This window comes from Streptomyces sp. NPDC096152, assembly GCF_044763235.1.
GTDB lineage: Bacteria > Actinomycetota > Actinomycetes > Streptomycetales > Streptomycetaceae > Streptomyces.
The window spans coordinates 226056-281899 of sequence record NZ_JBIWFW010000008.1 but is presented as its reverse complement, the minus strand read 5'-3'; the positions used below and the strand labels follow the sequence as shown (position 1 = coordinate 281899).

Here is a 55844-nt window from a genome sequence, read left to right as displayed (position 1 = left end):
GCGCGGCACGAGATCGGCGCCGCCGTCCGCGCTCAGTGCGACCTCCTGCCAGGAGGTGTCCCCGGCGGGAGCGGCCGCCGCCCTCGGCCGGGCGCGGAAGGCCCCGGCGCCGGGCCGGGTGACCACCAGGCCTTCGGCGGCGAGTTGCGCCAGAGCCCGCGACACGGTCACCGGGCTGACCCGGAACCGCTCGACGAGGGTCCGGCTCGACGGGAGCTTCTCACCAGGCGAGTAGCGGTGAAGTTCCCGCTTCAGCAGTTCCGCCAGTTCACCGCCGCTGCTACGCTCTTGCATGAGAGCAGAGAGTAGCGCTACCGCGTCGAATCGGGTAGCGGTCGGCGCCCCGGAGCAGCACACCGAGTCCGAGTGCACCGGGCCGGAGCGCACCCGGCCGGAGCGTGGCGGACCGCGGAGCGGGCGCCCGCGGGCCGCCATGGCGGCCCGGCGCGCCGGGACCCTCCAGGCCGCCCTCGGTGTCGTCGCCTTCTCCCTCACCTTCCCGGCCACCGCCTGGGGGCTGGAGGGGTTCGGCCCCTGGTCGCTGGTCGCCGTGCGCAGCGTCCTCGCCGCGGTCGTCGCCGGCGGCTGCCTGCTGGCACTGCGTGTCCCGCCGCCCGCGCCGCGCCACTGGCCCGCACTCGCGGTCGTGGCCGCCGGGGTGGTGCTCGGCTTCCCGCTGCTGACCACGCTCGCGCTGAGGACCTCCACCACCGCGCACGCCGCCGTGGTCGTCGGCCTGCTGCCCCTGACCACCGCGCTGTTCTCCGCGCTGCGCGTCGGCACCCGGCCCTCGCGCACCTTCTGGGCAGCGGCGCTGGCGGGCGCGGCGGCGGTGGGCGTCTTCACGGCGCGGCAGAGCGGCGGCGCCCTGACCACCGCGGACGGCTATCTGTTCGGCGCGCTGCTGGTGTGCGCCGCGGGCTACACCGAGGGCGGCCGGCTGGCCCGGATCATGCCCGGCTGGCAGGTCATCGGCTGGGCCCTGGTGCTCTGCCTGCCGGTCACCGTGCCGCTCACCGCGCTCGCGCTGTCGTACGAACCGGTGCGGCTGAACGCGCACGGTGTCGCCGGGCTGCTGTGGGTGGCGGTGGGCTCGCAGTTCCTCGGCCTGGTCGTCTGGTACCGGGGCATGGCGGCCGTCGGCATCCCCAGGGCCAGTCAGTTGCAGTTGGCCCAGCCCCTGCTCACACTGGTGTGGTCGGTGCTGCTGCTCGGCGAGCACCTCACGGCGGCCGCTGTGCTGACCGCCGCCGCCGTACTCGTCTGCATCGCGGTGACCCAGCGGGCGCGCGGCTGACGTCCGCGCCCAGGTCCACGCACTGCCCAGGTCCACGCACCAAGTCCCCACACAGGTTCGCGCACAGCCTGACCGATACCGATACCGCCGCGCGCCCGCGCCGTAGACTCGAAGCCACGGGCCGCTGCTTCCGCAGATGGTGAGGAGGCGCTGCAGATGCACGCATCCGTCGGCGACCAGCTTGTCCAGCACGGCAGGGTGGTCGGCCAGCACGACCAGATCTCCGAAGTCCTCGAGGTGATGGGCGCGGAGGGCAACCCGCCGTACCGCGTCCGCCTGGAGAACGGGCACGAGGCCGTCATGTGGCCCGGCCCCGACTGCCAGGTGCTCCACCGGCAGAAGGAACAGTACTAACGCGGTGGTCGCGCCGGCTGCTCGTAGTGGTCGGCGACGACCCGCGTCATGGCTCCGGCCGGGTCCGCCGCGACCTCGCGGGCGGCGAAGAAGACATGACCGCGCACCTCGGCGTGCCCGCGGGCGAGGGTGAGGTGCCGGGACAGCTCGGCCGGGTCCTGCCAGGCCGCGCCCTGCGCCGGGTCGCCCGCCTTGTACAGCGCCTCCCCGACGTACAGCTTGGTGCGGCTGCCGCGGGCGACCCCGGCCCACCAGGTCACCAGTTCGGCGTAGTCGGCGGCGGGCAGGCCGATGTTCCAGTAGAGCTGGGGGACGACATAGTCGATCCAGCCTTCGCGGACCCAGGTGCGGGTGTCCGCGAAGAGGTCGTCGTACGTCTGCACGCCCGCCCGCGTGTCCGAGCCGCGCGGGTCCGTCGCGGCGTTGCGCCACACCCCGAAGGGGCTGATCCCGAACCGGGTGCCGGGCCGGATCGCGGTGATGCCGGCGGCGGTCTCGCGCACCAGCCGGTCGATGTTGTCCCGCCGCCAGGCGGCCCGGTCCGCGAAACCGCCGCCGTGGCGGTCGAAGGCCGCGTCGTCGTCGAAGACCTGGCCGGCCACCGGGTAGGGGTAGAAGTAGTCGTCGAAGTGGACGCCGTCGACGGGGTACTTCCGCACCGCGTCGAGCATCGCCTCCCGGACGAAGTCGCGAACCTCGGGCAGGCCGGGGTTGTAGTGCAGCTTCCCTCCGTACGGCACCACCCAGTCGGGGTGCCGGCGGGCCGGGTGGGAGGCGACGAGCCGGCCGGGGTCGGCGTGCAGGGCGATGCGGTAGGGGTTGAACCAGGCGTGCAGCTCCAGGCCGCGGGCGTGCGCCTCCTCGACCGCGGTGCCGAGCGGGTCCCAGCCGGGGTCCCGGCCCTGGGTGCCGGTGAGGAACTGCGACCACGGCTCGTACGGCGAGGGCCACAGCGCGTCGGCGGTCGGCCGGACCTGGAACATCACGGTGTTGAGGCGGCGGCGCACCGCCTCGTCGAGGAGGGCGGTCAGCTCGGCGCGCTGCTCGCTCGCGCTCAGTCCGGTGCGCGAGGGCCAGTCGCGGTTGGCGACGGTGGCCAGCCACATGCCGCGCATCTCGGTGCCCGTGGCGCCGTCGGTGCCGGTGGGGCGGTCTGCTCCCGTGGCGCGCGACGGCCCGGCGGCCGGCGGGTCCGCGGGCGGGCGCGGTGGCTCGACGCGCGGGCGCGGCCGGTCCGACGCCCCCGCCGGACCTGCCGTCGCCGCCAGGACGGTCAGCGCGGCCGCGGTGAACGCCCGCCGTGTGACTCGGCCCATCCGGGCACCCCCATGACGCCGTGGATCCGCCTCGTCACGGATCGTGTACCGGGCAAGGATGCCCCACCCGGGCGATCGATCATCGGCGCCGCGGGGGTAACGTGCACGAACGGAGCAGGCACCACACGGAGGGGCCGCCTGCCACAGCCGTAGGATCTGCGAAAGGGACGATGTGACCGGCATTTCGGGAGACATTGCGCGCGTCGGAGTGGTGGGCTGCGGCCAGATGGGTGCGGGCATCGCCGAGGTGTGCGCCCGTGCCGGGCTGGACGTCAAGGTCGCCGAGACCACCGGCGAGGCCCTGGAGATCGGCCGCACCCGGCTGTTCAACTCGCTGGGCAAGGCGGCCGAGCGCGGCAAGATCAGCGAGGCGGAGCGGGAGTCGACGCTGGCGCGGCTGAGCTTCACCACCGACCTCGGCGAGTTCGCGGACCGCGACCTGGTGATCGAGGCCGTCGTGGAGAACGAGCAGGTCAAGACGGAGATCTTCCAGGTCCTGGACCAGGTGGTGACCCGGCCGGACGCCATCCTCGCCTCCAACACCTCCTCCATCCCGCTGGTGAAGCTGGCCGTCGCCACCTCGCGGCCCGACCAGGTCATCGGCATCCACTTCTTCAACCCGGCCCCGGTGCAGAAGCTGGTCGAGCTGATCCCGGCGCTGACCACCTCCGAGGGCACGCTGAGCCGGGCGCAGCTGTTCACCGAGAAGGTGCTCGGCAAGCAGGCGATCCGCGCCCAGGACCGCTCCGGCTTCGTGGTCAACGCGCTGCTGATCCCCTACCTGCTCTCCGCGATCCGGATGTTCGAGTCGGGCATCGCCAGCCGTGAGGACATCGACAACGGCATGGAGCTGGGCTGCGCCCACCCGATGGGCCCGCTGAAGCTGTCCGACCTGATCGGGCTGGACACGGTCGCCTCGGTGGCGCAGAGCATGTACGACGAGTACAAGGAGCCGCTGTACGCCGCTCCCCCGCTGCTGCAGCGGATGGTGGACGCGGGCCGGCTGGGCCGGAAGACCGGCTCGGGCTTCTACACCTACCCCTGACCACCACGCTCCGTACCCGCCGTGGGCGGACACGGGCCCGGCACCCCGCGAGGGTGCCGGGCCCGCGGCATTCGCACACCGTGTGCGCGCCGGACCCGCATATGCCCCTCGCACACTCTCCCCACCCGCCCACCAGGCGAGTTGACTCAACATGCGCATGCAAGGGATGTGAGACGACTACGGAAAGGAGCGGACTCGTGACCGCCGATCCCGAGCATCCCGTCCCCCACGGAGAACTCGCAGAGTTACGACGCCGCCTCGACGTGGCCTACGCCCGCGTCGAGGGCGGGCTGGCTCTCCTCAGCCACCGCACCGAGGAGGCCGCCAAGGAACTCGACGATCTGCACACCCGGATCATCTCGCTGGAGCACGCCCGCTGGCCGCTCCCCGCCGTGGCGGCCCTCACGGCCGTCGGGGCGCTGGTCGTGGCCGTGTGGCAGGCGGTGGGGCACTGAGCCGGCCGGGCCGGGACGCGGTGGGCGGATCAGTGCGGGGCGTCCTGCCCGAGCCTGAGGTGATGCAGCAGCAGTAACGCGGCCGCCATGTTGGCTGCCGGGACCTCCCCGCGGGCGACCAGGTCGGGAACGAGTTTGAGGGGGACCCATTCCCGCCGGTCGGACTCGAAGTCGTCCACGGGGTGCCCGACGTACTCGCCCTCGTCCGACCAGTAGATGTGGTGCCGGGCGTCGGTGAGGCCGTTGGACGGCTCCACGCTCATCAGGTGGTGCAGAGGCCCCGGCCGCCAGCCGGTCTCCTCCTCCAGCTCCCGGGCGGCCGCGCTCGCGATGTCCTCGCCGTCCTCGACGACGCCCGCCGCCAGCTCCCAGCCCCAGCTGTCGGTGATGAAGCGGTGGCGCCACAGGAGGAGGACCTCGTTGGCCTCGTTGAGGACCGTGGCCACGGCGACGGGCCGCATCCGTATCAGGAAGTGGTCGAGGTGCCGGCCGTCCGGCAGCTCGACGTCCGCGAGATTGACACTGAACCAGCGGTTTTCATAGACGGTTTGTTCGTTCTGTTTCGTCCACTGCACGGTTCTGCCACCTTCCGACGAGTAAGTGGCAATATCGCAGCCGGAGCGGTCCGGCAGCAGGCGCGCAGGGAGCCGCTCGCGACGCAGCGGTGGGCGCAGGGGGCCGTGCCGAGGGCGCGCCCGGTCCACGTACGGACCGGGTACCTGGGGGGACGTCAGCCGTTCGTCACAGCGGTACGCGCAGTGCGCCGTCGATGAGTTCGGCCGCCTCGGCGGTGCCGGCGCAGCCGCTGCGCACCAGGTGGTCGCGCACCGCGCGGAGTCTGTCCCGCAGCCGCTGGGACTCCATGCCGCGGGCCTGTTCCGCCATCCGCACCGCGGTGGCCACCGCCTTCTCGGCGTTGCCGCGGCGCAGCTCGATCGTGCTGAGCATGGCCAGCCGGTGCACCCGGCCGCGGTCGTGGGCGGGGTTGTCCACCGCGGCCGCGGCGTGCTCCTCCGCCGCGGCCAGTTCGCCGAGGCTGAGCAGCGCCTCGGCCACCTGGACGTTGACCAGGCCGGGCTGGACATAGCCGGTCTCGTCGGGTTCGTAGCCGCGCCGGATCCGCCCGGCGGCCTCCTCGGCCCGCCGGATGCAGGACAGGGCGCTCGTGCCGTCGCCGAGGTGGGCGTAGGCCTTGGCCTGCATCGCGTACAGGTCGGAGGCGAGAGCGGGTGTGATGTGCCGGCCGGCGGCACGCAGCGCGGCCTCGGCGAAGGCCACGGCCTGGCGGTACTCCTTCATGAACAGCGCCTGGTTGACCAGCAGCGCTATGACGTACGCCCCCAGTCCCCGGTCGCCGCTGGCCTTGGCGAGCCTGAGTGCCTGGTGGAAGTAGCGCTGGGCGAGGCCGTGCGCGTCGGAGTCGTAGGCGCAGATGCCCGCGATCGCCACCAACCCACCGGTGGCACGGTGGAGTTGGCGGCCGGTGGCGTCGGTGTAGCTGCCGCGCAGCAGCGGCGCCGCCTCCGCGTTGAGGAAGCCGACGATGCGGCTGCGGGTCGCGACACCGCCCGCCTTGCGGTACATCTGCTCGTAGTGGGTGCGGGCGGCGCGCAGCATGTCGATGTCGGCCGGGGTGACCCGGTGCCGGCCGCCGCGGGAGACGTCCACGTCCTCCGGCGGGTTCTCCCACTCCCACACGGGCATGACGGCGGGCGTGCCGGTGACGGCGGGCGCGCCGAGGATGTGCGGGCGCTGCTGCTCGTCGCAGCGCCACAGGGCCGTGGCCCGTTCGACGAAGCCGGAGAGCGAGGTGCCGTGCGGGGCGGACGGCTCGCCGGGCACGCCGAGCCCGATGTCGTCGAGGGTGACGGGCCGGTGCAGCCGGGCGGCGAGCACCTCGCAGATCAGGTCGGGCACCTGGCCGCGGGGCCGCTGGCCCTTCAACCACCGTGCCACGGCGGTGTGCTCGTAACGGAGGGCGAGACCCCGTGCCCGGCCCGCCTGGTTGACGTGCGCGGCGAGTCCCGCGTGCGAGATCCCGGCCTCGTCCAGGATCGCGTCGAGCAGTGTGTTGGGCTGCATGGATGCCCCCCGGGTGGCTCGGTGCGGACAGCGTAGTGCGTTCGGCTTCACACGGGGTGTGAACGGAGTGCGCGAACCCGCGCTGTGCGCGCGCTGTCGCGGAGAGTTCCTGGCCGGTTGACTGAGATGCCTCGCAAGAGGCCGGCACGGGCCGCCGGCTCCCCCTCGTACAGTGCGGCGGCCCGCTTGCGCGCCGTCCGCTCAGCTGCCTGCCCGACACTCCGTGGCGGGGCGGACGGCGCGGCCGTCGCCGGCCGGCGGGGCGCGCGGTCAGGAGGCCGGGGCTGTCCGTGGGTTGTCCGCTACGGGTTCGTGGGCGCCGGTCGCGCCCCGCGGCACAGCCGCACCTCGGTGGCCTCCCGCGCCCCCGAGGGGCCGGCGCGGGTCGGCAGGGGCCGGTCGTTGTGGAGCACCAGGACCGCCACGTCGTCGGCCGGGCGTTCTCCGGTGTGGTGCAGGAGCCGGGTGAAGACGGTGCGGAGCACGGTGCGCGGCGAGAGGGGCCGGTCCCGCGCCGACTCGGCCAGGACCGCGGGCAGGGGGAAGAAGCGGCCCCGGTGGTCCCGTGCGTCCTCGACGCCGTCCGTGTAGAGGACCAGGGTCTGTCCCGGACGCAGACGGCCCGCGGAGGGGGCGGACAGGTCCGCCGGCAGGGGGAACACGCCGAGCGGGGGCAGGGGTTCGGCCCCGGACAGCGGGTCCACGCCGGGGCCGCTCAGCACATAGGGCCAGGGATGGCCGCAGTTGAGGGCGCGCATCTCGCCGTCGGCGTCGATCTCCAGCAGCAGGACGGTGACGAACTCCTCGGCCACCGGGTGCTCCGGTTCCACACCGGCCGGGGCGGCTCCGGCCCGTGCCCGCTCGCGCAGGTGCCTGGCCAGCGCCCGCTCCAGCCGTCGCAGCACACCGGCGAGTTCGGCCTCGTCGTACCCGGCCTCGCGGAAGCTGCCGAGGACGGCGGCCACGGTGCCGATCGCCGCGAGACCGTGCCCCCGGACGTCCCCCATGACCACGCGGACGCCGTGCTCGGTGGCGATCACCTCGTACAGGTCGCCGCCGATGGCGGCCCCGCGGTCCGCGGACAGCTGGGCGGCCGCGACGCTCAGCCAGTCGACGCGGGGCGGCAGCGGCCGCAGCAGCACGCTCTGGGCGGCGCCCGCGACCGCGTGGACCCGGCGCAGTTCGCGCAGCAGGACCCGCCGGACGTGCAGGACGAGCCCGGTGCCCACGGCGAGGAAGACGGCGCTGGTGACGAGACGGGCGCCGAACCCGCTCTGCTGGGAGAGCGGGCAGGCCAGCCGGTACGTGGCCGCCATGGCGCCCCAGGCCGCGGGCGCCCCCAGGGCGAGGGTCCGGCTCGGCGGCCGGTGGCCGGACGGGCCGCGAAGCGCGCGGCCGGGGCGGCGGATGCCCGACCGCACCCATGCCGGAAGCCCTCTCCGGGCGGGTGTCCGGGAGTCCGTACGGGACCACGCGCCGCGCGCGGTCCCAGCCTTGATGCGGATCATGCCCATGGCCCCCCATACAGGCCCTGACAGCGCAGACCGGCCCCGAGAGGCCGGTCCGATTCTGTCGAGCGCGCACCCGGTATGGGCCGGATCGAGGGGAGTTGCCACCCGAACGAGTGAGGGATCTTCGGGCAGACCGCATTTATGCAGCCCAGAGCCTGTGCGACGCGCCTCTCGACGTGGTCTCACCAGGGTCTCGACAGGGCGCGGGGGACCGCGGGTCGTCCCCGCGATCCCCCGCGCCCGCCGCCTCGGCCCGGCGGCACCGCAGCGTCAGCTCCGCAGCACGGCCCCGGTGCGATCGGCGGCCAGCGCGACCGCCGCGTCCCGGGCCGCGGACGCCTCGTCGACCGTCAGCGTCCGGTCCGCCGCGCGGAAGCGCAGCGCGTACGCCAGCGACTTCCTGCCCTCGCCGAGCTGCTCGTCGTTCTCGTAGACGTCGAACAGCCGGATGGACTCCAGCAGTTCACCGGCGCCCTCGCGCAGCGCGGCCTCGACCTCGGCGTGCGGGACCGGCCTGTCGACGACCAGGGCGACGTCCTGTGTGGCCACCGGGAAGGTGGAGATCCTCGGCGCCTGCGGGGTGTCGTCGCCGACCTGCTCCAGGACGTCGAGGTTCAGCTCCATCGCGCTGGTGCGCTCGGGCAGGCCGAGCGCCTTCACCACGCGTGGGTGCAGCTCGCCCGCGTGGCCCACGACCCGCTCCGTGCCGTCCACGGCGACCACCAGCTCGGCGGTACGGCCCGGGTGCCACGGGCCGTACTGGCCCTTGCGGACGACCAGCTCGGCGCCCGCCTCGCCGGCGACGGCGCGCGCCGCCTCGACGGCGTCGGCCCAGTCGGCCGGGCGGCCCCTGCCCCACCAGCCGGCCTGCTCGCGGGCCCCCGTGAGGACCACGGCCACATGGCGCGGCTGCTCGGGCAGCGCGGCGTCCAGCTCGGCGATCTCCTCGTCGGTGGGGCGCCGGTCGACGGGCAGGTGCACGCCGGTGCGCTGCTCCTCGCGCGGCTGGAAGACCAGGCCGGTCTCGAACAGGGCCAGATCGTGCGAGCCGCGGCCGTCGTTGCGGCGCAGCGCGCCCAGCAGGCCGGGCAGCAGCGTCGTGCGGAGCGCGGGCTCCTCGTCGTTGAGCGGGTTGGTCAGCCTGACGACGCGGCGGGCCGGGTCGTCGGCCGCCAGGCCGAGCTGGTCGAAGACCTGTTCGGCGACGAACGGGTAGTTCAGCGCCTCGACGTAGCCCGCGCCGGCCAGGACCCGGCCGATCCGGCGGTGCAGCCGCTGCCGGTGGGTCAGGCCTCGCCCGGAGGGGAGCTTGGGCAGCGTGGAGGGCAGGTTCTCGTAGCCCTCCAGGCGGATGACCTCTTCGGCCAGGTCGTTCGGGTCGGTCAGGTCGGGCCGCCAGGACGGGACGGTGACGACCAGCTCGTCCTGTCCGTAGACGTCGCAGCCGATCTCCTGGAGCCGCCGGACGACGGTCTCACGGCCGTACACGACGCCCGCGACCTTGTCCGGGTGGTCGGCCGGGACGGTGATCGTGCCCGGCGCGGAGGCCGCGACGACCTCGGTGACGCCGGCCTCGGCGGTGCCGCCCGCGAGGAGCACGAGCAGGTCGACGGTGCGCTGGGCCGCGGCGGAGGCGGCCTGCGGGTCGACGCCCCGCTCGAAGCGCCGGGACGCCTCCGAGGACAGCTTGTGACGGCGGGCCGTCCGCGCGATCGACACGGCGTCGAAGTGCGCCGCCTCGATGACCACGTCGGTCGTGGCGTTCTCGACGTCGTCGTGGTCGGCGATCTCGGTGTCGGCGCCGCCCATGACACCCGCGAGACCGATCGGGCCGCGCTCGTCGGTGATGACCAGGTCCTCGGCGTGCAGCGTGCGCTCGACGCCGTCGAGGGTGGCGAGCTTCTCGCCCTCCGCGGCCCGGCGTACGCCGATCGTGCCCTGGACCAGCTTGCGGTCGTAGGCGTGCAGGGGCTGGCCCAGCTCCATCATCACGTAGTTCGTGACGTCGACGGCGAGCGAGATCGGACGCATGCCGACCTTCTGCAGCCGGCGCTGGAGCCAGATCGGGGAGCGCGCCTCGGGGCTCAGGCCGGTGACGGTCCGGGCGGTGAAGCGGTCGCAGCCGAAGGGTTCGGAGACCTGGACCGGGTAGCCGAAGGCGTTCGGGGCGGGTACGTCGATCAGGGCCGGGTCGCGCAGCGACAGGCCGTAGGCGATGGCGGTCTCACGGGCGACGCCGCGGATGGACAGGCAGTCGCCGCGGTTGGCGGTGACGGCGATGTCCAGCACCTCGTCGACCAGTTCCAGCAGCTCGATCGCGTCCTTGCCGACCTCGGTCTCCGGCGGCAGCACGATGATGCCGTGGGTGCCGTCGTCGCCCATGCCCAGCTCGTCGCTGGAGCAGATCATGCCGTGGGAGGTCTTGCCGTAGGTCTCGCGCGCGGAGATCGCGAAGCCGCCGGGCAGCACCGCGCCCGGCAGGACCACGACGACCTTGTCGCCGACGGCGAAGTTGCGGGCGCCGCAGACGATCTCCTGCGGTTCACCCGTTCCGTTGGCCTGCCCGACGTCGACGGTGCAGAAGCGGATCGGCTTCTTGAAGCCCTCCAGCTCCTCGATGGTCAGCACCTGGCCGACGACCAGCGGCCCCTTGAGGTCGGCGCCGAGCTGCTCGACGGTCTCGACCTCCAGACCGGCCGAAATGAGCTTGGCCTGGACGTCGCGCCCGGACTCGGTCGCCGGCAGGTCGACGTACTCCCGCAGCCAAGAAAGCGGGACCCGCATCAGATCTCCATCCCGAACGGCCGGGTGAACCGGACGTCACCCTCGACCATGTCTCGCATGTCTTCGACGTTGTGGCGGAACATCAGCATCCGCTCGATGCCGAACCCGAAGGCGAAGCCGCTGTACTTCTCCGGGTCGACGCCGCAGGCGGTGAGCACCCGCGGGTTGACCATGCCGCAGCCGCCGAGCTCGATCCAGCCCTCGGACGAGCAGGTGCGGCAGGGGCGGTCGGGGTTGCCGACGGACTCGCCCTTGCACACGTAGCAGAGCATGTCCATCTCGGCGCTCGGCTCGGTGAAGGGGAAGAAGTTCGGCCGCAGCCGGGTCTTCATGCCCTCACCGAACAGCGACTGGACCATGTGGTCCAGGGTGCCCTTCAGGTCGGCCATGGTCAGGCCCTCGTCGACGGCGAGCAGCTCGACCTGGTGGAAGACGGGCGTGTGGGTGGCGTCCAGCTCGTCGGTGCGGTAGACGCGGCCGGGACAGATCACGTAGACCGGCAGCTCGCGGTCGAGCAGGGAGCGGATCTGCACGGGCGAGGTGTGGGTGCGCAGCACGACGCCGGACTCGGTGCCGCCGTCACCCGCGGCGGAGCCGCCGCCGGACGGGGTCTGCACGAAGAACGTGTCGGCCTCGCCACGGGCCGGGTGGTCCGGGCCGATGTTGAGGGCGTCGAAGTTGAACCACTCGGCCTCGACCTCCGGGCCCTCGGCGACCTCGTAGCCCATGGCCACGAAGATGTCCTCGATGCGCTCGGAGAGCGTGGTGAGCGGGTGCCGGGCGCCGGAGGGGACTCGGTCGTACGGCAGCGTGACGTCGACGTCCTCCTCGACCAGCACCCGGGCGTCGCGCTCCGCCTCCAGCTCGGTCTGGCGGGCGGCGAGGCCCTTGTTCACCGCGCCGCGGGCCTGGCCCACACGCTTGCCGGCGTCGGCCTTGGCGTGCGGGGGCAGGGCGCCGATCTCGCGGTTGGCGAGAGCCAGCGGGGAGGCGGGGCCGGTGTGGGCGACCTTGGCCTCGTGGAGCGCGTCGAGGGAGTCCGCGGCGGCGAAGGCGGCGAGCGCCTCGTCCCGCATGCGCTCGATCTCTTCCGGTTTCAACGCCTCGACCTCGACAGGGTCGTACGACTTATTCGGTGCCGACATCTCTTCCCGTGCTTCCGATTGGCTGGCTGGAGGTCCCGTCAGCGACTCGTGGACGGACCGTCTTCGATGGCGAGACGGGCCGTCACTGTTTTTGGGACGCAAAGGTGCCAAAGGCCGAGTCTAACGGGGCCGGGTCAAGGTGATGCGCCCGTGGGGCCTCGGCCGGTGCTCAGAGCAGGTGTGCCGGGGTGCCCACGGGCAGGGTAAATCGGAACTGCGCGCCGCCGCCGGGGGCGCGTCCGACCGTGATGGTGCCGCCGTGCACCTCGACGATGCCCTTGACGATGTAGAGCCCGAGGCCGGTGCCGCCGCGCTTGCTGCCCCGCCAGAAGCGGGTGAAGACGCGGTTCATGGACTCCTCCGGGATGCCGGGGCCCTCGTCGCTCACCGTGACCGACGTGGCGGTGTTCTCGTCCTCTTCCCCGTCGCGCGGGGACACCGAGGCCGTGACGTCTATGGTGACGGTTCCCTCGCCGTGCCGCACGGCATTTTCGATCAGGTTGCTGAGCACCTGGTCGATCTTGTCGGGGTCGGCCCACAGGGTGGGCAGCGGCTGCTCGATGCGCAGCAGGAAGCGGTCGGCGGGCTGTCCGGCGGCGACGTACGCCTGGATGTGCCGGCCGACCGCGGCGCCTATGTCGATCAGCTGGCGGCGCACCTCCAGCCGGCCTGAGTCGATGCGGGAGATGTCGAGCAGCTCGGCGATCAGCCGGGTGACGCGGTCGGCGTCGGCGTCGACGGTCTCCAGCATGAGCCGCTTCTGGTCGTCGGTGAACCTCTCCCACTTGGCGAGCAGGGTGGCGGTGAAGCCCTTGACGGAGGTCAGCGGGGACCGCAGCTCGTGCGCCACGGTGGCGATCAGCTCGGCGTGGCTGCGCTCGGTGCGGCGGCGGGCCTCGGTGTCGCGAAGCGAGACGACGACGCGGCGGACGGGGCCGGTGGGGTGGGTGCGGACGTACTTCGCCGAGACCAGGACCTCCCGGCCGCCGTGCAGCAGGAGGTTGCGCTCGGGCTGTCCGACCCGGATGGCCAGGCCGCCGTAGGGGTCGGTCAGCTGCCACCAGCGCCGGCCCTCCAGGTCCTCTAACGGCAGCGCCTTCTCCAGCCGCCGGCCGAGGGCCTCCTCGGCGGGCACGGCGGTGATGCGGGCGGCGGCGGCGTTGAAGCAGATGACGCGTCCCCGCTCGTCGGCGATCACCAGGCCGTCGGGCAGGTCGTCGGGGTCGATGCCGAGACCGGCGGGGTCACCGTGCCGGGTCGTGGACGCGGGGCGCGCGTCCCGTGTGCCCGGTGCGCTGCTCGTGCCGACGCTCATCCCCGTACCCCACCTCTCAGCCTGCGCCGGGAGTGCCCCCGCCCCGTGTCCGAGCGAAGCGAGAGCCTGGGGGGACGCCCCCGGGCTGGTCACCCTACTAGCTCTCGGTGACGGAGCGGCACCCTCCGTCAGGCACGCTGTGCACGCGCCGACGCGTAGAGACATACGGCCGCGGCGGTGGCGAGGTTCAGGCTCTCGGCCTTTCCGTGGATCGGGACGCGGACCACGGCGTCGGCGAGGGCGCGGGTCTCCTCCGGCAGGCCCCAGGCCTCGTTGCCGAAGACCCAGGCGGTGGGGCCGCCCATGGTGCCCCGGTCGAGCTCGTCGTCGAGGTCGTGCGGGCCGGCGCCGTCGGCGGCGAGGACGCGGACCCCGGCGGTCTTCAGGCCCGCCACCGCCTGCTCGACGGGGACGCCCACGGCCACGGGCAGGTGGAACAGCGAGCCGACGGAGGCGCGGACGGCCTTGGGGTTGTACAGGTCGACGGAGGCGTCGGTGAGGACGACGGCGTCGGCGCCGGCGGCGTCGGCGCAGCGCAGGACGGTGCCGGCGTTCCCCGGGTCGCGGACGTGCGCGAGGACGGCGACGAGGCGGGGGCGGGCGCCGAGGATCTCCTCGAACGGGGTGTCGAGGAAGCGGCAGACGCCGACCAGGCCCTGCGGGGTGACGGTGGTGGAGATGTCGGCGATGACCTGTTCGGCGGCGAGGTGCACCCGGGCGCCGGCGGCGCGGGCCTCGCCGACGATGTCGGCGTACCGCTCGGCGGCCTCCACGGTGGTGAACAGCTCGACGAGCGTCGGGGTGCCGTCGGCGCGGTGCGCGGCCGCCTCCCGCACGGCCTGCGGGCCCTCCGCGAGGAACAGCCGCTCCTTGCCCCGGAAGTTCCGCTTGGCGAGCCGCCGGGCGGCACCGACACGGGGCGAGCGGGGTGAGATCAGCTCGGGGCTGGCGGGGGGCATGGGTTCACCTTCGCGGCTGCTTCGGACAGCTGTTTCGGACACAAGGGGACCCGCAGACCTGTCCGGCCTGCGGGTCCCTACGTCACGTCGGCGGGTGGCCGGCGGGGCGTCACGCAGCCTTGGGCGCGTTGACGTCGCTCGGCAGCGCCTTCTGGGCGACCTCGACCAGCGCGGCGAACGCACCGGCGTCGTTGACGGCCAGCTCGGCCAGGATCTTGCGGTCGACCTCGACGTTCGCGGTCTTAAGACCCTGGATGAAGCGGTTGTAGGTCATGCCGTTGGCGCGGGCAGCGGCGTTGATGCGCTGGATCCACAGCTGACGGAAGTCGCCCTTGCGCTTCTTCCGGTCGTTGTAGTTGTAGACCAGCGAGTGGGTGACCTGCTCCTTGGCCTTGCGGTACAGGCGCGAACGCTGACCGCGGTAGCCGGAGGCCTGCTCGAGGATCGCCCGGCGCTTCTTGTGGGCGTTGACTGCCCGCTTGACGCGTGCCACTTGATTAACTCCTTGTAGCGGGGCCGTGGGTGTCGTCACACGGCCCGGAAACGATTGGGTCCCGGTCCAGACGTACGGCGCTCAGGCGGCGCCGTGACGTCACTTGCCGAGAAGCTTCTTGATCTTCGCGGCGTCGCCCGGGGCCATCTCGGCGTTGCCGGTGAGGCGACGCGTCACGCGGGACGACTTGTGCTCGAGCAGGTGGCGCTTGCCGGCGCGCTCACGGAGCACCTTGCCGGAGCCGGTGACCTTGAAGCGCTTGCTGGCACCGCTGTGCGACTTGTTCTTCGGCATAGCGCCGTTCTCTCCTCGTCGGTGGCGCTCCGGTGCCCGGTCGTGAAACCGGGCACGATGGAGCGTCGCTCTTGTTATCGGTTACGTCCTGGGACGGGTGTCCCGGGGATCACGCCTCGGCGGAAGCCTCGGCCGGAGCCTCTTCGGACTGGGCGTCGGCGGCGTTCTGCGAACGACCGGGGTTCGCCTTCGCATCGGCCTTGCGGGCCTCCTGCGCCTGGCGGGCCTCGGCCATCGCCTCGGTCTTCTTCTTGTGCGGACCGAGGACCATGATCATGTTTCGGCCGTCCTGCTTCGGGTTCGACTCCACGAAGCCGAGGTCCTGGACGTCCTCCGCGAGCCGCTGCAGCAGCCGGTAGCCCAGCTCGGGCCGGGACTGCTCGCGACCACGGAACATGATCGTGATCTTGACCTTGTCGCCCTGCTTGAGGAACCGGACGACGTGACCCTTCTTGGTGTCATAGTCGTGCGGGTCGATCTTCGGCCGGAGCTTCATCTCCTTGATGACCGTGTGCGCCTGGTTCTTGCGCGCCTCACGGGCCTTCATGGCCGACTCGTACTTGAACTTCCCGTAGTCCATGAGCTTGCACACGGGCGGACGGGCGTTCGCCGCGACCTCGACCAGGTCCAGGTCGTACTCCTGCGCAAGCTCCAGGGCCTTGGCAAGCGGCACGATGCCGACCTGCTCGCCACTGGGACCGACAAGTCGCACCTCGGGAACGCGAATCCGGTCGTTGATGCGGGGCTCGGCGCTGATGGATCCTCCTCGGTAGCACCACGCGACGGCCTGGCGGACTGCCGCGTACATCTGTGTTCGATAGACCTAACCGCGCCGAAGCAGTAAAAATGCCCCGGACGATCACAGGCGGGGCTCCCATTGCTACCGGAGCACCGCCGCGATGGCCGCGGGGCGCGATTCGGACGGCTCCATCGTCCGTACGGAACGATGGTGGCCGTCTGACCGGGTGACCCGCCGTCCCGGAGGGCGGTCGGGTGGGAGATCGGAGCCTCCACTTGTGGGCCGAGCACACATCGGTGTCCGGCCGGTCATGAACAAGGTTAGCAGTATCGCTTGACAAGGGCTAATTGAGGAGCCGCGCCCGCGACCGCCTATCGTGTGCGCCATGAGTGAGACCCCTCCTGAGAACACCGACTTCGACGCCATGGCCCGCGACATCGCCGAGGTCCCCGCGGTCGAGGTGATCGTGACGGTCGCCGTCAACCTGATGAGCGCCGCCGCCGTGAAGCTCGGTCTGACCGAGGAGGGCGACAAGTACAAGGACCTGGACGAGGCCCGCAAGCTGGTGACCGCCCTCGCGGGTCTGCTGGACGCGAGCGCGACCGAGATCAGCTCCTTCCACGCGGCGCCGCTGCGCGACGGCCTGAAGTCGCTGCAGCTGGCGTTCCGCGAGGCGTCGGTCGTCCCGGACGAGCCGGGCCAGGGCCCGGGCGAGAAGTACACCGGGCCGGTCTACGGCTGAGGCGGGCCTGCCCGGCCGGGACACAGCGGTGGGGCGGAGCGGCGGCATGGACCGCGGGGCGGACCGGCGGGACGGACCGGCGGCATGGACCGCGGGGCGGACCGGCGGGACGGACCGGCGGCATGGACCGCGGGGCGGACCGGCGGCATGGACCGCGGGGCGGACCGGCGGGACGGGCTGAAGCGGGCCGGGGCCGGCTGAGGCCGTCCGTCCTACTCCTTCACGTACAAGGGCTCGCCCGGCGGCGTCGCCCCGGCCGGCAGCAGCGCCAGGTCGAGGCCGCGCACCAGGCGGGCCCGCAGCGTCTCGCTGGCGGCGAGGTTCTCCGCGACGGCCCGGGCGGTCTCGGCGGGGGCCGCGGAGGGGTCGAGGACGAGGGCGAGGGTGCCGTCGGCCTCCCCCGGCCCGAGGTGCGCGCGGAGCACCCCCGGCTCGGCGGCCACGGCGTCCCGCACCGCCGCCACGACGGCCGGGTCGGCGAGCGGATCCGCCGTCGTCCGGCCCTCGGCGAGCGCGAGCAGCGCGGACCCGGTCAGCTCGAAGGGGACCGGTCCGGCCATGTCCAGGACGACCGTGTCCGCCCTTTCGTGCGCGGCGGCCTCCAGCGCCTGGTGCAGAGGTACGGCGACGGGGCGGGCCCCCTGGTCCCAGCGGGCCAGGGATTCGGTGGAGGTGAAGGCGGGCAGCGCCGTGCGGTGACCGGCCTTCATCGTGGGGACGGCCATGTCGCTGGTCTTCTCGCGGCGCAGCCCGTTCTCGTCCTCCTCCACCTCGCCGAGCACGGCCACGACGGGGACGAGCAGCCGGGCGTCCTTGAGCGCCTCCAGAACGGGGCCCACGGCGGTGCGGTCCTCGGCCCAGGCGGCGAGCGCCGCGCTCAGCCGGGGGTCGGCGGAGCCGTCGTCGTCGGAGAAGCCGGGGTCGGGAATGTTCTTGTTCGCCACGGCCCCGACCCTATCCGGGGGGTGCCGCGCGCCTGGTGCGGGCCCTGGGAAGCTGGGGACCGAGGGGTGCGGGCGCCGTGTCGCGGTCGGCGGCGCCGTCGTGCCCGGCGTCGGCGGCGGTGAGCGGGGAGGTGCGCGGTGCGTGCGGTGACGGATCCCGCGGGTTCCCCGGGGGACCCGGAGGCGCGGCTGGCCGCGGCGATGGGGCAGGTGGCCGTGGCGGAGGGCGCGGCCGTGTCCGTGGCGGTCCTGGACGCGGACTCCGGGCAGAGCGCCGGGTACGGCGAGGGGACCTTCGTCACGGCGAGCGTCGTCAAGGTCGGCATCCTGGCGGCCCTGCTGCTCCAGGCGCAGGACGCGGGCCGCGGGCTGACGGCGCGGGAGAGGGCGTACGCCGCCGCGATGATCGGGCACAGCGACAACGACTCCGCGTCGGCGCTGTGGCGGAGCATCGGCGGGGCCGCCGGGCTCGACGCGGCCCACGCGCGCCTCGGGCTCACCGGCACCACGGGGGGTGACGGCGGGCTGTGGGGACTGACCCGGACCACCGCCACCGACCAGCTGACCCTGCTCCGGCACGTGTTCGGGGACGACTCGGAGCTGAGCGCGGCCTCGCGGACGTACCTCCAGGGCCTGATGGGGCGGATCGCCGAGGGCCAGGACTGGGGGGTGTCCGCCGCCGCCGACGGCTCCGCGTGGGCGCTGAAGAACGGCTGGCTGCCGCGGAGCGCGACCGGGCTGTGGGTCGTCCACAGCGTCGGGCGGGTGACGGCCGCCGGGGGCACCCGCCTGGTGGCCGCGCTGTCGCACGGCAACACCACGAAGGAGCAGGGCGTCGTCCTGGTCGAGTCGGCGGCCCGGGCGGCGGTGTCGGTATTCGCCGGGGGCGTGTGAGGCCGGCGCCCCGGCGCTTTGGTGTGCGGGGCGCGGGGTGCGGCACGCGGGGTGTGGGGGCACGCCGGATCCGCGGCCGGGCCGGGCCGTTCGGCTGTCAGAAGCCGTCGTGTTCCTCGCGGCGGCCCCGCCACAGGACGACCGCGGCGACCAGCAGCACTCCGCCGATGCCGCCCGCGAGAGGGCCGGCCCAGTCGGCCGCGTCGCCGGCCGCCGAGGCGGTGTCCGGGCCGGGGCCGAAGTACTTGTCGCCGTAGGCGGCCGCGTGCAGGTCCCCCGGCTGGAGGCGGCCCGCGGCGCGGATGGCGGCGGCGGGGTCGACGAAGCCGAAGCCACGGGAGTCGTCGCGGCCGTCGACCGGGGCGTCCCGTGCCGTGTCCTCCAGGAGCCGCTTGATCTGGGCGGGCGTCAGACCAGGGTGGGCGGCCTTGACCAGGGCGACCGCGCCGGAGACGAAGGCCGAGGCCGCGCTCGTGCCCCAGCCCTCGTAGTACCGGTGGTCCGGATCGGCGATCACGATGTCGACGCCGGGCGCGCTGACAGCGGCGTACCAGCGGCGGGTGGAGAAGGACGCGCGGGTGCCGTAGCGGTCGACGGCGGCCGCGGCGATCACGCCCGGATAGGCGGCCGGGTAGGAGATGTGATCGCCCTTCTCGCCGCCGTTGCCCGCCGAGGCGACGACGACGGCGCCCTTCTTCAGCGCGTACTGGACGGCCTCGTCCTCGCCGGGCTCGGGGTGGGCGGAGGCGGAGTCGTCGCCGAGGGAGAGGTTGATGACGTCGGCGCCGTGGTCGGCGGCCCAGCGGATGCCGTCGGCGAGGGCGCTGCCCCGGCTGGCGCGGGCGCGGGCTCGGGCGGAGTCGCCGTCCTCGAGGATCACCCGGACGGGCAGGATCCGCGCCTGCGGGGCGACGCCCATGACGCCGTCGGCGTGGCCGGGGCCGTGGCCGTGACCGGCGATGATGCCGGCCATGGCGGTGCCGTGGCGGGCCCAGGCCCGGTCGCCGCGTTCGGCGCCGAAGTCGATCAGGTCCTTGGCGGGCAGGACGTTGCCGGCCAGGTCGGGGTGGTCGGCCTCCACGCCGGTGTCCAGGACGGCGACGGTGATGCCCTTGCCCTTGGTGGTGCGCCAGGCCTCCTGGGTGTGCATGGCGTCCAGGGCCCACTGCTGGGCCCGGATCCCGTCGGCGTGGGCGGCGGTGGACGGGACGAGGGCGAGCGCGGTGGCGAGGAGCACGCTCAGGGCACCGGTGCCGCGGACCGCGCCGACCCGCCCGGACCGCCCGGACCGCCCAAACCGGCCGACCTGGCGGGCCCGGCGGACCCGTCGGGGCCCCCGCAGGTCACGGTCACGGGTCACGACGGGGCGCGGGGCGGTCCGCGCGGGGGGTGCCTCGCCGGATGCCGGGGCCGCCTCACTGGGCGCCGGAGCCGCCCCACCGGATGCCGGAGCCTCCCTACCGGATGCCGGAGCCGCCCCACCGGGCGCGGGAGCCGCCCCACCGGACGCAGGAGCCGCCCCACCGGGCACGGGAGCCGCCCCACCGGACGCAGGGGGCGCGTCGGCGGGCGCGGGAGCCGCCTCGCCGGGTGCGGGGGGCGCGTCGGCGGACGTGGGGGCCGCCTCGGTGGGTGTCACGGTGGCTCTCACAGCGGTGGTCACGGCGGCTGTCGCACGGGCGTGCGCGGCGGCTCGCGCTGGGGCGTGCGCGGCGGCCTCGGTGGTGCCGTCCGCGGCGGCAGCGGCTCCCGCGATGCCTTCGGCGGCGGCTTTCGCGGCGGACTTCGCAGTCGCTCGCGCAGCGGGCTTCGCGGCGCCTTGCGCCCTGGCCCTCACGACGGCTGCTCCGTGGCCGAGCCGACGGTCTCGCGGAAGCCGCGCTCGACGCGGTCGGCGAGGCCCTGTGCCTCGTTCCCGAGACCCGCCTGGGCCGCGGCCGTGGTGGCACCGGGCTGCATTGCGTCCGCGGCGGGCTGCGGGGCGTCGACGGTGCGGCCGTCGGCCCAGCCGGAGACGGCGTAGACGACGACCGGGGCGTCGGTGAGCACCGACAGCGTCCACGAGGCCCGCTGCTTGTCGCCGAAGGCCGCGGCGACCGTGCCCTTCGCCGAGTACGGGCGGGGCACGAGGTCGGTGCGCCGGTCGAGTCCCGCCTTCTTGAACCGGGCGTCGAGCGCGGTCATGGTGGCGGCGTCCGCCTTGGTGAAGAGCATGCCGACGGTGGTGACGTAGGTCTGCGTGGCGTCCGTGTAGGTGGCGCGCAGCAGGCGGGCGCAGCCGACCGGGGCGAGTGTCTTGCGCAGCAGCGGGTCGAAGGCGTCGGCGCAGCCGCCGTCCGGGGCCACGGCGACCCGGGTCCAGGTGCGGTCGGCGCCGCCGGGTCCGGCGCCGCGGCCCTCCACGGTGGGCGGGAACAGCTGGTCGACGGGGACGTTGTGCCACATCTCCCCGGCCCCGGCGAAGGTCCCGGCCGCGCCGCCCTCGGCGGAGTCGCCGGTGAGCCAACTCCCGGTCACGGCACCGCCGATGAGTCCGATGCCGAGGACGACGCACGCGGCGGCCAGGGCGGTCCGCGGGCGCACCCGGACGACACCCAGCGCCCGTCCGCGCCCGCGCTCGTCATAGCCCTCGGGCTCCCCGAAGGCCACCACGGGCCTGCTCGCGCCGAGGTACGCCCCGGGCGCCATGCCGGCGCTCCACGACAGCGCCGGGTCGGGGGCCACGGCGGCGTCCGGTGCCGCAGGGGGGCGCGGCGGGGCGGCGGGGGGCGGAGGGACGGCGGCAGCGGCGGGCGGCCGGGGGGCGCCAGGCGGCGCCGCGGTGGCGTGCGGTGCGCCGGCGCCAGGGGGTGCGGTCGCCGCGCGGGGCGGTGCGCCGGGTGTCGTCGGCGGCCGGTGGGCGGGGAGGGGGCGCAGGCGTGCGGTCGTCTCCGGCGCGGCCTCGCCCAAGCCCTGACCTGCGGCGGACCCCCCGCGCCCGGCGGTGGGCGGGGCGTCGGGGAAGCGGGCGGAGGCCGGCGGCGGGGGCGGCACGAAGGCTTCCGCGGGGCGCGCGGGCGCACTGAGCGTGACTGGCGCACTGGGCGTGACGGGCGTACTGGGCGTGACGGGCGTACTGGACGCACCGGTGCGCGGGGCCGGGCGGAGGGCGTCATCGCCGGGCGCGGGAGAACCGGACGAGCCGGCGGCGCGCGAGGGCTGCCGCTCGGCGTCGCCGACTCGCGGGGGCGGGGGCCGGAAGCCCGGGAAGCGGGGGCGGGACTCCGGGGCGGCGGGCGTCCGGTCCGAGCCCGGGGTGACCGAGGGACGGCCGGTGCCGGTGCCGGTCCGGGAGTTGGTGCCAGTGCCGGTGCCACTGCCGGATCCGGATCCCGATCCGGTGTCGCCGGCTTCAGGGAGGTGCCGGGGAACACGGCCCCGGTCCGGGGAGGCCGCGGCGCGACCGGAGTCGGGAACGGCACGTGCCGCCGGGTCGGCGTGCCCGGACGCGCTGCGGACCCGCTCGCGCGAACTCGCGGCGGCGGCCCCCGCGGCGGCGGAACTCACGGCGGCCCCACGCGTCACCTCGCCGGGCTCACCGGCGACCACACCCCACACGGCGCCCCCGGAACCGGCCTCGGCTCCCCGAGCCACCCCACCCCCGGCGCCCCGCGCCACGCCGACGACCCCGGCACCGCCCTCGGCGCCGGAGCGTACGGACGTGCCGGAACCGCCTCCTGTCCCCCGCTCTCCCGGGCCGGACTCCCCGGCCGCGGCGCCACCCGGCGCAGTCGTGGAGTCGTCGGGGCGGGGGTCGGCCGAGGCCGGGCGGGGCGGGGTCGCGGGCCGCGGAGGAATGGGGGCGTGGCGCGCTTCCGTGCTCATGCACCCCCCGTTTCCTCGTGCCCGGGCCGTTCCTCGTACGCGGGCCCTGCCAGTCGCCCCGCCCGGCACGGACGGTCTCGTCCACCAGGCACGCATACCCGTACGAACGAATCGCCATCCCGGCTCAGATCCCGGCCGGAATCGTCGTGCCGTACGTGCGCGTCACTCTACGGGTTGCCCGCACCCGTACGGGAACCAGTCGGCGGCCCCGGGGCATCTGCCCGGAACGTCCCCCTACCCTGCGGTAATCCCGTCTGGCAGGCTTCGCTCATGACTGCGCGCGCCGCCGACCGGGCCCGTTTCGACCGGGCCACCGCCCGTCTCGACGCCCCGGTCGCGATCGTGGATCTGGACGCCTTCGACGCGAACGCGGACGACCTCCTCCGCCGGGCCGGCGGCAAGCCCGTGCGGGTCGCGAGCAAGTCCGTGCGCTGCCGGGCCCTGCTGGAGCGCGTCCTGGACCGGGACGGGTTCGCGGGCCTGATGTCGTTCACCCTCGCCGAGTCCCTGTGGCTGGCCCGCTCCGGGTTCGACGACGTGCTCCTGGCCTATCCGTCGGCCGACCGCGCCGGCTTCGCCGAACTCGCCGGCGACCCGAAACTCGCCGCCGCCGTCACCGTGATGATCGACGACCCGGCGCAGCTCGACCTCATCGACGCCGCGCGCGACGGCGGGCGCGAAGTGGTGCGCGTGTGCCTGGAGTTGGACACCTCGCTGAAACTGTTCGGCGGGCGGGTGCGCGTCGGGGCGCGCCGCTCCCCGCTGCACTCGCCCGCGCAGATGGCCGACATGGCCCGCACGGTGACCCGGCGGCCCGGGTTCCGGCTCGTGGGGATCATGGCGTACGAGGGGCACATCGCGGGCGTGGGCGACGCGCTCGCCGGGCGCCCGCTGCGCTCGCGTGCCGTCCGGCTGATGCAGGCGGCCGCCCGCCGGGAACTGGCCGAGCGGCGGGCCGCGGCGGTGCGGGCGGTACGGGCCCTGGTGCCGGACCTGGAGTTCGTCAACGGCGGCGGCACGGGCAGCGTCCAGCACACCGCCGCCGAGGACGCCGTCACGGAGATCGCGGCCGGCTCCGGGCTGTACGTCCCGCGTCTCTTCGACAACTACACGTCCTTCCGCGGGCGTCCGGCGGCTCTGTTCGCCCTGCCCGTCGTCCGGCGCCCCGGGGTCGGGGTGGTGACGGTCCTCGGCGGCGGCTACCCGGCCTCGGGCGCGCCCGGCGCGGACCGGCTGCCGGTGCCGTACCTCCCGGAGGGGCTGCGCTACGACCCGCAGGAAGGGCCGGGCGAGGTGCAGACGCCGCTGCTCGGCTCGCCCGCCGACGACCTGCTGATCGGCGACAAGGTGTGGTTCCGGCACGCCAAGGCCGGCGAGTTGTGCGAGCGGTTCGCCGAGCTGCACCTCGTCGAGGGCGACCGGGTGACGGCGGCCGTGCCGACGTACCGGGGCGAGGGCCGGACGTTCCTGTAAGGGCCCGGCACCTGTCAGCTCGACGGGCCGATGCTGCTGCCGACGCCGCCGCCCGTGGCCGCGTCGCCGACGGGCCGGATGCCGCGCGTGATCCTGTCCATGTCGGCCGGCGGCGGTCCGTCCGGGCCCGCGTCGAAGACGAAGCGCACGACGACCGGCGCCTCGGTGCCGACACTGGACGGGAAGGCGAGCGACTCGACGTAGCCGCCGGGCCCCTTCGCCGTCCGGACGCGCCAGCGCACGAAGTACCCGGCGCGGCCCGCGACGGCGATCTGCCCGGACCGGACGACCTGGTGCGAGGTGATCCCGCCGAAGGGGCGCTCGCCGATCGCGTCGCGGTCGAAGGCCGCGTCGGCCGCGTCCTCGATGTCGTGCCGGGCCAGCGTCTCGGGTGACGTCCCGTCGGCAGCGGTCGCCGTGCGGGTGAGGACCAGGCCGTGCCGGCACAGGCCGACGCCGGCCGGGCAGTCGTAGGTGCCGTGGGTGGTCATGACGACGTCCTCGTCGGCGACGTCCTGCGGTTTCTCCCAGCCGTCCGGGAGGGGCAGGGTGATGCCGTTGAGCTGGTCGACCACGACGGAGGGGTCGTCGGTGGCGGAAGCGCCGGCGGAGGCCGGCCGGGACGCGGTGTGCGGGGCGCTGGTGGGCACGGCGGACGGGGTGGTGGGGGCGTTCTTCGCCTCGGTGCCGCCCTCGTCGCCGTGCCCGAGCAGCAGCGCTCCCGTGACGATCGCGGCGGCCAGGACGGCCCCGGCGCCGGCCAGGGCGACCGCCTTGGCGCGCGGACGCCGTGCCGGCGGTGCGGGTGGCCCGGCGGCGGGCGGCACCTCCGGCGCCGCCGGCTGCCCGAAGGTCCGCGGTACGGGAGGGGCTTGCGGCGCCCGCGGTCCCTGGCGTTCCTCCGGTGCGCGGCGGTGCTCGGTCCAGGACGTGCCGTCCCACCAGCGCTCCAGATGCGGGGCCGTCGGATCGCCGTACCAGCCGGGCGGGGGCGTCATGCTCATCCCGGCACTGTAGGACGGACCGTCCGGCGCCGTGGGCCGGACGGTTCGTATCGGCGCCGCGACGCCTACAGGGGCGTGACGTACGCCCCGGAGATCCCCCCGTCGACCAGGAAGTCGGTGGCGTTGACGAAGGAGGAGTCGTCGCTGGCGAGGAAGGCCACGGCGGCGGCGATCTCCTCGGCCTCCGCGAAGCGGCCGACCGGGATGTGCACCAGGCGGCGGGCGGCCCGCTCGGGGTCCGTGGCGAACAGCTCCCGCAGGAGCGGGGTGTTGACCGGACCGGGGCACAGGGCGTTGACCCGGATGCCCTCGCGGGCGAACTGCACGCCCAGCTCGCGCGACATGGCCAGCACACCGCCCTTGGACGCGGTGTACGAGATCTGGGAGGTGGCCGCGCCCATGCGGGCCACGAACGAGGCGGTGTTGATGATGGAGCCCCTGCCCTGGCGCCGCATGTAGGGGATGGCGGCCTTGCAGCACAGGTAGACAGAGGTGAGGTTGACCTCCTGGACCCGCTTCCAGGCCTCCAGGCCGGTGTCCAGGATGGAGTCGTCGTCGGGCGGGGAGATACCCGCGTTGTTGAAGGCGACGTCGACGCTGCCGTAGGTGTCGAACGCCGTCCGGAACAGCGCCTCGACCTGGTCGGGGTCGGTGACGTCCACCTTCACGAAGAGTCCGCCGATCTCCTCCGCGACCGCCTTGCCGCGGGGCTCGTCGACGTCGCCGCAGACGACGTGCGCGCCCTCGGCGGCGAGCCGGCGCGCGGTGGCGAGACCGATGCCGCTGCCGGCTCCGGTGACGACGGCGGTACGGCCGACCAGACGGCGGCAGACGGTCTCAGGGGTCTGTGAGCTCACTGTGCGGGGCCCTCCGTGCTGATGAAGACGTTCTTGGTCTCGGTGAAGGCGGTCAGGGCGTCGGGGCCGAGTTCGCGGCCGACGCCGGACTGCTTGAACCCGCCGAACGGGGTCCAGTAGCGGACGCTGGAGTGGGAGTTGACGGACAGGTTGCCGGCCCGGACGGCCCGGGAGACACGCAGCGCGCGGCCGACGTCCCGGGTCCAGATGGAGCCGGACAGCCCGTACGGCGTGTCGTTGGCGAGGCGGATCGCGTCGGCCTCGTCCTCGAAGGGGAGGACGACGGCGACGGGTCCGAAGACCTCCTCGACGGCCACGCGCGCGCGGGGGTCGACGTCGGTGAGGACGGTGGGCGGGAACCAGAATCCGGGCCCCTCGGGGGCCTTGCCCCGGATGCCGGGCGCGTCGGCGTCGACGTAGGCGCGGACGCGTTCCAGGTGCGCTCGGGAGATGAGCGGGCCCATCCGGGTGCTCTCGTCGGCCGGGTCGCCGACGACGACGGACTCGACGGCGGGGGCGAGGAGGCCGAGGAAGCGGTCGTAGGCGCCGCGCTGGACGAGGATGCGGGTGCGGGCGCAGCAGTCCTGGCCGGAGTTGTCGAGGAAGGACATGGGGGCGGCGGCCGCGGCGGCTTCGAGGTCGGCGTCGGCGAAGACGATGTTGGGGCTCTTGCCGCCGAGCTCGAGGGTGACGCGCTTGAGGAGCGCGGACCCCTTCGCCAGCACCTGCCTGCCCACGGTGGTCGATCCGGTGAAGACGATCTTGGCGACGCCCGGGTGCCCGACGAGGGCGTCGCCGGCGACGGGGCCGTGGCCGGGCAGCACCTGGAAGAGGTGCTCGGGCAGGCCCGCCTCCAGGGCGAGTTCGGCCAGGCGCAGGGCGGTGAGCGGGGTGGTCTCGGCGGGCTTGAGGATCACCGCGTTGCCGGCGGCGAGCGCGGGAGCGGTCCCCCAGGCCGCGATCGGCATCGGGAAGTTCCAGGGGGCGATCACCCCGACGACGCCGAGCGGTTCGAGGATCGTGACGTCCAGGCCGCCGGCGACCGGAATCTGACGGCCTGTCAGGCGCTCCACTCCCCCGGCCGCGTAGTCGAGCAGGTCGCGGACGTTGCCCGCCTCCCAGCGGGCGTTGCCGAGGGTGTGGCCGGCCTCGCGCACCTCCAGCCGGGCCAGTTCCTCGACGTGTTCGTCGACGGCCGTGGCGAAGCGGCGCAGCAGCCGGGCGCGGTCGCCGGGCGGGAGGGCGGCCCATCCGGCCTGTGCCGCGGCGGCCCGTGCGACGGCCGCGTCCACGTCGGCCGCGGTCGCGGCCGGGACGGTGGCCACGACCTCCTCGGTGGCCGGGTTCAGGACGCGGAGCTCGTGCTGGTCGGACACGGAGGGACCTCTCACATGCGTTCGAAGGAGCGGCGCAGCTCCCAGTCGGTGACCGCGGCGTCGAAGGCGTCCAGCTCGACGCGCGCCATGTTGTGGTAGTGCGCGACGACCTCGTCGCCGAAGGCGGCTCTGGCGATCTCGCTGCCGGCCCAGAGGTCGGCGGCCTCGCGCAGCGTGGTGGGCACGTGCGCGAACTCCGCGGTGTAGGCGTTGCCGGGGCAGGGCTCGGGCAGCTCCAGCTTCCGCTCGACGCCGTACAGTCCGGCGGCCACCAGACCGGCCACCGCCAGGTGCGGGTTGACGTCGCCGCCGGGCAGCCGGTTCTCGAAGCGCAGGGAGCGGCCGTGGCCGACGACCCGGAGGGCGCAGGTGCGGTTGTCGTGGCCCCAGGCGACGGCGGTCGGGGCGAACGAGCCGTCCTGGAACCGCTTGTAGGAGTTGATGTTGGGCGCGTAGAGGAGCGAGAACTCGCGGAGCGCGGCGAGCTGTCCGGCCAGGAAGTGCCGCATCACCTCCGACATCCCGCCCGCATCGCCCGGCGCGCCCGCCATGGCGTTGGTGCCGTCGGCGTCGGCGAGCGAGAGGTGGATGTGGCAGGAGTTGCCCTCGCGCTCGTTGTACTTGGCCATGAAGGTGAGGGAGACGCCCTCCTGGGCGGCGATCTCCTTGGCTCCGGTCTTGTAGATCGCGTGCTGGTCGCAGGTGGCGAGGGCCTCGTCGTAGCGGAAGGCGATCTCGTGCTGGCCGGGGTTGCACTCGCCCTTGGCCGACTCGACGGTGAGGCCGGCGCCCGCCATCTCGTTGCGGATGCGTCGCAGCAGGGGCTCGACGCGGCCGGTGCCGAGGATCGAGTAGTCGACGTTGTACTGGTTGGCCGGGGTCAGCCCCCGGTAGCCCGCCTCCCAGGCGGCCTCGTAGGTGTCCTTGAAGACGATGAACTCCAGCTCCGTGCCGACCTGCGCGGTGTACCCGAGCTCGGCGAGGCGTTCGAGCTGGCGGCGGAGGATCTGGCGGGGCGCGGCGAGCACCGGGGAGCCGTCGTGCCAGGCGAGGTCGGCGATCACCAGGGCGGTGCCCGGGTTCCAGGGGACGCGGCGGAGCGTGGACATGTCGGGGTGCATGGCGAAGTCGCCGTAGCCGCGGTCCCAGGACGACATGGCGTAGCCGTCGACGGTGTTCATCTCGGTGTCGACGGCGAGCAGGTAGTTGCAGCCCTCGGTGCCGTGGTGGAGCACCTCGTCGAGGAAGAAGCGGGCGGCGAACCGCTTGCCCTGGAGACGCCCTTGCATGTCGGGGAAGGCCAGGACGACAGTGTCGATCTCGCCGCTCGCGACGAGGGCGTGCAGTTCCTCGGCGGCGAGCGGGGGTGTGCGGTCTGCCACGGGTGAGCCTCCTCGGGCTACGTCGGCCGGCCGGGAGCCATAAGGTATTGCGGAGAACCATTGCTTGGGAAGGGGATGCGGCGGGATGTCGCGGGACACGGCTCCGGAAGGGCCGGCCGATCGCCTCGCGCCGGTGCTGCGGCCGGTGCGCGCGGGCAACGGGTTCGAGGAGGCGCTGGAGCAGATCCTGCAGGTCGTCCGGCTCGGCCTGGTGCCGGCCGGGGAGCGGCTGCCCGCCGAACGGGAGCTGGCGGAGCGGCTGGGGATCAGCCGGGTGACGCTGCGCGAGGTGCTGAAGGTCCTCGCCGACCAGGGTCTGGTGGAGTCGCGGCGCGGGCGGTACGGCGGCACGTTCGTCCTGCCCCGCCCGGCGGCGGGCGGCGAGGACGAGCTGCGGCGGCGGATCGCCGAGGCCGACATCGAGGACGTGCTCCGCTTCCGCGAGGTGCTGGAGGTGGGCGCGGCGGGCCTGTGCGCGGCGCACGGGCTCACCGGCGCGCAGGCGGCGCGGCTGCGCGGGGCGCTGGAGAACACGCACGACGCGCCGCCGGCCGAGTACCGACGCCGGGACACGCTGCTGCATCTCACCCTGGCCGAGCTGTGCGGCTCGCCGACGCTGGCCGCGCAGTACGCGGCGGTCCGGGCGACGGTGAACGACCTGCTCGACTGCATCCCGCTGCTCGTGCGCAATCTGGAGCACTCGCAGCGGCAGCACACCGCTCTGGTGGAGGCGGTGCTGGACGGGGACGCGGACGGGGCACGGGAGATGATGCGGGAGCACTGCGCGGGCACGGCGGCACTGCTGCGGGGCTTCCTGGCGTGAGGCGCCGCCGTGGGGGCTTGCCGCGGCGGGCCGGAGCCGTAAAGGTAGCCCAGTACACCTTTGGTCAGGGAGGGCCGCGTGACCGGACGACCGCTGATCGGGATCAGTACGTACCTGGAGACCGGGGCGCGCTGGGGGGTGTGGGAGCTGGAGGCGGCGCTGCTGCCGGCCGGCTATCCGCGGCTGGTGCAGCGGTCGGGCGGGCTCGCCGTGATGCTGCCGCCGGACGCGCCGGAACGGGCGGCGGCCGTCGTGGCCCGGCTCGACGGGCTGGTGATCGCGGGCGGCCCGGACGTCGAGCCGTCCCGCTACGGCGCGCTGCCCGACCCCCGGACGGGTCCGCCGGCCCGGACCCGGGACACCTGGGAACTCGCCCTGATCGGCGCCGCCCTGGCGGCGGGCGTCCCCCTGCTGGGCATCTGCCGCGGCATGCAGCTGCTGAACGTGGCCCTCGGCGGCACCCTGATCCAGCACCTGGACGGGCACGCGGAGGCGGTCGGCGTCTTCGGCGGCCACCCGGTCGAGCCGGTCCCGGGGACGCTGTACGCCGAGGCGGTGCCGGAGGAGACGACCGTCCCGACCTATCACCACCAGGCGGTGGACCGCCTCGGCGCGGGCCTCGTCGCGTCGGCGTACGCGGCGGACGGCACGATCGAGGCCGTCGAACTGCCCACCGCCCACTGGGTCCTGGGCGTGCAGTGGCACCCGGAGATGGACGACGACCCACGGCTGATGCGCAGCCTGGTCCACGCGGCGACCGCACGCTCCCCCCAGCACGCGGAGCCCTGAACCGGGCCGGGCCGGACCGAGCCCCTTAAGCTCACCCCACCCGCGCCCTGAGCCACGCCAGGGCCGCCTCGCCCTGGGCCCGCTGGAAGGCGCGCAGGGCGGGGATGCCCGGCGGGTCGGGGCGCAGGCAGTGGCTGAGGAAGAAGCCGGTGAGGGCGGCGAGCGCGGCCGTGACCGCCTCGGGGTCGGCGGCGCGGCCCAGCGCGTGGGTGGTGAAGACCTCCTCCGGGTCGGGGCCGCCCTGGGCCCGTACGCACGGCAGCATGAGCAGCAGGTCGAACCACGGGGCGGCGCGCACGGCATGCGGCCAGTCGACGAAGACGACCTCGACGTCGTCCTCCCCCGCTCCGGTGAGCAGCATGTTGTCGGCCCGCAGGTCGGCGTGGGCGAGCGTGTCCCCGCACACGGCCTCGGGCCATGGGGCGGCGAGGTCGGTGAGCTCCGCGAGGTGGGCGACGGCCCAGGGGTCGAGGCGTCCGTCGAGGTGCCCCTCCGCGCCGTCCAGCAGCTGCCGCCAGCCGGCGAAGTCCTGGGCGAACGCCTCGGCGGCGGTCGGGGCGGCGACCGGCGACGGGGTGAGGCCGCGGTTCAGCCGCTCGACGGCGTCGAGGACCCGTCGCAGCTCGTCGGGCCGCCACGGCAGGTGCGGCTGGCGTCCGGAGACGTCCTCGAAGACCAGGGCGACCCAGCCGCCGTCGTCGTACGCGCCGAGCAGGCGGGGTGCGGGTACGGCGTCGGGGAGGGCGGCGGCGTTGCGGGCCTCGGCACGGTGCAGGCGGGGGCTGAGCGGGTTGGCGTCCGCGCCGACGGCCTTCACGAAGGCGCGGCGGCCGCAGGCGGTCCGGACCCGCGCGGCCGCGCCGGGCGAGAAGCCGCCGGGCTGGGTGACGGCGTGCACCACGGGCGCGCCGAGGACCCCGGCCACGGCGTCCCGGACGGTCTCCGGCAGCCGTTCCCAGGGGGTACGGACGCCCGCGGCGGGCGGAGCGGTGCTGGTCATGCGCCATGGTGGCGCCCGGGCCGCCCGGCACGCCAGCGCATTTCCGGCGCCCCGGCCCCGCCCCCCTCAGCCGGCCGAATTGCCCGGCCGGGCCCGGGAGCGGGTCAGGGACAGGAGGTCGCGGGCGGGGCCGGAGGGGCGGTGGCCCGTGGGCCAGACGGCTCGCAGGTCACGGGCGAGGGCGATGCCGTCGACCGGGATGCTCACCAGCCGGCGCAGGGCCAGCTCCTCACCGACCGCCAGTTCGCTCAGCACCGCCGGCCCGGCCCCGCTGACCGCGGACGCCTTGACCGCCGTGGTCGAGGACAGTTCGATGAGCGGCCTGGCCAGGCCGCCGAGCGCCGCGTCCAGGACCTGCCGGGTCCCGGAGCCCTCCTCGCGCAGGATCAGCGGGGTCGCCGCCAGTTCCCCGGCCGCCAGCGGCCTTCGGCGGCGCGCCCAGGGGTGGCCGGGGGCCGTCACCACGACCAGGCGGTCCCGGGCGATCACCGCGGAGTCCAGGCCGGACGGCACCGACAGCCCCTCCACGAAGCCGAGGTCGGCCTCGTCGGCGAGCAGCCGCTCCGCGACCGCGGCCGAGTTCCCGGCCAGCAGCGACACGGCGGTGTCCGGCCGCCGCCCGCGCAGCGCGATGAGCCAGCCCGGCAGCAGGTACTCGGCGATCGTCATGCTGGCCGCCACCCGCAGCCGGGAGTCCCGCCGGTCGCGCAGCGCCTGCGCCCCCGCGTCGAAGGCCTCGGCCGCCTCCACGACCCGCCGGGCCCAGTCCGTCACCAGCGCCCCGGCGTCCGTCAGCCGCGACCCGCGCGGCGAACGGTCCACCAGGGCCACCCCCAACTGCCGCTCCATGGAGCGGATCCGGCTGCTGGCGGCCGGCTGGGTGATGCCCAGCTCCCGCGCCGCCCCGCCGAGGCTGCCCAGGCGCGCCACCGCCAGCAGCAGTTCCAGCGCCCCGAGATCCGGCACCCGGTGCGCCAGCGGCACCCCGGGCGGCCGCTGCCGTCCGTTCCCCTCCGCGCCTGTCATAAATCCAGCTTATGCCCTGATAGAACGGGGCCCCCTGGTGACGTGCCCTGCCCCGGGACAGCCTGGCTCCATGGTCACCGCCGCCCAGCCCCTGCCCGTCCGTGCCGCACCCCGGCCCCGCTTCCCCGCCGTCCGCCACCTCGGACCCCACTGGTACGCCGCCGTCATGGGCACCGCCGCCGTCGCCACCGCGGGCGCCACGCTCCCGGTGCGCGTGCCGGGGCTGCGCACCGCCTGTGCCACCGTCTGGGCGCTGTCGCTGGTCCTGCTCGCGGTCCTGCTGACCGCCCGGGCCCTGCACTGGAGGCACCATCGCGACCAGGCGCGCGCCCAGCTGCGCGACCCGGCCGCGGCCCCGTTCTACGGCTGCCTCGCCATGGCCCTGCTGGCCGTGGGCGGGGGCGCCCCCGCCGCCGGAGGGGGCTGGCTCGGCGCCCGGACGGCCCTCGCGCTGGACGCCGGGCTGTTCGCCGCGGGTACGGCCGTCGGGGTCGCGGCCGCCGTCGCGGTGCCGTACCTCATGGCCGTACACCACCGGGCCGGCCCGCCGGAGGCCTCTCCCGTCTGGCTGCTGCCGGTCGTCGCGCCCATGGTGTCCGCCGCGCTCGGCCCCCGCCTGGTGCCGCTGCTGCCGGCCGGGCAGGCGCGGGAGACGCTGCTCCTCGGCTGTGTGGCGCTGTTCGGGCTCAGCCTGCTCGCGACCCTGGCCCTGCTGCCGCTGGTGCTCGCGCGGCTGCTCACCGCCGGTCCGCTGCCCCTCGCGCTCACCCCGGCGCTGTTCCTGGTCCTCGGCCCGCTCGGGCAGTCCACCACCGCCGCGGGCGCCTTCGCGGACGCGGCACCCGGCGTCGTGCCGGCCCCGTACGCCCAGGGCTTCGGCGTCCTGGCCGTCCTGTACGGGGTTCCGGTGATGGGCTTCGCCCTGCTGTGGCTGGCCCTGGCCGCCGCTCATGTGCTGCGCGCCCGGCGCCGGGGCATGGGCTTCGCGATGACGTGGTGGGCGTTCACCTTCCCGGTGGGCACCTGCGTCACCGGCGCCGCGGCCCTCGCCCGGCACACGCATCTCGCCGTCTACGGCGGGCTCGCGGTCGGCCTGTACGTCCTCCTGGTGGCCGCCTGGACCACCGCGGCCGTGCACACCGCGCGCGGACTGCTCAGCGGCGCGCTGCTCGCAGCGCCTCCCCCAGCACCCGCGGCGCCTCGGCCAGTGACGGCCCGTACCAGGTCAGGTGCCGTCCACTGACCAGCGCGCAGGGCAGGCCCGGGAAGGCCTCCGGCCCGTCGCCGGCGGTGAAGCGGTACGGCTCGTCCGGCAGCACGACGACGTCCGGGGCCGCCGCCCGCAACTCCTCCAGGCCGATCCGCGGGTAGCGCTCGGCATGGCCCGCGTACCGGTGGTCGACGCCGAGGCGGGCCAGCACGTCACCCGCGAAGGTGTTCCGGCCGAGCACCATCCAGGGCCGCCGCCAGATCGGCACGACGGCGGTGGTACGGCGGGCCGGCGGGGGCAGCGCCGACCAGGCCGCCTCCGCCCGCGTGAGCCACGGCGGCCGCTCGTGCGCACCGCACGCCCGGAGCACCCGGGCCAGTTCCCCGAAGGCCTGGGCGACGGTGCGTACCTCGGTCACCAGGACCCGCACCCCGGCCGCGCGCAGCGCGTCGAGGTCGGGCGCCCGGTTCTCCTCCTCGTTGGCGATCACCAGGTCGGGGGCGAGGGCGGCGATCCGGTCGACGTCGGGGTTCTTGGTGCCGCCGATCCGTACGACGTCGAGGTCCGCAGGACGGGTGCACCAGTCGGTGGCGCCGGCCAGGACGCCGGGCGCGGACACCGCGACCGCCTCGGTGAGCGAGGGCACCAGGGAGACGACCCGCATCAGCGCGACCGGTCCTGCACCGCCTCGATGTGCTCGGCCACCGCCACCACGATCACCCGGGTGTCCGGCACGGTCGCCCGCCAGCGGTGGCGCACGCCGCCGGTCAGGTACATCGTGTCGCCGCGCACCAGCCGGTAGGCGCGGCCCTCCGCCTCGATCTCGACCGCGCCGTCGGCGACGTACATCAGCTCGTCGTTGCGGTGCTGGAACTCGCGGCCGGCGTCGTGGTCGCCGGTGTACTCCGAGGCGTGGAGCTGGTGGTGGCCGCGCACCAGCGAGCGCACCCGGGGCTCCGGCCCCAGCTCCGCCTCCTCGGCCCGCACCACGTCGACGCTGCACGCCGGGTCGGCCGCCGCGAGCAGCTCCACGGCGGTGGTGCGCAGGGCGTCGGCGACCTTTTCCAGGGAGCTCCGGCTGGGCCGGGCCCGGTCGTTCTCCACCTGGCTCAGGAAGGGCACCGACAGGCCGCTGCGCTGGGCCACGACGGCGAGGGTGAGGTCCAGCGCGCGGCGCCGCCGCCGGACGGCCGCGCCCACTCGAAGGGGCTGTTCTTTGTGGTCGCCCATCGCTCCGGCTCCCTCCTTCGCTCGTCGGTCCGCTGCCTGGGTGCCCGGGTCCGGGCACACTCCCCCTGATGACTTCTCTGCACCCTACGCATGTTCGGCAAACCGTTTCATGCGGCCGTCACATCCCCGTCATATCGTGTGGGGCCCGACCCCCCGGTTCGCGCCAGTGGATCCGGGTGCGCGCCCTCCCGCGCGCCATGTGCGCCGCGGCCTCCTGGTGCCGGGCCGGGGGGGCGGGAGCGACGGACCGACGGTGGCGCCACGACGGGCCGCGCTCCCCACCGGGTGCACGGGCCAGGCTCTGGCGGGGACGTCGCTGTGAGTGGTTGGCCGAATCCTTCCCGTGGGCACCGAACGGTTCCGGGCACCCCCTGGGCACGCCGGGCACCGCGCGGACGGCGGCCCGGAGACGGCCCGAGGGGCGGGCCCCGGGCCCACGCGGTCAGGGTGCGTGGAAGGGGCCCGCCCCTCGGGCGGCGCGCGGCGCGGCGGCTCCTACTGCCGAGTCATCCGGTCGGCGACGTCCGGGTGCTGCTTCAGCCAGGAGGCGACCGCCTCCTCCTCGTGGCCCTGGCCGCGCTGGTTGATCTCGCTCTCCAGGCTGCCGAGCTCGGACTCGCTCATCCGGAAGTTCTTGACCCACTTGGTGAGCTGCGGGTACTGCTCCGGGAACTTCTCGTTGGAGATGGTGCGGATCGTGTTGCCCTCGCCGAAGAGCTTCTTGTCGTCCTTCAGCTTGGTCAGGTCGTAGCGGGTGTAGGCCCAGTGCGGCGACCACAGGACGACCGCGACGGGCTTCTTCTGCGCGTAGTCCCGCTTGAGCTCGGCCAGCATCGCCGGCGTGGAGCCGTCGACGACCTTGTACTCCTTGTCCAGGCCGTAGCCGGGCAGGACCTTGTTCTTGAGCAGGTTCATCTCGCCGGTGCCCGGCTCGATGCCGATGATCTTCCCGTCGAACGTGCCTGCCTTGCCCTTGAGGTCCTCGAGGGTCTTCACGCCCTTGACGTAGGACGGCACGGCGACCTCCAGCGAGGTGGGCCGGTACCAGGTGCCGAGGTCCTTGAGTCTGTCCTTGCTCTTGTCCCAGTAGTTCTTCTGGGCGTAGGGCAGCCAGGCGTCGAAGTTGAGGTCGATGTCGCCGGAGGCCAGGCCGGTGTAGACCGGGCCCACGTCCATCTGCTTCAGGTTCAGCTGGTAGCCGCGCCGCTGGAGGACGTTCTTCCACAGGTAGGTGACGGCGACGTCCTCGTCCCAGGGGAACCAGGCGACGTTCAGGGGGCGCTTGGCCTCGGCCGGCTTCGCGCCGGCACCGCCCGGGAGCGGGGCCAGCTTGTCGACGACGCCCGGGTTCTCCTTCAGCCAGGCACGCACGGCGTCCTGCTGCTTGCCCTTGCCGGCCTTGTTGATCCGGGCCTCGAGGCCGGTGAGCTGCTTCTCGTCGAGCTTGAAGTTCTTCAGCCACTTGCCGACGACCGGGTTGTCGGCGGCGAAGCCCTTGCGGGCCAGCGTGTGCACGCCGTCGCCCTTGCCCCAGGCGCCCTTGGGGTCCTTCAGCTTCTTCAGCTTGTAGTCGTTGTACGCCCAGTGCGGCGACCAGAGCGTGACGACGATCGGTTGCTTCTTGCTGTAGGCGCGCTTGAGCTCGGCCAGCATCGCGGGCGTGGAGCTGTCGACGACCTTGTACTCCTTGTCCAGGCCGTACTGCTTGAGGACCTTGCTCTTCAGCAGGGCCATCTCGCCGGCGCTGGACTCGATGCCGGTGATCTTGCCGCCGAAGGTGCCGGCCTTGCCCTTGAGGTCGTCGAGCGAGTCGACGCCCTTCATGTACGAGGGCACGGACAGCTCCAGGGACGTCTGCCCGTACCAGGAGCCGAGGTCGTCGAGCTGCTTGCCGTACTTCTTCCAGTACTGCGCGTGGGTCGTGGGCAGCCAGGAGTCGGTCTCGAAGTCGACGTTGCCCTGCGCGAGGGACGTGTAGAGCGGTCCGGCGTCGAACTGCTTGGCGTCGACCTGGTAGCCGCGCTGCTCGAGGATCTCCTTCCACAGGAAGGTGGAGGCGACGCCCTCGTCCCACGGGATGTAGCCGATGCTGATCTTCTTGCCCTGGCCGACGTCCTTGCCGTCGGCCACGGAGGCCGAGCCGCCGCCGTGGGCGAAGACGCCCATGCCGCCCGCCACGAGGGCGAGGATCACGACGCCGACCACGGCGACCGTCGGACGCGGCCGGTAGGACCAGATCTTCAGGCCCTGCGCGGCGCGTGCCTTGGCGGCGGCGCGCCGGCCGAGCGGGGAGACCTGGATGCCCAGGGCGCTGGTCATGCGGTCCAGGTAGATCGCGAGGATCACGATGGCCACACCGGCCTCGGAGCCGAGGCCGACGTTGAGCTGGCCGATGGCCTCGTTGACGTCGCCGCCGAGGCCGCCGGTGCCGACCATGCCGGCGATGGCCGCCATGGACAGGCCGAGCATGATCACCTGGTTGACGCCCGCCATCACCGTGGGCAGGGCCAGCGGAAGCTGGACCCGCAGCAGGGTGTTGCGGGGCGTGGTTCCGAAGGCGTCGGCGGCCTCGACCAGTTCCTTGTCGACCTGGCGGATGCCCAGCTCGGTCATGCGCACGCCCGGGGCGAGCGCGAAGATCAGCGTGGCGACGATGCCCGCGGAGGCGCCCGTCCCGAAGAACAGGATGGCCGGGATGAGGTAGATCATCGCGGGCAGCGTCTGCATGAAGTCCAGCACCGGCCGGACCAGGGCGCTGACCCGGTCGGATCGGGCCGCCCAGATGCCGACCGGCACCGAGATCACCAGCGCGATGATCGTGGCGACGAGGACGAGCGACAGGGTCACCATCGCGTCGTCCCACAGTTCGAGGGAGTCGATGAAGGCGAAGCCCACGAAGGTGAGGACACCGGCGAGCGTGCCGCGCAGCCAGAAGGCGAGCACGGCGAAGACGCCGGCGAGCAGCAGCGGCTCGGGCGCCTGGAGGACGGCCGCGATGCCGTCGTAGGCGCCGGTGAAGACGGCCTTGAGGAAGTCGAAGAGCCAGGCCATGTGGCCGAGCAGCCAGTCGACGGCGCTGTTGACCCAGTCGCCGAGAGGGATCCTAGGCACGGGCCACCACCTTCTCGCCGCCCTTGCCCCGGGCGCTGTCGCAGCTGCCCGGCGCGGCCTGCTCGTCACCGAGGAAGCCGACGAGGCGCTGACGCTGGACGACGCCGACCGGCTCGCCGTCCTCGTCCACGACGGCGACGGGGTGCGGCACCCGGGCGCTGATCGCGCACAGGTGGGTGAACGGCGTGTCCGGCGCGGCGGTCTCGCAGTCGCAGTCCGCCTCGTCGCCGCGCACGGCGCGGTCCATGACCGCCTCGGCCGTCAGGACCCGGGAGCGGTCGACGTCCTGGATGAAGGAGGCCACGTAGTCGTTGGCCGGGCGCAGCAGGATGTCCTCGGCGCTGCCGGTCTGCACGATGCGGCCGTCGCGCATGACGGCGATGCGGTCGCCCAGGCGCATGGCCTCGTTGAGGTCGTGGGTGATGAAGACGATCGTCTTCTTCAGGGTCTGCTGGAGCTGGAGGAGCTGGTCCTGCATGTCGCGGCGGATCAGCGGGTCCAGGGCGCTGAAGGACTCGTCCATCAGCAGCAGGTCGGCGTCGGTGGCGAGCGCGCGGGCGAGGCCGACGCGCTGCTGCATACCGCCGGACAGCTCGTCGGGCCAGGACTTCTCCCAGCCGGCCAGGCCGCACAGGGCGAGCGCCTCGTCGGCGCGGCGTTCGCGCTCGGCGCGGGGCACGCCCTGCACTTCAAGGCCGTACGCGGCGTTCTCGCGGACGCTGCGGTGCGGGAAGAGCGCGAAGTGCTGGAAGACCATGCTGATCTTCCGGGAGCGGACCTCGCGCAGCTCCTTGCCGCCGAGGCCGGTCAGGTCCTGGCCGTCGAAGCGGACCTGGCCCGAGGTGGGCTCCAGCAGGCCGTTCAACATGCGCAGCAGGGTGGACTTGCCCGATCCGGACAGGCCCATCACGACGAAGATCTGGCCGGGCTCCACGGTGAAGGAGGCGTCGATCACGGCGGCGGTGGCGCCGTCGGCGCGCAGCTCCTCGCGGTCGGCTCCTCGGCGGAGTCGGTCCACTGCTTCGTCCGGTCGTCTGCCGAACACCTTGAACAGGTGCTCGGCCTCTAGCGATGCTGACACGCGCACCTCTCGTCTCGGGGCCAGGGGCGGGACACGACCGGCCGCGGAAAGTTGAATCACGCAACGACCGTCGCTCCGAAGCCGCGCCTGCCCAGACCCGCCCGCCCCAAACTCGACAGTGGCCCGCCTCACACTCCGCTGACCTCGCGCTTCCGGGGGGCTCTGTCCCGCGCGGGACGGTGACTGTCGGTGCCTTGCGGCATGATGCGGGGCGTGACCGGACGACTGATGCTCCTCGACACCGCCTCCCTGTACTTCCGTGCCTACTTCGGCGTGCCGGAGTCGATCAAGGCCCCGGACGGCACGCCGGTGAACGCCGTGCGCGGGCTGCTCGACTTCGTCGACCGCCTGGTCAAGGACCACCGGCCCGACCGTCTGGTCGCGTGCATGGACGCGGACTGGCGTCCGCACTGGCGGGTCGAGCTGATCCCCTCCTACAAGGCGCACCGCGTCGCCGAGGAGCACCCGGGCGGCCCGGACACCGAGGAGGTGCCCGACACGCTCACCCCGCAGGTCCCGGTGATCGAGGCCGTCCTCGACGCCGTCGGCATCGCGCGCGTGGGCGTCGAGGGGTACGAGGCGGACGACGTCATCGGCACCTTCACCGCGCGGGCCGAGGGCCCGGTCGACATCGTCACCGGCGACCGCGACCTCTACCAGCTGGTGGACGACGCGCGCGGGGTGCGCGTGCTGTACCCGGTCAAGGGCGTCGGCACCCTCCAGAACACCGACGAGGCGCTGCTGCGCGAGAAGTACGGCGTCGACGGCCGGGGGTACGCGGACCTGGCGCTGCTGCGCGGCGACCCGAGCGACGGCCTGCCGGGCGTGCCCGGGATCGGGGAGAAGACGGCGGCCGTCCTGCTCGAGCGGTTCGGCGACCTGGCGGGAATCCTGGCGGCCGTGGACGACCCGAAGGCCAGGCTGACGCCCTCGCAGCGCAAGCGGCTCGACGAGGCACGGCCGTACCTCGCGGTGGCGCCGAAGGTGGTGCGCGTCGCGGACGACGTGCCGCTGCCGGACGTGGAGACGGCGCTGCCGCGCACCCCGCGCGACGCTGCGGCGCTCCAGGAGCTGGCGGCCCGCTGGGGACTGGGCGGCTCGCTGCAGCGCCTGCTCACCACGCTCGGGTCGTGAGGAGGTCGCCCAAGCCCGCCCATGAGGCGTTCGCGGACGAGGTGTTCACCCGGGGAAGGTGCTAACTTAGGTAACCCTAAGCACGGGGAACTGGGAGGCCGTCATGGCAGATCGTCCGGCGCGCAAGCCGCGGAAGACGCATTCCGCGCAGGTGATCCGCACCGAACGGCTGACCCCGCACATGCAGCGCGTGGTGCTCGGCGGCGCGGGCCTGACCGGCTTCTCGGCCGATACGTACACCGACCACTACGTGAAGCTGCTGTTCCCGCCCGCGGGTGTCACCTACCCCGAGCCCTTCGACCTGGAGCGGATCCGCGCGGAGCTCCCGCGGGAGCGGTGGCCGGTGACCCGGACGTACACCGTGCGGGCCTGGGACGCCGAACACCGGGAGCTGACCCTGGACTTCGTCGTCCACGGCGACGAGGGCCTCGCCGGTCCCTGGTCGCTGGCCGTCGAGCCGGGCGCGACCGTGCGGTTCACGGGACCCGGCGGCGCCTACGCCCCGGACGCGAGCGCCGACTGGCATCTGCTGGCGGGCGACGAGAGCGCCCTGCCCGCGATCGCCCGCTCCCTGGAGGCCCTGCCCGAGGGCGCCGTGGCGCACGCCTTCGTCGAGGTGGCCGGTCCGCGGGAGGAGCAGAAGATCGACTCCGACGTGGCGGTCGTCTGGCTGCACCGAGGGGACCGGCCGGTCGGCGAGGCCCTGGTGGAGGCCGTACGGGCGCTGGACTTCCCCGAGGGCCGGGTGCACGCGTTCGTGCACGGCGAGGCCGGCTTCGTGAAGGAGCTGCGCCGCCTGCTGCGGGTCGAGCACGGCATCCCGCGCGAGGACCTGTCCATCTCCGGCTACTGGCGGCTCGGTCACAACGAGGACGGCTGGCAGGCCTCCAAACGGGAGTGGAACGCCCGTATCGAGACGGAGCAGGAGGGCGCGCCCCCGGCCGCCTGAGCCCCGCGCGCCGCCGCTCCGGCCTCCGGCCGCGGGCGGCCCGCAGCCTCGGACGCCGGGACCGGGACCTCGCACGCCCGGACCCGCACCTCGTACGCCCGGACCTCTGCCTCGTGCACCGGGTCCCGTACCGCTCATGCCGGGACCGCACCTCGTACGCTGGGCCGTGATGCGACGCAAGACCCCGACTCCGCCCCCGCCCCTGCCCCAGCGCGACGGCGTGGACCCCGTGCGGGTGCGGCTGCCCGGGGAGGGCGCCTGGGCCACGGTGCGCAAGCACCTGGTGGAGCGGCTGTCGGGCGCCGGGCCCGGGGTGGTCGACGCGATGTTCGAAGCGGGGCGGATCGTCGGAGCCGACGGGCGGGCCGTCGCGCCCGACGCGGCCTACCGGCCGGGGATGTTCGTCTGGTTCCACCGGGATCTCCCCGACGAGGTGCCGGTGCCGTTCCCGCTGGAGGTCGTCCACCGCGACGAGCACATCGTCGTCGTGGACAAGCCGCACTTCCTCGCCACCACCCCCCGCGGCGGCCATGTCACCGAGACCGCGCTGGCGCGGCTGCGGCGCGAGCTGGGCATCCCCACGCTGACGGCCGCGCACCGGCTGGACCGGCTCACGGCCGGCCTGGTGCTGTTCACCGTCCGGCCCGGGGAACGCGGCGCGTACCAGACGCTGTTCGGCGACCGGCGGGTGCGCAAGGAGTACGAGGCCGTCGCCCCGTACGACCCCGGGCTCGCCCTGCCGCGCACGGTGCGCAGCCGGATCGTGAAGGAGCGCGGGGTGCTCACCGCCCGCGAGGTGGCGGGCGAGGTGAACGCGGTGACCCGTGTGGAGCTGACGGAGCACCGCGCGGACGGCCTCGCGCGCTACCGGCTGCTGCCCACGACCGGGCAGACCCACCAACTGCGGGTGCACCTGGACGCGTTGGGCGTGCCGATCCTCGGCGACCCGCTCTACCCGGTGGTGACCGGCCCCGTGCCGCCCGGTGACTTCCGGCGGCCGCTGCAACTGCTGGCGCGGACGCTGGAGTTCACCGATCCGGTCACGGGGCGGGAGCACCGGTTCGACAGCGGGCGCACGCTCGGGGCCTGGTCCTCCCCCGGCACGTGGGCGGCCGGTCAGTAGCCGCGCCACCAGCGCAGCAGGCGCCGCCAGGCCCCCTGCGGGCGGGCCGGCACGGCGGGTTCACCGGCCGGCACGGGCCCGGGCCGCGGCGGTGCGGTCTCCCCCGGTGCGGACGGCGCACCCTCCCACGCGGACGGCGCACCCTCACGTCCGGACAACGCACCCTCCCGTACGGGCGACGCCGAGGGCGCGGCCGACGTGACCGCCCACCGGGACGACGCCGACGGTTCGGTCGACGGTGTCGCGGACGCCGGGCGGTCGGTGCCGACCTCCCAGGCGGCGCGCTGCTGCGGAACCGTGGCCGGGTTGAGGCTCGGCTTCGCCGTCACGTCCTGCGGCGGCCGCGGCGTGAACCGCACCGGCAGCTCCACCAGGTGCTGGGAGGCGATGGACTCGGTCCAGCGCAACTCCTCCTCGTCGCAGTCGAGCTGGATGTCCGGCAGCCTCATCAGCAGCGCGTCCACGCCGACGTCGGCGATGGCGCGCCCGATGTCCTGGCCGGGACACTCGTGCGGGCCGCCGCCGAAGGCGAGGTGCGAGCGGTTGCCCTGCATGTCGGCGTCCAGGTCGGGGCGTACCCGGGGATCGACGTTGCCCGGCGCGATGCCGAAGAGCAGTCCGTCGCCCCGGCGGATGCGCTGCCCTCCGAGTTCCGTCTCCTGCTTGGCGAAGTAGCCGAGGACGGTGCTGAACGGCGGCTCGTCCCACAGGGACTGCTCCACCGCCTGTGGCACCGTCATCTGCCCGCCGTTGAGCTGGGCGCGGAAGCCCGGCTCGGTGAGCACCCGGCGCAGCACGTTGGCGAGGAGGTTGGCGGTCGCCTCGTAGGCGGCGATGAGCACCACCCGCAGGTGCTGGCCGATCTCGTCGTCGGTGAGGGCGGCCGGGTGGCCGATGAGGTGGCTGGTGAAGTCGTCCTCGGGCCGGGCCCGGCGGCGGGCGGCGAGGCGCAGCAGGCAGTCCATGATGTACTGATTGCTGGCGATCGCGGTCTCGGTGCCCTTGAGCATGTCGCGGGCGGCATGCACGATGCGGTCGTTGTACTCCTCGGGCATCCCGAGGACCTGGCACATCACCGCCATGGGCAGGTGCTCGGCGAACTCGTCGACGAGGTCGGCCCGGCCCTCCTCGCAGAAACGGTTGACGAGGCGCTGGCTGGAGCGGCCGATGTGGCGGCGCAGACCGCGGTGGTCGATGGTGGCCATGGCGCCGGTGACCGCGCCGCGCAGCCGCTTGTGCTCGTCGCCCTCGGCGTGCGAGCAGATGGGCTGCCAGGCGATGTGCGGCATGAGCGGGTGGTCGGGCTTGACCATGCCCTCCCTGAGCGGGGTCCAGATACGGCTGTCCCGGGTGAACTGGGAGGGCGTGCGCACCATGTGCAGGTTCTCGGCGTGGCCGAGGACCACCCACATCGGCACGTCGTCGTGGAGCAGCACCGGCGCCACGGCGCCGTACCGCTTGCGGAGTCGGTCGTACAGCGCCGTCAGGTCCTGTGCCTCGTGCAGCCGGTGCAGTCCCCCGGGCCCGACGCCGTGCGCGGGGCAGCCGGGGGGCGGATCGAGGGTGAGGTCGTCCGGTCCGGTCGGGGAGTGGGGTTCAGGCGTCACAGTGGTCGCTTTCGGACGGGAGTGAGTGCGGAGTGTGGGACTGGGGCCTCTCTTTCGGATCTTGCCGGGGGCCGCGGGGCCTGGCACGCACGTCTGCGGCGTTGTCGTCGGTCGCCGACGCTCCGCGTCGACTCCCTCCTCCGCCTTGCAGCCGCACGCACCAGACCCCGCTCGGGCGCCTCGAAAGGCACCGTCACCCGGAGCCGACCAGATCCGAAAGAAAGACCCTCGCCGCGGCGGGCGTCAGGTGAGCGAGCCCGTCATGGCGAGCGAGTGCAGGAAGCGCATCAGGGTCATCAGGACGTCGCGGCTGGAGGCCCGGCGGCGGACGTCGCACTCGACGATGGGGATCTCCGGGGACAGGTCGAGTGCCGTGCGCAGCTCCTGGAGCGGGTAACGGGGCGCGTCCGGGAAGGAGTTGACGGCGACGACGAAGGGCACGCCGCGCTCCTCCAGACGCCCTATGACGTCGAAGCTGACCTCCAGGCGGCGGGTGTCCACGAGCACGACCGCACCGAGCGCGCCTTCGAACAGGCCGTTCCACAGGAACCAGAAGCGCTGCTGCCCGGGGGTGCCGAAGAGGTACAGCACCAGCTGGTCGGTGATGCTGATGCGGCCGAAGTCCATCGCCACGGTGGTGGCGGTCTTGGAGTCGGAGCCGTAGTTGTCGTCGACGCCGATGCCGGCCTGCGTCATGGTCTCCTCGGTGGTCAGCGGCCTGATCTCGCTGACCGAGCCGACCATGGTGGTCTTGCCGACCCCGAACCCGCCGACCACCACGATCTTCACCGCGGCCTGGGCCGTGTGCGGCAGGTGGTCCTCGGTCCGTGGTCCCGGGACGGTGTCAGAGTCTTTGAAGTCCATGCATCACCGCTTCGAGGAGGGAACGGTCGGCTACGGCCTGGCGGACGATCGGGGCGCGTGCCTGAACCAGTTCGGCCGTGAGCAGCTCGGTGAGCAGGACCGTCATCGCGCTGAACGGCAGGTGGAGATAGGCCGAGAGCTCGGCCACGGACAGGGGGGCCGCGCAGAGCCGGAGCACCGTCGCCTGCTCGGGGGTGGCGGACGGGGGCGGATCGGCGCGGGCCACGATCAGGGTCACCAGGTCCAGGGCGGCACGGGCACCGTCCTCGTCCGCGCCGGCCACCACGTACAGGCGCTCGGGGTTCTTCTCCTCGCCCTGCTTGGCGGGTTCGGGGGGCGGCGGTTCGTGCCGGGGGTAGCGCCTCTGGCGTCGCGGAGGAGTCATACGGTCTGCCCGTTGCGCCGGGGCGGACTGGTCAGATGGGCGCCGATGCGGACCACGAGGTCCCGCATCCGGGCGCTCATCAGGCCGGGTTCGGTCCGGATGTCGGCGAGCACCGCGAGGTAGGCGTTGGCGCCTGCGGACATCAGGTAGAAGTAGCCGCCGTTGATCTCGATGATGACCAGCTTCATCCGGCCGTCGCTGTCGGGGATCTCGACGGCGACGGCGCCGGCGAGGCTCTGCAGTCCCGCGCAGGCCGCGGCGACCCGGTCGGCCGCGTCCGGTTCGCCGCCGTAGCGGGCGATGCGCAGGCCGTCGGCCGAGAGGACCACGATCATCTCGATGCCGGGTACGCCGTCGTGGAGCTCCTTGAGCATCCAGTCGAAGTTCGCTCGCTGCTGGATCACTTGAGGTCCCCCTCGTCGTCGGCCTCGGCGCGGGCCGGTCGGTCGATCAGATGGGTGAAGGCGGTCGGGTCCTGCGTGAACGCGGTGGGGTCGGGCCCGGGGTTGTCCTTCCTGAGGCCGTCCCAGAAGGCCTCGACCCACAGGCCCGGTTCGGGCTCCTTCTCGTCGGTCTTCGGCTCCGGCTCCGGCGTGGACCACACGGAGCGGCCCTCCTGTTCGGCGCGCTCGGCGGCGACCTGCTCGGCGATGCGCTGGCTCAGGGGGGTCTTGACCCGGCTGCGGCGCTGCGGAAGGCCGCCCGGCGTCCATTCGGTGACCTCGGGGACGTCGTCCTCCAGGGACACCGCGGCGGGGAGGCGCGGACTGGTGGGGCGGCGCCGCTTGGGGGCGCGCTTGGGCCCCTCCACCGTGCCCTCGGTGGGCTTGGGGATGGCGGTGGCGCCGATGCCGTGGGCGAGTCCGGGGGCGGGCTCGTTGGTCATCATGTCGCTCGGCACGACCAGGACGGCGCGGACACCGCCGTACGCGGAGGCCCGCAGCGACACCTGCATCTTGTACGTCGTGCACAGCCGGCCCACGACGGCCAGGCCCAGGCGGGGGCTCTCGCCGACGTCCTGCAGGTCCATGCCGGCCTTGGCGCGCTCCAGCATGTTCTCGACCCGGGCGCGGGCCTCCTCGGTGAGGCTGACGCCGCCGTCCTCGATCTCGATGGCGACGCCGGTCTGCACCTCGATCGCGGTGACGTGCACCTTGGTCTGCGGGGGCGAGTAGCGGGTGGCGTTGTCGAGGAGCTCGGCGGCGGCGTGGATGACGGGCTCGACGTGGGTGCCCTTGATGTTGACCTTGGCGATGGAGTGCAGCTCGATGCGGCGGTACTCCAGGATCCGGGACATGGCGCCGCGCAGCACGCTGTAGAGGGTGACCGGGTTGGGCCACTGACGGCCGGGGCGGCCGCCGCCGAGGACGGAGACGGAGTCGGCGAGGCGGCCGATCAGCGCGGTGCCGTGGTCGATGCGCAGCAGGTCGTCGAAGACCTCGGGGCTGCGCCCGTGGTCCTCCTCCATCTCCCGCAGTTCCTTGGCCTGCTGGTGGACGATGGCCTGTACGCGCCGGGCGATGCTGACGAAGGAACGCGAGGTGGAGTCGCGCAGGGCCTCTTCCTGGTCGACGATGTCGAGGATGGACCGCACCACCGTGCGCTGCGACTCGGGGATCTGCCGCCACTCGGGATGGTCGTCGACGACGTCGAGCATGACCTCCCGGGGGGAGTTGCCGGAGCGCAGGTAGTGGACCGCGGTGGGGATGATCTCCGATCCGAGGCGGACGATCTCCTGGTCGTGGGCGGCCAGGCGCCGCTCCAGACGCGCGGTGTGGCGGGCGTGTTCCGCCCGCTGTTCCCGGATGGTGCGGCCGCGGCGCACCGCTTCGGCCGCGGTGGCGAGTACCAGCAGGGTGGCGACGGCGCCGAGGACGCCGACGGCGAGGCGGGCCGGCCCCGCCACCAGGGCGACGGCGGCCCCGGTCGCCGCCGCCATCAGTATGGCGGGCGGCAACAGCACACGGAGGAAGGGAAGTTCACGGTCACCAGGGGGTGATTGGACACTCACCATGTAAGCCCTCTGAGACGATTCGGCTGGGTTTCGGGGGAGCTTGCTACGGGGTACGTCATGGAAATGTCTGGAACATCGGCAGATTTGGGAACAAGCGCACGAATACATCTCAACTCGGTGCGCCGCGGGCGAGCTTAGTCCGACCGGATCATCGCCATGTCATATTCAGCAAGCGCCTGAATCGGCATGTGGCACAGGAGTACGCTCAGGTCGTTTACACGCTCGGCCCGCTCTCGCACACGGAGTGTCACGGCGTACGGACGTGCGAACGCAACTCACCGTCAAGAGTGAACGAGCGCTTCCAGATCACCGACGCCCGTAACCTCGCCCCGCCGGGGCGGCACAGCACACAGACGGGTGCGGGGTGCGCGAACGGTCTCGCGCACCCCGCACCCGTCGAACGTACGTCTCACCCCACGGACGAGTACGCCACCACTCCCCGCAGCAACTGCTCGACGGCCTTGCGCGCGTTCTTCGTGACGGTCGAGTCCTCCGCGGGGGCCGCCGCGGCGATCTGCCCCAGTACGTCGATGACCTGCTTGCACCAGCGCACGAAGTCGCCCGCGGGCATCTCCACCTCGCGCAGCACCTCGTCCAGGCCCTTGCCGGAGGCCCACATGTAGGCGGCCCAGGCGAAGCCGAGGTCGGGCTCGCGCTGGCCCACGCCCTCGGCCTGGTTGATGCGGAAATCCTCCTCCAGGGCGTCCAGACGCCCCCAGATCCGCACCATCTCGCCGAGCGCCGCCTTCGCGTTGCCCGAGGGCACCTTGGGCGTCATCGCGTCGTCGCTGATCCGCGCCTCGTACACCAACGCCGAGACGCAGGCGGCGAGTTCGGCCGGCCCGAGGCCCTCCCAGACCCGCTCGCGCAGGCACTCACTGGCGAGCAGGTCGAGTTCGCCGTAGAGCCGGGCGAGCCGCTTGCCGTGCTCGGTCACCTCGTCACCCCGCAGGTAGCCGAGCTCGGTCAGCAGCGCGACGATGCGGTCGAAGGTGCGCGCGATGGTGTTCGTCCGGCCCTCGATGCGGTGCTCCAGCTGCTTGGTGTCACGCATCAGCCGGTGGTAGCGCTCGGCCCAGCGGGCGTGGTCCTCGCGGTCGTTGCAGCCGTGGCAGGGGTGGGCGCGGAGCGCGGTGCGCAGCCGGGCGATCTCACGGTCGTCGGCCGCCTGCGAGCGCCGCTTGCGCTGCCGCTCCGGCGCGATGTGCCCGGCCTTGGTGCGCAGCGCGGAGGCCAGGTCCCGGCGGGACTGCGGCGAGCGCGGGTTGAAGGACTTCGGGATCCGCATCCGCTCCAGCGGCTCGACCGGGACCGGGAAGTCCATGGACGCCAGCCGCTTGACCTGGCGCTCGGCGGTCAGCACCAGCGGGCGCGGGCCGTCGTGGTACTCGAGGCCCCGGTGGCCGTTGGTACGGCCCGCGGGCAGTCCCGGGTCCAGGACCAGCGCCAGGCCCGCGTACTTGCCGGTGGGGACGTGGATGACGTCACCGGGCTTGAGCTTCTCCAGGGCGACGGCGGCCTCGGCGCGCCGCTGACTCGCGCCCTGCCGGGCCAGCTCGGTCTCCCGGTCCTTCAGCTCGCGGCGCAGCCGCGCGTACTCCTCGAAGTCGCCGAGGTGGCAGGTCATGGAGGCCTTGTAGCCGTCCAGGCCCTCCTCGTTGCGCTGCACCTGCCGGGAGATTCCGACCACCGACTTGTCGGCCTGGAACTGCGCGAACGACGTCTCCAGCAGCTCGCGCGAGCGGTGCCGGCCGAACTGCTCGACCAGGTTGACCGCCATGTTGTACGACGGTTTGAAGCTGGAGCGCAGCGGATACGTCCGCGTGCCGGCGAGTCCGGCCAGGTGCTCGGGGCTCATGCCGCGCTGCCACAGCACCACCGCGTGGCCCTCGACATCGATGCCACGCCTGCCTGCCCGGCCGGTGAGCTGCGTGTACTCGCCGGGGGTGATGTCGGCGTGCTGCTCGCCGTTCCACTTGACGAGCTTCTCCAGCACCACCGAGCGGGCGGGCATGTTGATGCCGAGCGCGAGGGTCTCGGTGGCGAAGACGGCCTTGACCAGGCCGCGCACGAACAGCTCCTCGACGACCTCCTTGAAGGTCGGCAGCATGCCCGCGTGGTGGGCGGCGATGCCGCGCTCCAGGCCCTCCAGCCACTCGTAGTAGCCGAGGACGTGCAGGTCCTCCGACGGGATGGAGGCGGTGCGCTCCTCGACGAGCGCGCGCACCTCCTGCCGCGCCTCCTCGTCGTTGAGCCGCAGGCCCGCGTACATGCACTGCTGGACGGCGGACTCGCAGGCGGCCCGGCTGAAGATGAACGTGATCGCGGGCAGCAGCCCCTCGGCGTCTAGCCGCTCGATGACCTCGGGGCGGCCCGGCGTCCACACCCGGGAGCGCTGCCTGCGCTCGCGCTCACGGTCGGCCTCGCGCATGGCGCGGCCGCGCCGGCGGTCCTGGTAGGACGGTCGGCTGGCCTCCATGCGGGCCATGCGTGTGAGGTCCGGGTTGACGGCCTTGCGGTGGCCCTCGCCCTCCTCGAACAGGTCGTACATCCGGCGTCCGGCGAGCACGTGCTGGAACAGCGGCACGGGGCGGTGCTCGGAGACGATCACCTCGGTGTCACCGCGGACGGTGTCCAGCCAGTCGCCGAACTCCTCCGCGTTGGACACGGTCGCCGACAGCGACACCAGGGTCACGGACTCGGGGAGGTGGATGATCACTTCCTCCCACACGGCGCCGCGGAAGCGGTCGGAGAGGTAGTGCACCTCGTCCATGACCACGTAGCCGAGGCCGAGGAGGGTCTGGGAGCCGGCGTACAGCATGTTCCGGAGCACCTCGGTGGTCATCACGACCACCGGGGCGTCGGAGTTCACGCTGTTGTCGCCGGTGAGTAGGCCGACCTTGCCGCTGCCGTAGCGGCGGCACAGGTCGGAGTACTTCTGGTTGGACAGCGCCTTGATGGGTGTCGTGTAGAAGCACTTCTTGCCCTGCTGGAGGGCGAGGTGGACGGCGAACTCGCCCACGATCGTCTTGCCGGAGCCGGTGGGCGCGGCGACCAGCACGCCCTTGCCCGCCTCGAGGGCCTGGCAGGCCTCGATCTGGAACGGATCGAGGCCGAAGTCGTACATCTCGCGGAAGCCCGCGAGCGCGGTGGCCTGCTCGGCAGCGCGCCTGCGTGCTGCCGCGTACCGCTCGGCCGGTGAGAGATCCTCTGTCATCGTGCTTTCGAGCGTACCGGGCCGCACTGACAACAGGACGATCATTATCCGGATCGGTCACGCCCGGGTCCGCGAACGCGAAGGCCCCGGTCCGCGCGGACCGGGGCCCCTCTCACCCGCTTCACACCCTCGCGCCCGCGGCGGGCGGCACTCAGGTGACGTCGTCGTAGCCGTTGACCCGCTCCGCGGTCGCCTGCTCGGGCAGCACGCGGCCGGCGCCGACCGGTTCGATCTCGCCGATGTCCGTCGGTGTGAGGTCCAGTTCGGAGGCCTCGTCGTCGCCCGGTCCCTCGGCCTCGCGCCGCTGCCTGCGCCTGTCGTTCATCAGGGCGAACCCGGTGGCCAGGAAGTACAGCAGGACGATGGGGGCCGCCAGGGACAGCATGGAGATCGGGTCGACGGTGGGCGTGGCGAAGGCCGCGAAGACCGTGACCCCGAGGACCATGCCCCGCCACCAGCCGAGCATCCTGCGCCCGGTGACGATCCCGGTGAGGTTCAGCATCACCAGCAGCAGCGGCAGCTCGAAGGAGAGCCCGAAGACGATCACCATGCGGGTGACCAGGTCCAGCAGATCGTCGAGCGGCAGGAGGTTGACCGCCCCGGCGGGGGTGAAGTCGATCAGGACGCTGGCCGCCGCGGGGAGCACGTGGTACGAGAACCAGGCGCCCGCCATGAACAGGGGGAAGCCGGCCCCGACGAACGCCAGCGAGTACCGCTTCTCGTGCTTGTGCAGGCCGGGCGCGACGAAGGCCCACAGCTGGTACAGCCAGACCGGGCTCGCGATGACGACACCCGCCGTCAGCGCGACCTTGATCATCAGCGTGAACGGACCGAGCAGGCCCTCCACGGTGATGTTTCCGCAGGCGCCCTTGTCCTGCTGGGCCAGCTCCATGAACGACTTGGAGCATCCCACCGAGTGCTGGACGGGCTCGGTGAGGAGATTGATGATGTCCCGGTAGTAGAAGGCGGCCACGACCGCGCCGACCACGATGGCCAGCACTGCCTTCGCGAGCCGGTTGCGCAGCTCACGAAGATGGTCCGCGAGGGGCATCCGCCCCTCCGGATCCCTGTCCTTCTTGCGGGCAGACTTGGGCAACCCACGTCCTCATCTCGTGCGGCGGGCCGGAGGAGTCCGGCCCAGCGTCAGCGCTTGGTCGTGTCCGTCGGCTCGTTGACCGGGCGCGAGCTCGCCACGTCGCCGGGAGCGGCCTGGATGGTGCGCTGCGAGGGAGGCTGCTCGTCGCCGGACGCGGGGGCGGAGGTGTTGCCGTCCTCCTTCATCGCCTTGGCCTCGCTCTTGAGGATCCGGGCGGACTTGCCGAGCGAGCGCGCCATGTCCGGAAGCTTCTTCGCGCCGAACAGCAGCACGATGACGACGAGGATGAGAATGATCTCGGGGGCTCCGAGCCTTCCGAACATAAGTCTTTACCTTCTCACCGAGGCGGCTGGGTGGGGGTGCTGTCCGACCGGTCGGACGCATCTGTGATCGATCGTTCCTGCCAGCGATCGTAACGCTCAGGGGTGAACGCGAGGCAATCCCCGTGCGTACTCCCGTCCACGGCCCGGGCCTCGTTCACCGGGCTGCGATCAGCAGAGTACCTGTCCGGGCGCACTGCATAACAGGGCGAGGTGGCGCAAACAGCGCGCCGGGGCGGACTCACACTGCTTTCTTGACCGGCGCCGCGGCGAACCCTGCGACCGCCGGCGCGGGGACGCCGCACGGTCACAGCGACTCCGCGGACCGGGCCGTGCTCACGGCCGACCGCTCCAGGTCCTCGGCCGCCCGGTTGATGCGGCGCGCGGACTCCGAGACCTGCCTGCCGAGACGCTGCGCCTCGACGAAGACCCGGACGGCGAGCACGCCGAGCACGGCGAGACCCAGGAAACCCGCGGCTACCGCGAACATCGGCCAGAACATGGTCCGAGCCTAGACCGTGGAGTGCAGCCGCAGCGTCCTGACCCCGCCGCCGGTGAGGAGCTCGACGATCCGCTCACCGGCCGGCTTGCGGACCCCGGCGCCGCAGTCGGGACAGGTGAAGGAGTAGAAGGTGGTGCGGCTGCTGGCGCCGATGGCCAGGCGCAGCGAGCTCGCGGCGAGTTCGAAGCATCCCCGGCAGTCGGGGCAGCCCGCCCGGAAGACCACCGGGGCCACGCTTCTCATCCCGGCGAAGGCGGCCGCCACCGACATGTCCCGCACGCCGCGCACATCCCGCACTCCGGACGACGTCGCCGACTCGCTCAAAGCCCCAGCTCCTGCCTGTCGTACCACCCGTCTGCCCCGTCGTGGGCCGGGTGCGCCCCGCCGGGTTCCGGCGCCGCGCCGGCCGCGCCGGCCTCCACGCCGTCGTACGCCGCCAGGGCCTCGCGCGCCGCCTGCCGGGCGCTGTCGGCCAGCTCGGGCGGAGCGACGATCCGGCCGTCGCGCCCGAGGCGCAGCGCCAGGCGTCTGAGCGACGCCGGCTCGGGGGTGCGCAGAGTGATACGCAGTCCGCCGTCGGGAAGCTCATCGGCGCTGTCGTGCGGGTAGTACTCGGCGACCCAGCGGCCTCCCGGGCCGGTCTCGACGACGACCTCGGGGTCCTCGGCGGCGGGCTGGACCAGCGCCTCGGACAGGTCGCGCAGTTCCATCTCGGGCGGCGCGGACGGCTCGTCGAGGATCCTGATCTCGGCGACCCGGTCGAGCCGGAAGGTGCGGCGCGCCTCGGAGCGGCGGCACCAGGCCTCCACGTACGTGTGGCCGACGCTGACCAGGCGGATGGGGTCGATCTCGCGCTCGGTGACCTCGTCCCGCGCGGGCGAGTAGTAGCGGATCCACAGACGGCGGCGCTCGGAGATCGCCCGGTCGACGTCGGCGAAGACACCGCCCTCGGACTCGAAGGTCACCGACAGCCGGGAGCTGGCCCCGGCCGCCTCGCCGGCCGCGGTCTCCACCTTGGCGGTCGCCCGCAGCAGCGCCTGCCGGTCGCTCTCGCGCAGGCCGGGCAGGGTCGCCACGGCGCGGGCGGCGACCAGCAGTGCGGTGGCCTCGTCGGCGGCCAGCCGCAGCGGCTCGGCCGCGTCCGCCCCGAGGGCCGCGGGGTTGTGCCACCAGATGCGCTCGCCGTCGGTGTCGATGTCGAGCAGGTCGCCGCCGCGGAAGCTGGTGCCGCACATGGGCAGCACGTCGAGGTCGGAGACCAGTTCGTCCTCGGTGATGCCGAAGGCGCGCGCGACGTCCTCGATCCGGGCGCCGGGACGCTCCCGGAGATACGTCACCAGCGAGAGCATCCGCCGGGTCTGGTCGATGGCGTTCGTGGGCCTGACCGGTTTGCCTGCCACGTGATCTTCCGCTCCCCCTCAGCCCTTGGCCACGGCACGCAGCCGGTCCACCACGTCGGCCCGCAGCTCGGCCGGCTCCAGCACCACCACGTCCGGACCGAACTCGACCAGCCAGGCGTCCAGCCCGTGCCCGTACGGAATCTCCAACTCGTCCCAGCCGTCGCCGAGTTCCCGCACCGAGGTGGCTTTCGCCCGAAGGGGGTACCCCGCACCCGGGCGCAGCCGGATCCGCGCGGAGCGGTCGGCGATCTCGCCCGCCCAGCCCGCCACCGTCTCGCGGACCGTGACGACGTCCGGCACCGGGGCGGTGAAGCCGGCCCCGCGGGTGCGCACCCGGCCGGTGATCCGGGACAGCCGGAAGACCCGCTCGGCACCGCGGTCGCGGTCCCACCCGGCCAGGTACCAGTGGCCACGCCAGCACTCCAGCGCCCAGGGCTCGACGAGCCGGGGCTCGGGGTGCGCGGCGGTGGCCTTGCGGTAGTCGAAGACGACCGGGCGCCGGTCCCGGCAGGCGAGCATCAGTGGCTCGAAGGCGGCCTCGTGCACCGGGATGCGCGGCTCCAGGGCGCCGTGGGCCTCGTAGGGGTCGACCTCCTCGGGCAGTCCGGCGGCGCGCAGCTTCTGCAGGGCGCCGCTGGCCGCGCCGGCGAGGCGGGCCTGCTGCCAGACCTTGGCGGCCAGGCCGAGGGCGGCGGCCTCCTCGGCGTCGAGGGTGATGGGCGGCAGGCGGTTGCTGTCGCGGCGGGCCAGATAGCCCACCTCGCCGTCGAGGCCCTCGACGGTCTCGATGACCAGCCCGAGTTCGCGCAGGTCGTCCTTGTCGCGCTCGAACATGCGGTTGAAGGAGTCGTCGCTGCCGGACGTGCCCCGCTCCGGCCCGAACGTCTCCACGTAGGCCTCGATGGACTCGCGCAGCTCGCGCTTGCTGAGCGGCCGCCGCGTCCCCAGCAGACACAGCGCCAGGTTCATCAGCCGCTCGGCCTTGGCAATGGCCATCGACGCCCTTCGCCTCCCTATGGTGCTTACGACCGTCGACCGTACCGCTCCGGAGGGCGGTGACAAAAGCCGAGGGCCCATGCCCGACCAGGCATGGGCCCCAGGTGATCGCATCCGGTCGGACCGGGCGGCCGATCAGACGCCGAGCAGGTCCACGACGAAGATCAGGGTCTCACCGGGCTTGATCGCCGGCGTGGGGCTCTGGTCGCCGTAGGCGAGGTGGGCCGGGATGGTCAGCTGACGACGGCCGCCGACCTTCATGCCCTGCACGCCCCGGTCCCAGCCCTGGATCACGCGGCCCGCGCCCAGCGGGAAGCGGAAGGGGGCACCCCGGTTCCAGCTGGCGTCGAACTCCTCGCCGGTGCTGAAGGCGACGCCCACGTAGTGGACGGTGACGGTCTGACCCGCCTGCGCCTCGGGCCCGTCGCCCTCCCAGATGTCCTTGATCTCGAGGTCCGCCGGGGGCTCGCCGCCCGGGAAGTCGATCTCGGGCTTGTCGATGCTCACGTCTTTCGCTCCTGCTCATCTACTACAAGGCAACGGACAGTCTTTCATCCCCGGCGCCCTCCCGCCCGCGGCGGGCGGGCGCGCCGCGGCGTCACATCTTGGCGAGAATGTCCACCGAGAACACCAGCGTGGAGTCCTTCTTGATGCCGCTGTTCGGCGGCGGGTTCTCCCCGTACCCCAGGGACGGCGGGATGACGATCAGGACCCGGCTGCCGACCTTCTTGCCGGTCAGGCCCTGGGCCCAGCCCTTGACGACCTGCTGGAGGGAGAACGACGTCAGCTCGTGCCTGCCGTACGTCGAGTCGAACTCCTTGCCCGAGTCCCACAACACGCCCTTGTACTGGACGAGCACCGTGTTGTCGGCGGCGACCTCCTCGCCGTCGCCCTCGATGACGTACTCGGCGACCAGCTTCTTCGGCGCGGGCTTCTTGGGGACGTCGACGGAAGGGGCCTGGCCGTCGGTGTTGGTGCCCACCTTGGGCAGGGCAGCGTCGCTCTGCGGGACGTCCTTGCCCTTGGCCGAGCTCTTGGCGTTGAAGGTGTCCACCACGTCGACGACGAAGACCAGCGTGTCGGTGCCCTTGATGCCCGCCTGCGGGTTGCCCTGCTTGCCGTAACCCCAGGTGGGAGGCACCGCCATCTCCACACGGCTGCCGACCTTCTTGCCGGCCAGGCCGTAGCGCCAGCCGTCGATGATCGTGCCCTGGGAGAGCTTGATGAGCAGCGGCGTCTTGCGGTCGTAGGAGTTGTCGAAGACCTTGGCCGTGGCCCAGACCTGGCCCAGGTAGTTCGCCTGGACGTAGTCGCCCTCCGCGACGGGGCGGCCGCCGCCCGCGACGACCGTCTTGACCGCGAGGTCCTTCGAGGGCTCGCCACTGCCCTTGGCCACAGTCGGCTTCTCGCCGAACTTCGCGCCCGCGGTGATCGCCGGCAGCGGACCGGAGACGATCTTCGGCGACGGCGCGGCGGACGGCGCCGAGGCCGACGCGGAGGGCGACGCGCTGTCGCTCGCCTTGCCCGAATCGGCCTTGTCGTTGCCGCATGCGGCCAGCGTGACCAGTCCCGCGGGTACGGAAAGAAGAAGTGAGCGTCGGCGCACGGTGGGGGCCTCGTAATCGGTCGATCCTGTGGATGG

General features: G+C 73.5%; 51 protein-coding genes and 1 pseudogene (1 of these 52 only partly in view). 13 read left to right on the top strand and 39 right to left on the bottom strand.

What is annotated here, in order from left to right; translation table 11 throughout:
- Positions 1-294 carry the 5' portion of a PLP-dependent aminotransferase family protein gene (locus tag ACIQ9G_RS27135; protein ID WP_403614388.1) on the bottom strand. The gene continues 1182 nt to the left of window position 1, outside the view, so only the first 294 of its 1476 coding nucleotides appear in the window; the start codon lies at positions 292-294; the stop codon falls past the left edge of the window.
- Between ACIQ9G_RS27135 and ACIQ9G_RS27130 the strand changes: the two genes are divergently transcribed.
- On the top strand, positions 293-1297 hold the full coding sequence (locus ACIQ9G_RS27130; protein ID WP_403614385.1) for a DMT family transporter: 1005 nt from the start codon (positions 293-295) through the stop codon (positions 1295-1297). The genes ACIQ9G_RS27135 and ACIQ9G_RS27130 overlap by 2 nt on opposite strands.
- Before the next feature lie 156 nt (positions 1298-1453).
- Positions 1454-1651, top strand: a complete 198-nt coding sequence (locus tag ACIQ9G_RS27125; RefSeq protein WP_403614383.1) for a DUF1918 domain-containing protein — start codon at positions 1454-1456, stop codon at positions 1649-1651.
- Here ACIQ9G_RS27125 and ACIQ9G_RS27120 read toward each other — a convergent pair.
- Positions 1648-2967: a glycoside hydrolase family 10 protein gene (locus tag ACIQ9G_RS27120; RefSeq protein ID WP_403614381.1), complete on the bottom strand. Its 1320-nt coding sequence runs from the start codon at positions 2965-2967 to the stop codon at positions 1648-1650. The genes ACIQ9G_RS27125 and ACIQ9G_RS27120 overlap by 4 nt on opposite strands.
- A gap of 172 nt (positions 2968-3139) precedes the next feature.
- Between ACIQ9G_RS27120 and ACIQ9G_RS27115 the strand changes: the two genes are divergently transcribed.
- Positions 3140-4012: a 3-hydroxybutyryl-CoA dehydrogenase gene (locus tag ACIQ9G_RS27115; protein WP_403614378.1), complete on the top strand. Its 873-nt coding sequence runs from the start codon at positions 3140-3142 to the stop codon at positions 4010-4012.
- 197 nt (positions 4013-4209) lie between these two features.
- Positions 4210-4467 carry a hypothetical protein gene (locus ACIQ9G_RS27110; RefSeq protein ID WP_403614376.1) on the top strand — a complete coding sequence of 86 codons (258 nt, stop codon included), beginning with the start codon at positions 4210-4212 and terminating at the stop codon, positions 4465-4467.
- A 29-nt stretch (positions 4468-4496) separates the two neighbouring features.
- Here the strand turns inward: ACIQ9G_RS27110 and ACIQ9G_RS27105 are convergent, their stop codons facing one another.
- The 10 genes and pseudogenes from ACIQ9G_RS27105 to infC form a co-directional block, all read right to left on the bottom strand.
- A complete protein-coding gene (locus tag ACIQ9G_RS27105) occupies positions 4497-5042 on the bottom strand; it encodes an NUDIX hydrolase (RefSeq protein WP_403614373.1) in 546 nt (181 codons plus the stop codon).
- Between the two features lie 166 nt (positions 5043-5208).
- A complete protein-coding gene (locus ACIQ9G_RS27100) occupies positions 5209-6549 on the bottom strand; it encodes a transcriptional regulator (protein ID WP_403614371.1) in 1341 nt (446 codons plus the stop codon).
- Positions 6550-6851: 302 nt separating this feature from the next.
- Positions 6852-7865 carry a PP2C family protein-serine/threonine phosphatase gene (locus ACIQ9G_RS27095; protein ID WP_403614847.1) on the bottom strand — a complete coding sequence of 338 codons (1014 nt, stop codon included), beginning with the start codon at positions 7863-7865 and terminating at the stop codon, positions 6852-6854.
- Between the two features lie 465 nt (positions 7866-8330).
- Positions 8331-10844 carry a phenylalanine--tRNA ligase subunit beta gene (gene pheT, locus ACIQ9G_RS27090; RefSeq protein WP_403614369.1) on the bottom strand — a complete coding sequence of 838 codons (2514 nt, stop codon included), beginning with the start codon at positions 10842-10844 and terminating at the stop codon, positions 8331-8333.
- The gene (pheS, locus tag ACIQ9G_RS27085; protein ID WP_403614367.1) at positions 10844-11989 is read right to left on the bottom strand and encodes a phenylalanine--tRNA ligase subunit alpha; all 1146 of its coding nucleotides are present in this window, start codon (positions 11987-11989) and stop codon (positions 10844-10846) included. The genes pheT and pheS overlap by 1 nt, the downstream gene beginning before the upstream one ends.
- Positions 11990-12158: 169 nt before the next feature.
- Positions 12159-13304 (bottom strand): ATP-binding protein, encoded by a 1146-nt coding sequence (locus tag ACIQ9G_RS27080; protein ID WP_403614364.1) that lies wholly within the window; start codon positions 13302-13304, stop codon positions 12159-12161.
- Positions 13305-13401: 97 nt separating this feature from the next.
- A pseudogene (locus ACIQ9G_RS27075) lies at positions 13402-14263 on the bottom strand (TrmH family RNA methyltransferase).
- Positions 14264-14372: 109 nt separating this feature from the next.
- Entirely contained in the window at positions 14373-14756 is a 384-nt protein-coding gene (rplT, locus tag ACIQ9G_RS27070; RefSeq protein WP_403614362.1) for a 50S ribosomal protein L20, read from the bottom strand.
- A gap of 99 nt (positions 14757-14855) precedes the next feature.
- Complete coding sequence (gene rpmI / locus ACIQ9G_RS27065) at positions 14856-15050, bottom strand: 50S ribosomal protein L35 (protein ID WP_004933563.1); 195 nt, start codon at positions 15048-15050, stop codon at positions 14856-14858.
- A gap of 109 nt (positions 15051-15159) precedes the next feature.
- A complete protein-coding gene (infC, locus tag ACIQ9G_RS27060; protein ID WP_403614360.1) occupies positions 15160-15858 on the bottom strand; it encodes a translation initiation factor IF-3 in 699 nt (232 codons plus the stop codon).
- A gap of 316 nt (positions 15859-16174) precedes the next feature.
- Between infC and ACIQ9G_RS27055 the strand changes: the two genes are divergently transcribed.
- Positions 16175-16531, top strand: a complete 357-nt coding sequence (locus ACIQ9G_RS27055) for a DUF1844 domain-containing protein (protein WP_403614358.1) — start codon at positions 16175-16177, stop codon at positions 16529-16531.
- A gap of 212 nt (positions 16532-16743) precedes the next feature.
- Here the strand turns inward: ACIQ9G_RS27055 and ACIQ9G_RS27050 are convergent, their stop codons facing one another.
- Positions 16744-17475 carry an SseB family protein gene (locus ACIQ9G_RS27050; protein WP_403614355.1) on the bottom strand — a complete coding sequence of 244 codons (732 nt, stop codon included), beginning with the start codon at positions 17473-17475 and terminating at the stop codon, positions 16744-16746.
- A 147-nt stretch (positions 17476-17622) separates the two neighbouring features.
- On the opposite strand from ACIQ9G_RS27050, the gene ACIQ9G_RS27045 reads away from it, so the two are divergent.
- Complete coding sequence (locus ACIQ9G_RS27045; protein ID WP_403614352.1) at positions 17623-18369, top strand: serine hydrolase; 747 nt, start codon at positions 17623-17625, stop codon at positions 18367-18369.
- 97 nt (positions 18370-18466) lie between these two features.
- Here ACIQ9G_RS27045 and mycP read toward each other — a convergent pair whose 3' ends face one another.
- Both mycP and ACIQ9G_RS27035 read right to left on the bottom strand, forming a co-directional pair.
- Entirely contained in the window at positions 18467-19612 is a 1146-nt protein-coding gene (gene mycP, locus ACIQ9G_RS27040) for a type VII secretion-associated serine protease mycosin (RefSeq protein WP_403614844.1), read from the bottom strand.
- Between the two features lie 590 nt (positions 19613-20202).
- On the bottom strand, positions 20203-21093 hold the full coding sequence (locus ACIQ9G_RS27035; RefSeq protein ID WP_403614349.1) for a hypothetical protein: 891 nt from the start codon (positions 21091-21093) through the stop codon (positions 20203-20205).
- A 1410-nt stretch (positions 21094-22503) separates the two neighbouring features.
- Between ACIQ9G_RS27035 and ACIQ9G_RS27030 the strand changes: the two genes are divergently transcribed.
- On the top strand, positions 22504-23706 hold the full coding sequence (locus ACIQ9G_RS27030; protein WP_403614348.1) for an amino acid deaminase/aldolase: 1203 nt from the start codon (positions 22504-22506) through the stop codon (positions 23704-23706).
- A 14-nt stretch (positions 23707-23720) separates the two neighbouring features.
- On the opposite strand, the gene ACIQ9G_RS27025 is transcribed toward ACIQ9G_RS27030, so the two are convergent.
- The 4 genes from ACIQ9G_RS27025 to ACIQ9G_RS27010 all read right to left on the bottom strand — a co-directional run bounded on the left by ACIQ9G_RS27025 (position 23721) and on the right by ACIQ9G_RS27010 (position 28325).
- A complete protein-coding gene (locus ACIQ9G_RS27025) occupies positions 23721-24704 on the bottom strand; it encodes a DUF2510 domain-containing protein (protein ID WP_403614841.1) in 984 nt (327 codons plus the stop codon).
- A gap of 71 nt (positions 24705-24775) precedes the next feature.
- Positions 24776-25567 carry a 3-oxoacyl-ACP reductase gene (locus ACIQ9G_RS27020; RefSeq protein ID WP_403614345.1) on the bottom strand — a complete coding sequence of 264 codons (792 nt, stop codon included), beginning with the start codon at positions 25565-25567 and terminating at the stop codon, positions 24776-24778.
- Positions 25564-26943 (bottom strand): aldehyde dehydrogenase family protein, encoded by a 1380-nt coding sequence (locus ACIQ9G_RS27015; protein ID WP_403614343.1) that lies wholly within the window; start codon positions 26941-26943, stop codon positions 25564-25566. Before ACIQ9G_RS27015 ends, ACIQ9G_RS27020 begins: the two co-directional genes overlap by 4 nt.
- A gap of 11 nt (positions 26944-26954) precedes the next feature.
- Positions 26955-28325 carry a glutamine synthetase family protein gene (locus ACIQ9G_RS27010; RefSeq protein ID WP_403614340.1) on the bottom strand — a complete coding sequence of 457 codons (1371 nt, stop codon included), beginning with the start codon at positions 28323-28325 and terminating at the stop codon, positions 26955-26957.
- A gap of 85 nt (positions 28326-28410) precedes the next feature.
- Here ACIQ9G_RS27010 and ACIQ9G_RS27005 point away from each other — a divergent pair, with 85 nt between their 5' ends.
- Positions 28411-29148: a FadR/GntR family transcriptional regulator gene (locus ACIQ9G_RS27005; RefSeq protein WP_403614337.1), complete on the top strand. Its 738-nt coding sequence runs from the start codon at positions 28411-28413 to the stop codon at positions 29146-29148.
- A 78-nt stretch (positions 29149-29226) separates the two neighbouring features.
- Positions 29227-29937, top strand: a complete 711-nt coding sequence (locus ACIQ9G_RS27000; protein ID WP_403614335.1) for a gamma-glutamyl-gamma-aminobutyrate hydrolase family protein — start codon at positions 29227-29229, stop codon at positions 29935-29937.
- Between the two features lie 31 nt (positions 29938-29968).
- On the opposite strand, the gene ACIQ9G_RS26995 is transcribed toward ACIQ9G_RS27000, so the two are convergent.
- Both ACIQ9G_RS26995 and ACIQ9G_RS26990 read right to left on the bottom strand, forming a co-directional pair.
- Positions 29969-30937, bottom strand: a complete 969-nt coding sequence (locus tag ACIQ9G_RS26995; protein WP_403614333.1) for an aminoglycoside phosphotransferase family protein — start codon at positions 30935-30937, stop codon at positions 29969-29971.
- A gap of 66 nt (positions 30938-31003) precedes the next feature.
- Positions 31004-31963: a LysR family transcriptional regulator gene (locus ACIQ9G_RS26990; RefSeq protein WP_403614330.1), complete on the bottom strand. Its 960-nt coding sequence runs from the start codon at positions 31961-31963 to the stop codon at positions 31004-31006.
- 70 nt (positions 31964-32033) lie between these two features.
- On the opposite strand from ACIQ9G_RS26990, the gene ACIQ9G_RS26985 reads away from it, so the two are divergent.
- Positions 32034-33206, top strand: coding sequence for a C4-dicarboxylate ABC transporter (locus ACIQ9G_RS26985; protein WP_403614327.1), 1173 nt, complete (start codon positions 32034-32036; stop codon positions 33204-33206).
- Here the strand turns inward: ACIQ9G_RS26985 and ACIQ9G_RS26980 are convergent.
- The 4 genes from ACIQ9G_RS26980 to ACIQ9G_RS26965 all read right to left on the bottom strand — a co-directional run bounded on the left by ACIQ9G_RS26980 (position 33118) and on the right by ACIQ9G_RS26965 (position 38595).
- The gene (locus tag ACIQ9G_RS26980; protein ID WP_403614325.1) at positions 33118-33837 is read right to left on the bottom strand and encodes a helical backbone metal receptor; all 720 of its coding nucleotides are present in this window, start codon (positions 33835-33837) and stop codon (positions 33118-33120) included. The genes ACIQ9G_RS26985 and ACIQ9G_RS26980 overlap by 89 nt on opposite strands.
- Positions 33837-34403 (bottom strand): XRE family transcriptional regulator, encoded by a 567-nt coding sequence (locus ACIQ9G_RS26975; RefSeq protein ID WP_356190016.1) that lies wholly within the window; start codon positions 34401-34403, stop codon positions 33837-33839. Before ACIQ9G_RS26975 ends, ACIQ9G_RS26980 begins: the two co-directional genes overlap by 1 nt.
- Before the next feature lie 495 nt (positions 34404-34898).
- On the bottom strand, positions 34899-37514 hold the full coding sequence (locus tag ACIQ9G_RS26970; protein WP_403614322.1) for an ABC transporter permease/substrate binding protein: 2616 nt from the start codon (positions 37512-37514) through the stop codon (positions 34899-34901).
- Complete coding sequence (locus ACIQ9G_RS26965; RefSeq protein ID WP_403614319.1) at positions 37507-38595, bottom strand: glycine betaine/L-proline ABC transporter ATP-binding protein; 1089 nt, start codon at positions 38593-38595, stop codon at positions 37507-37509. Before ACIQ9G_RS26965 ends, ACIQ9G_RS26970 begins: the two co-directional genes overlap by 8 nt.
- Positions 38596-38799: 204 nt before the next feature.
- Here ACIQ9G_RS26965 and ACIQ9G_RS26960 point away from each other — a divergent pair, with 204 nt between their 5' ends.
- The 3 genes from ACIQ9G_RS26960 (at position 38800) to ACIQ9G_RS26950 (ending at position 41801) form a co-directional block, all read left to right on the top strand.
- Positions 38800-39729, top strand: coding sequence for a 5'-3' exonuclease H3TH domain-containing protein (locus tag ACIQ9G_RS26960; protein ID WP_403614839.1), 930 nt, complete (start codon positions 38800-38802; stop codon positions 39727-39729).
- A gap of 103 nt (positions 39730-39832) precedes the next feature.
- Positions 39833-40678 carry a siderophore-interacting protein gene (locus ACIQ9G_RS26955; protein WP_403614317.1) on the top strand — a complete coding sequence of 282 codons (846 nt, stop codon included), beginning with the start codon at positions 39833-39835 and terminating at the stop codon, positions 40676-40678.
- Positions 40679-40847: 169 nt separating this feature from the next.
- Entirely contained in the window at positions 40848-41801 is a 954-nt protein-coding gene (locus tag ACIQ9G_RS26950) for an RluA family pseudouridine synthase (RefSeq protein ID WP_403614314.1), read from the top strand.
- On the opposite strand, the gene ACIQ9G_RS26945 is transcribed toward ACIQ9G_RS26950, so the two are convergent.
- The 14 genes from ACIQ9G_RS26945 to ACIQ9G_RS26880 all read right to left on the bottom strand — a co-directional run bounded on the left by ACIQ9G_RS26945 (position 41795) and on the right by ACIQ9G_RS26880 (position 55808).
- Positions 41795-43408, bottom strand: a complete 1614-nt coding sequence (locus tag ACIQ9G_RS26945; protein WP_403614311.1) for a cytochrome P450 — start codon at positions 43406-43408, stop codon at positions 41795-41797. The two genes, ACIQ9G_RS26950 and ACIQ9G_RS26945, sit on opposite strands and share 7 nt — an antisense overlap.
- Positions 43409-43651: 243 nt before the next feature.
- A complete protein-coding gene (locus ACIQ9G_RS26940; protein ID WP_403614309.1) occupies positions 43652-44272 on the bottom strand; it encodes a GTP-binding protein in 621 nt (206 codons plus the stop codon).
- Positions 44253-44657, bottom strand: a complete 405-nt coding sequence (locus ACIQ9G_RS26935) for a DUF742 domain-containing protein (RefSeq protein ID WP_403614307.1) — start codon at positions 44655-44657, stop codon at positions 44253-44255. Before ACIQ9G_RS26935 ends, ACIQ9G_RS26940 begins: the two co-directional genes overlap by 20 nt.
- Positions 44654-45061, bottom strand: coding sequence for a roadblock/LC7 domain-containing protein (locus ACIQ9G_RS26930; protein WP_356190000.1), 408 nt, complete (start codon positions 45059-45061; stop codon positions 44654-44656). Before ACIQ9G_RS26930 ends, ACIQ9G_RS26935 begins: the two co-directional genes overlap by 4 nt.
- Entirely contained in the window at positions 45058-46671 is a 1614-nt protein-coding gene (locus ACIQ9G_RS26925; RefSeq protein ID WP_403614304.1) for a sensor histidine kinase, read from the bottom strand. Before ACIQ9G_RS26925 ends, ACIQ9G_RS26930 begins: the two co-directional genes overlap by 4 nt.
- A gap of 409 nt (positions 46672-47080) precedes the next feature.
- Positions 47081-49933 (bottom strand): DEAD/DEAH box helicase, encoded by a 2853-nt coding sequence (locus ACIQ9G_RS26920; protein ID WP_403614302.1) that lies wholly within the window; start codon positions 49931-49933, stop codon positions 47081-47083.
- A gap of 106 nt (positions 49934-50039) precedes the next feature.
- On the bottom strand, positions 50040-50984 hold the full coding sequence (gene tatC, locus ACIQ9G_RS26915) for a twin-arginine translocase subunit TatC (RefSeq protein ID WP_403614299.1): 945 nt from the start codon (positions 50982-50984) through the stop codon (positions 50040-50042).
- A 47-nt stretch (positions 50985-51031) separates the two neighbouring features.
- Positions 51032-51307, bottom strand: a complete 276-nt coding sequence (tatA, locus tag ACIQ9G_RS26910; RefSeq protein WP_403614297.1) for a Sec-independent protein translocase subunit TatA — start codon at positions 51305-51307, stop codon at positions 51032-51034.
- Positions 51308-51611: 304 nt separating this feature from the next.
- A complete protein-coding gene (locus ACIQ9G_RS26905) occupies positions 51612-51806 on the bottom strand; it encodes a hypothetical protein (protein WP_403614294.1) in 195 nt (64 codons plus the stop codon).
- A gap of 9 nt (positions 51807-51815) precedes the next feature.
- Complete coding sequence (locus tag ACIQ9G_RS26900) at positions 51816-52130, bottom strand: hypothetical protein (protein WP_403614292.1); 315 nt, start codon at positions 52128-52130, stop codon at positions 51816-51818.
- Positions 52127-53206 carry a helix-turn-helix transcriptional regulator gene (locus ACIQ9G_RS26895; RefSeq protein WP_403614289.1) on the bottom strand — a complete coding sequence of 360 codons (1080 nt, stop codon included), beginning with the start codon at positions 53204-53206 and terminating at the stop codon, positions 52127-52129. The genes ACIQ9G_RS26900 and ACIQ9G_RS26895 overlap by 4 nt, the downstream gene beginning before the upstream one ends.
- Positions 53207-53224: 18 nt before the next feature.
- Positions 53225-54202: a helix-turn-helix transcriptional regulator gene (locus ACIQ9G_RS26890; RefSeq protein WP_403614286.1), complete on the bottom strand. Its 978-nt coding sequence runs from the start codon at positions 54200-54202 to the stop codon at positions 53225-53227.
- A gap of 135 nt (positions 54203-54337) precedes the next feature.
- Positions 54338-54709: an FKBP-type peptidyl-prolyl cis-trans isomerase gene (locus tag ACIQ9G_RS26885; protein WP_403614284.1), complete on the bottom strand. Its 372-nt coding sequence runs from the start codon at positions 54707-54709 to the stop codon at positions 54338-54340.
- Positions 54710-54800: 91 nt separating this feature from the next.
- Positions 54801-55808, bottom strand: coding sequence for an FKBP-type peptidyl-prolyl cis-trans isomerase (locus tag ACIQ9G_RS26880; RefSeq protein WP_403614281.1), 1008 nt, complete (start codon positions 55806-55808; stop codon positions 54801-54803).
- Between the last annotated feature and the right edge of the window lie 36 nt (positions 55809-55844).

Coding starts and splice junctions, on each gene's coding strand:
- ACIQ9G_RS27130 (WP_403614385.1), top strand. CDS start 293: ATGAGAGCAGAGAGTAGCGCTACCGCGTCGAATCGGGTAGCGGTCGGC.
- ACIQ9G_RS27125 (WP_403614383.1), top strand. CDS start 1,454: ATGCACGCATCCGTCGGCGACCAGCTTGTCCAGCACGGCAGGGTGGTC.
- ACIQ9G_RS27120 (WP_403614381.1), bottom strand. CDS start 2,967: ATGGGCCGAGTCACACGGCGGGCGTTCACCGCGGCCGCGCTGACCGTC.
- ACIQ9G_RS27100 (WP_403614371.1), bottom strand. CDS start 6,549: ATGCAGCCCAACACACTGCTCGACGCGATCCTGGACGAGGCCGGGATC.
- ACIQ9G_RS27095 (WP_403614847.1), bottom strand. CDS start 7,865: ATGGCGGCCACGTACCGGCTGGCCTGCCCGCTCTCCCAGCAGAGCGGG.
- pheT (WP_403614369.1), bottom strand. CDS start 10,844: ATGCGGGTCCCGCTTTCTTGGCTGCGGGAGTACGTCGACCTGCCGGCG.
- pheS (WP_403614367.1), bottom strand. CDS start 11,989: ATGTCGGCACCGAATAAGTCGTACGACCCTGTCGAGGTCGAGGCGTTG.
- ACIQ9G_RS27080 (WP_403614364.1), bottom strand. CDS start 13,304: ATGAGCGTCGGCACGAGCAGCGCACCGGGCACACGGGACGCGCGCCCC.
- rpmI (WP_004933563.1), bottom strand. CDS start 15,050: ATGCCGAAGAACAAGTCGCACAGCGGTGCCAGCAAGCGCTTCAAGGTC.
- infC (WP_403614360.1), bottom strand. CDS start 15,858: ATGTACGCGGCAGTCCGCCAGGCCGTCGCGTGGTGCTACCGAGGAGGA.
- ACIQ9G_RS27055 (WP_403614358.1), top strand. CDS start 16,175: ATGAGTGAGACCCCTCCTGAGAACACCGACTTCGACGCCATGGCCCGC.
- ACIQ9G_RS27030 (WP_403614348.1), top strand. CDS start 22,504: ATGACTGCGCGCGCCGCCGACCGGGCCCGTTTCGACCGGGCCACCGCC.
- ACIQ9G_RS27025 (WP_403614841.1), bottom strand. CDS start 24,704: ATGACGCCCCCGCCCGGCTGGTACGGCGATCCGACGGCCCCGCATCTG.
- ACIQ9G_RS27005 (WP_403614337.1), top strand. CDS start 28,411: ATGTCGCGGGACACGGCTCCGGAAGGGCCGGCCGATCGCCTCGCGCCG.
- ACIQ9G_RS26995 (WP_403614333.1), bottom strand. CDS start 30,937: ATGACCAGCACCGCTCCGCCCGCCGCGGGCGTCCGTACCCCCTGGGAA.
- ACIQ9G_RS26990 (WP_403614330.1), bottom strand. CDS start 31,963: ATGACAGGCGCGGAGGGGAACGGACGGCAGCGGCCGCCCGGGGTGCCG.
- ACIQ9G_RS26985 (WP_403614327.1), top strand. CDS start 32,034: ATGGTCACCGCCGCCCAGCCCCTGCCCGTCCGTGCCGCACCCCGGCCC.
- ACIQ9G_RS26980 (WP_403614325.1), bottom strand. CDS start 33,837: ATGCGGGTCGTCTCCCTGGTGCCCTCGCTCACCGAGGCGGTCGCGGTG.
- ACIQ9G_RS26975 (WP_356190016.1), bottom strand. CDS start 34,403: ATGGGCGACCACAAAGAACAGCCCCTTCGAGTGGGCGCGGCCGTCCGG.
- ACIQ9G_RS26960 (WP_403614839.1), top strand. CDS start 38,800: ATGCGGGGCGTGACCGGACGACTGATGCTCCTCGACACCGCCTCCCTG.
- ACIQ9G_RS26955 (WP_403614317.1), top strand. CDS start 39,833: ATGGCAGATCGTCCGGCGCGCAAGCCGCGGAAGACGCATTCCGCGCAG.
- ACIQ9G_RS26950 (WP_403614314.1), top strand. CDS start 40,848: ATGCGACGCAAGACCCCGACTCCGCCCCCGCCCCTGCCCCAGCGCGAC.
- ACIQ9G_RS26940 (WP_403614309.1), bottom strand. CDS start 44,272: ATGGACTTCAAAGACTCTGACACCGTCCCGGGACCACGGACCGAGGAC.
- ACIQ9G_RS26935 (WP_403614307.1), bottom strand. CDS start 44,657: ATGACTCCTCCGCGACGCCAGAGGCGCTACCCCCGGCACGAACCGCCG.
- ACIQ9G_RS26925 (WP_403614304.1), bottom strand. CDS start 46,671: ATGGTGAGTGTCCAATCACCCCCTGGTGACCGTGAACTTCCCTTCCTC.
- ACIQ9G_RS26920 (WP_403614302.1), bottom strand. CDS start 49,933: ATGATCGTCCTGTTGTCAGTGCGGCCCGGTACGCTCGAAAGCACGATG.
- tatA (WP_403614297.1), bottom strand. CDS start 51,307: ATGTTCGGAAGGCTCGGAGCCCCCGAGATCATTCTCATCCTCGTCGTC.
- ACIQ9G_RS26905 (WP_403614294.1), bottom strand. CDS start 51,806: ATGTTCTGGCCGATGTTCGCGGTAGCCGCGGGTTTCCTGGGTCTCGCC.
- ACIQ9G_RS26890 (WP_403614286.1), bottom strand. CDS start 54,202: ATGGCCATTGCCAAGGCCGAGCGGCTGATGAACCTGGCGCTGTGTCTG.